The following is a 57,671-nucleotide window of genomic DNA, read 5'->3' on the forward strand; positions in this document are numbered from 1 at the left end:
GCTGCTCTTGCAGACGTAGTTGTGCTTGCTGAATTTCTGCTTGAATTTGACTAATAGTTGCTTGGTAGCGATTTACTTCTTCTCTTAAACGCAACTTTGCTTGCGTAATCTCTGCATGAGCTTGCAGCAGAGAGCGTTTGCTATCTTCAGCAGAGTTTTCTAGTTCGACAATTTTAATTTGTGCGATCGCACCTTGTTTTAACAGATTATGATAGCGTGCAACTTCCCTTAAATCTCGCTGCAAACGCCTTTGAGCCAAATTCTGGAGAACCTGAGTGGAATTAATTCTCTCCCTAGCCTGTTCTACCAGAGCTTGTTTTTCCAGTTTTTGTAAGTGATAGGTACTTTTTTTACCATCTAAGTGCTGCTGGGCTTGATTCACTTGTGCCATTTTTTCCAAGGCTTGGGCTTGGTTTTGCTGTTCTTGGATATTAATGGCTAGCATCAATTGGTTTTTCAGTAATTCCTGCTGCGCTTGCCGATTAGTTAATCCTTCTAACCTAGTTTCGGCTTGTTCTAGTTCCTTTTGTAAAACCTCAGCATCTAATTCTAATAAAACTTGTCCAGCCTGAACCGTCGCCCCTTCTTCCACGTTGACAGTTTTCACCTTACCAGCGACGGCAATACCTAGTTTCTGCGTTGCACCCTTGGGTTCTAAACGCCCTCTGGCTGTTCCTGTTTCATCAACTTTGCTCAAAGATGCCCAAGGGATAAGAATCACAGCAAAGCTAATCAAGAGATAAAGCGTGGAACGAGTCCAGCGTTTGGGTAAGGCATCGAGTAATTCCTCAGTACCATAAAACCAATCATTATTCTCTTTTATCCCTTGATTTTGGTCATTAACAATAGAACGAGATTCTTCAACACGTTGCAGATCATCTGGCTGTGATTTGACTAGCACAGATGATGAATTGTGGGATATGTGTGGCATAAATTACTCTGAAGGGAGACTGGGGACTGGGGACTAGGGACTGGGGAACTCGGGGCCCCCTCTGGGGATAAGGGGCAATGGGGATTGGGGAATAGAAAGGAAGAAGAACTATTACCCAATGCCCGATATCCCATACCCTTTTTGCTCCATGCCCATTTTCTTAAGAATTTCCCAGTAATATCCAAGGCAACAAATTCTTAATTACGAATTACGAATTACGAATTACGAATTACGAATTACGAATTACTTGCCAGTTGCTGTTGGTTCAGGTAAAAGTAATGGCCTTTTCGTGTGATTAATTGATCGTGAGTACCGCTTTCGACTAATAAGCCACGATCTAAGACTAAAATTAAATCAGCATGACGCACGGTAGACAGACGGTGGGCAATAATTACACTGGTGCGTCCTTGAAGGATAGTTTTCAGGTTATTTTGAATCAGACGTTCCGATTCGGAATCAAGGTGACTGGTTGCTTCATCTAAAAGCAATAAGCGGGGATCACCTACCAAAGCACGAGCTATGGCTAGGCGTTGCCGTTGTCCGCCAGATAACATACCGCCACCTTCGCCAATTTGGGCTTCATAACCCATTGGCAATCGTTGTATAAAGTCATCAGCCCCGGCTAATCGCGCCGCCGTTATCACTTGTTCTAAGGTAGCTTCGGGGTGAGCAATGCTGATATTTTCGCGGATTGTACCGCCGAATAAAAAGGTGTCTTGGTCCACTACACCAATTTGAGAACGGAGCGATCGCAGGGCTATACTAGTCACATCGTTACTATCAATCAACACTTTGCCATCTGTCGGCAGATATAGCCCTAAAATTAATTTAAACAATGTGGTTTTACCAGAACCGCTACGCCCTACGACAGCAACGGTTTGCTCTGGTTTAATTTCAAAGCTGAGATTTTCTAGGACATTAATATCACTCTCTGGATGATAGCGGAAGGTGACATTTTCAAAGCGGATACTACCAGTTAACCGAGTTAAAAATTGCCGGGGGTGATGTTGTAAGTCTTCTTCTGGTTCGGCTTCGAGAATATCATTGATGCGTTCTGTAGAAATTGTCACCTCTTGTAATTGATTCCACAGCACGACTAGACGCTGAAAGGGTCGAATAATGTTACCCAACAGCATATTAAAGGCAACTAACTGACCAATGGTGAGTTGATTTTGAATCACCAACCACGCCCCCAACCACAATAAGCTGGTAGTGACTAGGGTTTCAATTGCGGAACTAAAAATCTGTAACTGGTTACTGATAATCTGCCCAGCAAAGGTCTTTCTAATCACATTATTCAGCAGTTCTTCCCAATGCCAACGCACACTCTGCTCAATCGCCATCGAACGAATTGAGCGAATCCCACTCAGGGATTGAATTAGATAACTATTTTCGTTGGCGGTAGCACTAAAAACTTCCCGGCTAATGCGGCGTAAAAACGGTGTAGCAACAAGTGCTAATAATACAAACGGCGGCACGATCGCTAAACTGACCATTGCCATAGACGCACTATACCAAAACATCAGCCCCACGTAAACGAACACCGTCAGTAAATCCAAAATAATGGAGAGGGCTTCCCCAGTCAAAAAACGCTGGATTTTTTGGTTTTCTTGGACGCGGGAGACGATATCTCCCACATAACGCGATTCAAAAAACGCTAGGGGTAAACGGAAGGTATGTTTAATAAAACCTACCAACAGTGACACACTAATGCGGTTGGCTGTATGGTCTAGTAAATATTGCCTGAGTCCATTAACTGCGACGCGGAATAAGCCAAAAATCATCAACCCTAAACCCACGGCGTTTAAAGTCAACGTACTACCCTGGACAATGACTCTATCTAATAACAACTGGGTAAATAACGGCGTAATCAGTCCCAAAAACTGAATTAATACCGAAGCCCCAAATACTTCTAGCAGCACTCTGGAGTGAGGTCTGACTAACTCAAACATCTGCCAGAATGGGGTACTGGTTTCTTGAGCCTCTTGTAGTTGGGTAGTGGGTTGCAATAACAAAGCGTAGCCAGTCCAGCCTGCTTTAAAGTCTGCCAGAGTGAGGCTACGTTGCCCAATAGCTGGGTCACAAACAATAACGTGTTTTTTGGTAACTTCGTAAACTACGATGTAGTGCTTATTTTCCCAATGGGCGATCGCAGGTAAGGTTTGTTGTGCTAACTTATCCAAACTGGCTTTCACTGGACGGGTAGTAAAACCTATTGTCTCTGCGGCTGTGGTTAAACCTTTGAGGGATGCACCATTGCGGCTAACATTGGCTAAATCCCGAATGCGATTCACGCTTAAGTTTTTACCCCAGTAGCGGCTAACCATGACTAAACAAGCTGCACCACAGTCAGCTGCACTTTGTTGTTCAAATAATGGATAGCGTTTGGTAATCCTTCCCCACCAATGTCCTACCCTCACTTTCGGGCTGGGAAAATATGCACGGCGAAATTTGGGTTTTTCTGAAGGGGGGGGTTGTAGAGATGCGATATATCGCGTCTCTACAACCGGGGATGGGGAGGGGTTACTTTCAATACTAACACTAGATTCTGGAAATTCTCTTAACTGCGGCCAGTATTCTAGTGCTATTTGCCAATTGGTATTTTTGAGAACATACACAATTGCTGATTGTGTGGTGACTTGCCAATTACCTACATTTGCAGATGTGGTGATTGTTCCCGGTGTAAATCTGCGTCCTTGGGTATCGGTTAATTCTCCTCGCAGCCAAAGCCAGAGTTTAGTATCTTGCAAAAGCGACTGGGGAAGTGAACCACTAGCTAAAGTCTGACGTTCAAATAAAAACAATGCTCTCAAGGCATCTTCGATAGAAGTATTTTCAGGCAGTAAGGTATTTTGGTTACAGAAAACCAATAAATCCCAAGTTTCTGCCCGTTTTTTTAGGCGATCGTTAATGCTAGGATGTTCACTGATCAGTCCTTGTAATCTAGATTGCGGCAGATAAGCAAGTTTTAAATTAACAGAAGCCCTAGCAACATAAGGACTAAATTCTTCTTCGGGAAATAAACTCAGTTCACCAAAAGACGCTCCTGTTGAGAGGGTAGTGATCAAGTTCAAAGAACTATCTAGTAATCTTACTTTACCTCCAAGGATGATGTAAATTCCCGCCGATGCTGTAGCAGCTTGCCAAAACTGTTTAGCAATTGGCGGTTCAATAATTTCCAATCCTTGGATACACTTAGCAAGTTCATTTTCTGTCAACGACTCACCCAAGGTTTGAGTAAGTTGTTGCGCTAAATATTGCTGAGAAAAACCTGACGACATGGGGAATTAACAATTCAAGATTCAAAATAATGTATGAGATGCAAACCAGCTAAAAAATAAAAAATCGGGGATTGGGTATTGGGCAATAGTCATGATTTTTATACTCTGATTTCCTACTGCCTATTCCCCATTCCCTATTCTCTACTCCCTTCTAATTACTGCTTTGCATCAAATTAAATGACCAGTTCAGAGGCGATTCAGATTGAGATTTTAAATCAGAAATGGTAATATTATTGTCTGAGTCTGTCTCGGTAACTTGAGGACGGTTATTTTTAGGTTTCGTAGAAAGTCCCATTTGTTTTAACAGGCGATTGATATGGCGATCGCTAATAGAAATTCCCAGTTCTGATGCTAAATGTTTACTTAACCATTGTGCTGTCCAATGGGTAAAAGCATAACCATAATCACGAGGACTATTACTCACTAATTCCTTCAATCTATCCATATATTGGTTATTCACAATTTTGGGTCTACCTATCGGCCGCTCATTCCATTTGTGTGCTAAACCTGCTTCAGCTATGCCAATCCAATAACGCGCCATTTCTTGAGAACAGCCCAATTTCTCACAGATTTGACTTTGTGATGTCCCCATGTCAGCCAGTAACATAATTTCAATGCGTTTGCGATATTCTGGCTGCAAATTGGTTTGTAAATGCTTAAGTAAAGCTTTCCGTTGAAAGGGAGTTAAAAACTTGCTTTCGTGCAAGTCATAACCTTCAATAAATTGCTCTTGATGAAAATATTCAGACATAATTATTACCAGGTAATGTCTAATGTATGTTTAGGTCAAAGTTTCAAATTCATCAGGTTTAGTGGGCTATTTTAAGTTTTTAACCTGCATAGGAACAGCTACTGCTAAATATTGCAAGGTATTAGCCTCTGACTAGCACAATATGAAAGAAATACTCAGCTTCCCTCTTCACTGTCATCTATGACCTGTGTTTCTTTGAAGTTTATGTGATGACAAGTGTTTACCCTCTTTTTATTTCATGAATTAGGGGGTTATTTGCAAGTATTCAAGATTCAAAAGCCTCAAAAACGCAATATCAAGTTCATGATAAAACTGCGTTGTTAAGTAACTCCCAATCAATTCTCATTTCGGAATCATTATGGCTGAGAATATGATCATTGAGTAAATAAAAGTCAGTCAACCTGATCAAATATGCTGCAAGCATACTTATCTTTTTCCCCGATAAACAGCAGTATCTGGTAAAACACCTCAAAAATTCACCTCAATTACTTGATAAATTTTCCTGAACAATGGTGTCATGTTGGTATTGATTTCAACCAAAATAATTGGTTGCTAATTTCAGGAAATCTATCTCAAGTTTGATGATAATTTTGTTGTCAGGATGTTGCTAAAACCTGGAATGTAGGTAAAAACTCTATGAGTAAATATTTAAGTTGTTGAGATTACGAGTACCACTCAGAAAAATATGTAGTTAGATGTCAATGCAAGTACAGGTTACTGACATCAACCTAACACAACACTGGCTATTGTTTCATTAGCAGACTATGAGTAATCTGCTATTCACCTGGCAAACATTAACGGAAAAGTGACAGTCTCTGAATTTAGTTATTTAACCTACTACTATTTTTTTAGAAATTTTCTGAAGGCTAGTCAATAGTTTTTATCTGAAAAAAGTAAAGTTCATCAAATCTTTATTAAAATTTTACCAAAAAATGAAATATAGCTAATTTATGTTTCGTAGTAAGGACTTTAGTCCTTAGAAAAATCAGGACTAAAGTCCTTACTACAAACTTGATGACCTACTAGACGGTAGAGATTTTTATGCAGTCCTGAGAAAAGCCTTCGCGCCAGCATTCCCGTAGGGTAGAAACTGGAATTTAACTGAGAATTAAGTCAACAATTCAAGGTGTGTTACGCCGCATAACGCACCCTATCGACCATTTACATTTCTTCATATACATTTAATTTTTCTCATCGACTTACTTATCTTATTCTCAAGATATCCCTAATATGTCACTATTAGGAATTAAATAAATCGATTATTTGATTCTATCAATAACCATTTTTGGAACATATTATTAAGGATTTCTTGATATTTTTCATTTGTTAATTCAGCAGGTAAAAATTCTTCTACTATCAAAAGGTGATAACCGTATTCAGTCTTTAAAGGGCCGATTAACTGTTGAGGCTGAGTCCTAAATACAACAGCAGCTATATCTTTTGGTAGGTTATAGCGATATAGATTACCTTCGTAACCACACTTTTGTTTACGTAAAATATCTACATCATAAAGATGTGCAGCTTCATAAAAACTAATTTCTCTATCTTCAATTTGATAATAAATCTCTTGAGCAAGCTTTTCAGAGTCTACAATAATTTGATAGAGAATAACTTGCTCAAACTCTAGTTTATTTTGGTTAAAAAAAGCTTCTACTTCTTCCGCAAATAATATATTAGCTAATTTTTGGGACAACAGGCGATCGCAAATTCCCATTTCCCAATCATCAGTCGTCACCAACTCATCCTGTAACCACGCCATTGTATCGGCGGCTTTCTCTAAATGCTTCTCACGACGTTGGCGGTTAGCCTCAGCTTCAATTTCTGCTACTGTCACTATAATCCCACGTTCCTCAGCAACTTGCCAAATCACCTTGTTAAACAAAATTTTTTGATGAAATTCCTTTAAATTCATCTCTTTTTTGAGAGCGTTAACAACTTCCTCTGGTGTAATCAATACTTGCTTTGGTTCGTTCATTTTTTCGTCTTTCTAGAAAACTCAATAATATACCCATTTTTTAGTAAATAAAAAAGCAGGAAGCATTCATATTTTTTAGCTTCCTGCATTTGTAAGATTTGTTGTATAAGTTACAAGTTTATCAATTGGAGGTAATCCCATCTGAGATGACGAAGATTACAGATTTTGAAACAAAAGTGTAAGAACTAGCGGTTCTACTATCCATGACAAAAATTAAACGATTACTATGTCTCTTCTGACTTTTACTGGTAGTTCTAGGAATAGAGTATGCTGATGCACAAAATAACCAGTAACAGTTCGGAAATTCATCTACATTTCCTCCACCATTCGGAAACTCGATAGGGAGCATTCAATGTGAAAATTGGAGAGGGCCAGCACTTCAATTTTCTTCTGCTCAAACTTCCTCAGAAAAAGAACTACTAGTAGCAATAGTTAATTTGTCATGTTTGCTTTAAAAACTAATTACTTCAGCAACAGTAATCAGTTAGGTATATCTCATAGTCAGTTAATTAGTGATTAGACCCTTGAGAATGAGCTTGTCGGCTAATTACCTGATTTGAGTCGTTACCTTTAATGTATAAGATTTTATGGTTGAATATTTGCCACTTTGGCATAATTTAGTCATAAATTCAGCAAATGCTGACATTTAATGTAATATATTCAAGTTTTGTAGTGAGTATTTTAGTGCTTAGAAGTTTGAACCTCGCATGACTAAAAGTCACGCGATTCCTGCTTCAACGATCTCTGCCTGAAGTAATTCAGGACTTACGAGTTCTCCACAGGCGTTTTTTATAACCTCCAGTGTACCAACGGCGGTTAGTAATCTCAAACCCTCACTTAATATATTAAGTGCTGCGTTTTTATCCCTCAAATTGTAACTACTACAACTAGGACAAGACCATTCACGCAGCTTTAAATCCTTGACTAGTGGATTGATAGAACCACAACAGTTGCAAGTCTGAGATGAGGGATAAAACGTACCAACTTTTTGTACAATTCTGTCATGCCACAAAGCTTTGTATTCAAGCATAGTAACAAATTTAGACCAACTAGCGTCTGAAATACTCAAAGCTAATTTATGGTTCTTCACCATGTTGGCAACTCGCAAATCTTCTATACAGATGATACTGTTTTCTTTGATTAAACGAGTTGACAGTTTGTGCAAAAAGTCATCTCTCAGATTCGTAATGCGTTCATAGGTACGAGCCAGCTTGTTTTTCGCTTTGACTCTATTGTTACTACCTTTTACACTACGGGATAGTTTTTTATTTGCTTTACGTAATTTCCTTTTTTGAGTTCGGTAGTATTTGGGATTATTTACAACCTCGCCATTGCTTGTAACAAGGTAAGATTTAATCCCCAGGTCTAAACCAATATTTTGAGCAACTTGAGGATACTTTTCTACCTCTGTCTCACACAAAATGCTAGCAATATATTTACCTGACGAGATGCGAGTTACAGTAACGTTTACAAGTTTTCCAGTAATTTCCTGAGATTTATGGAACTTTACCCTTAAACGCTTTCTGCATTTTGGTTTTCTATGTATTTTTTGACTTGTGCTTCTGTATTTTCTGAAACAGTGCTTACAAAATAACTAGGATTCCAAAGATGACCTCCCCATAACTTTTTCTTGAGTTGAGGAAACTTTAAAAATAATTTCCTGGCTGATATTCCCTTTAACATTTTGACGATATTGGGGATAGTGTGCTGAGGTGTTGCAGAGACTAAAACGTGAACATGATCTTCTAGTACTTCAAGACTCTCAACCTTAAACTTGTAGAGAATTGCCGTCTCTACTAGAACCTCTTTCAGAAAATCGGCTATTTCATCTTTCAGTACATTGTGCCTATATTTGACACACCATACAATATGGTACTCGATTGCATAAACATAACCCCTGCCGTGCTTTATTTCCATGCCCTATCTTACCATGTGCATGACCATGTGTAAAACTAAATATGGAAATATGGAGTGCCTAACTCATGACTAGAAGCTCGCACAAGAGTGCGGCTTGAAGAAATCAAAACTAAAATACTCACTACGAACTTGCTTACCCATGATAAAAGCTGGAGAGTCTAATTATTAATTAGATTGAGTTCGCTAGCTGTTAGGGACGGCGAGTCAAATTGTATAGGTTGAGAATCGTGAATTTTCTGAGCAAACCACGAATCTATATGACCACCGCGAATTTCTGTTTTTTGCTTACCTACTACCTCAAAGTAACCAAGGTCTTTGATTTTACTTAAACAACTAGAAGAAGTATGAGCTTCAGATGACTTACCTATTGTGGCATTGCTTGGATGTGATTGTTGCGTTCTGCTAGCTTCGGAGTTTTCTTTGAGTAGTCGATTATAAGTCCGGTAGGGAATGTAATGTAAGGGATTGTAACCAACAATGCGTAGCATTAAAACACAAGCCCAAGAATATTTACCAGCTAGAATTGCTTCGACTACTTTGTCAAATTGCTGAGGATTAACTGCTTTGTTAACGTTGGTCATACCTGTCATATGTTGATTCATAGTAGTTGTTGTTTAGAAAAATACTAGCAACCGCAAGGTGGGAGTCAAATTTATTTTGAGTAACAGACAAAGGTCTTAGTTTAGCTCTCGGTAGATGCAGCTTTTTGGTAACTGTGTAAATTCACATTTTTTACCCCGATAGATTTATTTTACGATATTTATTTATTGGGCGAATATAAAGCATCAGTGCTATTCAGTGTTTTTTAGTATGTAGCATAAAACTTCTTTATCCATACTAACTATATCAAGGGTGCTATTCGTATTTATACTATCTTTCTTCATGGATGTCATCTATGGATCTGGCATTTTAATCATTAAATTTACGGAATATTTTCAATGTCCATTTTTTTGCTGTACTGTTTTTCATATTCACAATTTTGAACTAAGTTATGAGGGGTCTAACCCCTCACCTACTCTACATTTGAGACGTTGAACTCACTAAGAAAATTTACCACTAAATAGAGTTATAAGCAATAATTAAAAATCAGAATTATTACTGAATAAAAGCTAAATAAATATTTTTTGGGTGAGGGGTGAAACCCTGTTTACACATTCTGTATCATGTGTAGCTATAGTTTGGACACCGAGAGCTTAATTGATGAAGGTTACAGCAATTCTAGATTTAAAGAGGTTAGGAAATCAATGTCTGATAGATTCCTGAACATCCAGTATGTAATCATTTGTTAAAAACGTAGCTTTATGCTATGCAATCCTATTTAACTGATGAGAACTCCCCGACTTAAGAACCCCAGTTTCTCTATAAACCGGAGTTCTTCGCTCCCATGAATAATCTAGGATTGCTATAGATTGGGATTAATATGTAACTGTTGCCACAAAAATAAAATAAAAATAAAAATAAATTTTAATGGTTTCAGTGCATCAATGTGAGCGCAGTATTAGCGTAAAAAATATTGTTCAGTTTATCCAAAAAACTTCTCGTAAATATGTTAAGTGCGAATTGAGTGGTGAGTGCTGTTAGCGGAGCGGGGCGTTTAGCCCGTGCTGTTAGCGGAGCGGGGCGTTTAGCCGGTGGTGAGAAAATTAGACCTCTTGCAAAAGTCCGAAAATGAGATGTGTCATTCTGAATGAAATGTATAATCTTTGAGATGTTTCGCTGCGCTCAACATGACACCTTAAGCATTTATGCAAGAGGTCTATTCTACCCAGTCCCCAATCCCCAGTCCCCAAGTCCCCAATCCCTACTTCATAGCTAACTGCTGATAAATACCTGGAATTGTGAGCAATTCTTGGTGTGTGCCTTGTTCAACAATCATGCCTCTATCTAAAACTAAGATGTAGTCAGCATGGCGCACAGTAGAAACGCGGTGAGAGATGATGAAGGTCGTGCGTTGTTGAGTAATGAGGGCTAAGTTGTGTTGCAGGTCTGCTTCTGAGTCAGTATCTAAGCCCATAGTGGCTTCATCAAAAATTAAAATCTTGGGGTTTCTAATTAAGGTGCGGGCGATCGCAATTTTTTGTCTCTGTCCCCCAGAAAGACCTAATCCCCTCTCCCCAACTTCGGTATCATAACCGAGGGGTAAGGCTTGGATAAACTCATGAGCATTAGCCAACTTGGCAGCAATCACAGCCTGTTCTCGGCTAAACTCTAAATCATGTAGGGTGATGTTGTCTAAAATAGTCCCGGAAAATAAAAACAACTCTTGTGATACTAGCCCCAACTGACTCCGCAATGATTGGGGAGACATCGCAGCCGTATCATGCCCATCAATCATCATCCTGCCAGCACTAGGAGCGTACAAACCCGCTAGTAAATGGGCTAGAGTGCTTTTACCTGAGCCACTATGACCAATAATGCCGATAATTTGCCCAGGTTTCACCCCAAAAGAGATATTTTGCAAAATTTTGCGCTCTTGTTGGGCATGATAACTAAAAGAGACATTTTCTAAGCGCACCTCACCACGAATGGGAGGCATTACCAATAGGGTTGTTTGTGGGTTTTCTTCTAAATTAGCAGCAAAGACATCATTCAGTCGTTCTGCTGCAATTAACACTTGTTGGAATTCATCCCATAATCCCACCAAGGCGACAACTGGGTTGGTAATATTGCTAATCAGCAAATTAAAGGCGACAAACTGACCTAAAGATATTTGCTGACCAATCACCAAAGTCACCCCAAACCAGAGAATCAAACTGCTACTGATGTGATTAATTAAGCTGCGAGTAAGCTGCAACCGATTAGCTAACTTTTGTCCCCGCAACCGCGCTTTTAACATTTTCAGGAAGCGTTCTTCCCAATACTTTTGCAGTCCACGTTCCGCCGTGGCAGTTTTGATGGTGGTAATACCACTTATCATGTCTACGATCGCAGTCTGTTGTCCAGCTGATTCTTGCCAAACTTCTCTTGATGCTTGCTTAATATAGGGACTGACACCTAAAGTTAAAAATGCGATCGCTAAAATCCAACTCAATACCAACAGTGTCAGTTGCCAATTGTAATAAATCATCAGCCCCAGGTAAGTCAGCACCATGAAGGCATCTATACTTGCACCAATTGCTCGCCGGGTAATAAATTGTTGAATATGATGGTTTTCTTGCACACGGCTGACAATATCTTCGACTGGGCGGGAAGCGAAAAACTGCAAGGGTAATTGCAAGGTGTAGTGAATAAAACTACCGATCAAGTTGAGGTCAATTCTGCTGGCTAAATAATCCAGTAAGTATTGGTGCTGTACGGTTAATATGTTACGCCAAATACCTAAACAAAGGTAGCCAATAGCAAATACATTTAACGTGTCTAAATTTTTGGCTGGGATTAATTGGTCAAGAACCACTTGAGTACACAGGGGCGCAGCTAGACCAAACACCTGGACTAATAACGAGGCGAGAATAATTTGCTTAAGTAACTTGCGATAATGCCACAATACTTGCCCATAGCGACCTAGAGATACTTTTTCGCTTTTGAGAGCATAAAAAATATCAGTAGGATTTAGTAATAGTGCATAGCCAGTCCAATTCTCGATAAATTTGGCACGTTTTAGCCATCGTCTACCTAAAGCTGGGTCAGAAATTAAAATGCGATCGCCTTTAATTTGCCACACTACAATATAGTGAATCCCTTGCCAGTGGGCAATCCACGGGTTAGTTTGCCATTCTAATTTATTCAAACTTGCCCGGACTGGTAGCACATCATAACCCAAGGTTTGGGCGGCGGCGGCTAAACCTTCCAGAGTTGCGCCTAATCTATCCACCTGTGCTAACTTCCGCAGTGTCGGAAAACTCAAACGCTTACCCCAATATTGGCTAATCATCGCCAAACAAGCCGCGCCACAATCAGATAAACTTTGCTGCTGAATAAACGGATAAGAAAACCAAAACCTGCGTTGTACATCTCCTTGGGGAAAGTCAATAGATTCTGTATCGGCTGCGGCTATCTCTGCGGGGGGATGATGGGTATGAGAATCGCGCGGTGACACATTAGTTAATTGCGGTAGGAGGAGTTTAGTTTTACTCTCGCTAGCCTTAACTTCTGGTTTTGCTGCTACTGGTTTATGGTTATTAGTCCATAAATTTGGTGCTAAAACTTTAGCCGCATCCCAGTTTTCTATAGATAAGTGGTAAACCAGCAAATCTGTTTGAGCATTCCCATCTGGGGGTGTGAGTTCAGGATATCCCCAACTATCTCCCATTGCTGGCGGTAAACTCCCTACAGATATAGACTGGACTTGACCACGTGCTAGCCAAAATCTACCAGTTTCTGGGGGAGTAGCTTCTAATAACGATGTACCTGCGGGGATATGCTTAGTGATAAATAAAGGTGCTAGTTCTCGCAGTTTGGCACTGGTAAGAGAATGCAACTGGCTGTAACTTTTAAAGAAAATTAGTGCTTGTCGCTCACTAGTTAATTGCTGTAAGTAGTTTTCTAGCTGGGGTAGACGTTCTAACCATTGTTCTAGTTCAGCCGCAGAGATTTGGATGACACTACCGGGACTAGCTGCGATCGCTCGATATGATAAACTGTGATGACAAAATAAATAGTCTGCTCCAAAAATTTCCCCATCTACTACTACTTGAGTCGAAACTTCTCTTGCTAACTTTTGATTAAACCCCAACAGCCTGACTCGACCTTGACAAACTAAAGAAACAATATTATTACTATCTACAACTTCCCCATCTAACCCATAGCTAGCCAACTCATCACCTAATTGAAAATCACGCACCATCCAAGCTTGGCTAAACTCTGAAACCAGACTCGTATCCCCTGCAACTAACCTCAGAAGTTTGAGGATAGGCGCGACAGTCGTGGAAGATGGCTGATTATTAGCATATTGATTCAGCCCTCCCTGAACTCTTAACGACGAAGAGGGATTCATGGTTTAATTTCAGATTGGTGTGTAAACTCTTGGTTTGATTAAGCGAAAATTTGCTGTTGCCAAAAAGTGATGTTGTGATTACTAATTGGGGATTAGAGTATGTCAACAGCCTCTGAAAAACGCAATTATTCGATGTTTTTAGCAACAAGTGCTATAAAATTGTTATTCATCCGCTTCCTTGACACGACAGTTTACAAAATAATTTTCCTTGTATTAATCGGCTGATAAGTTATGACAACAGTGTTTTTTACTAAAAAAGTGTGAAAACCAATTTTTAGATTTCCAAAATGTTTAGGATGAACTAAAATTTGATAATTTTAGTAATATTTTTACTAAGCAAACTAACACTGCCCTCTACACACAAATTGCTGTGTTTTTGTGATTATTTAGAATTTTCTTAACCTAGTTACATTTTCCAGTGGTTAGTTAAACAACCGGAAAATAAAGCCAAAAATTGTTAACGCTTATTTTTTAATTGTAGGCAGAATTCCACCCAAGAGAGAGATACTAAAGCATTTAAAACAGGGGTTATGTATCTTCTGCTACAGATTTTTCATGGCTTTTTATAATAATAAATACAAAATTGCCAAGATAGTTGTCACCCCTCACTAGTGTAGTGATTTTCTGAAACCCAGTCAGAAAAAGCGAGTAAGGACGACATAAATTTTCCAAAATTACAATTTAGCCACCTAAAAATCACTTTTTGGGATATTTGCTACTTAAAACTTAAGGAAAATTTTATATTTCCTCTCACCACCGACTAAACGCCGAGCTAACACAACTCACAACTCACAACTCACAACTCAGCACCGGCTAAACGCCGCGCTACCGCTAACACAACTCAGCACTCAACACTCCTATTGCCCTAATTCGTTAATATTGTTCATGACTTGCTGATATAAATCATTATTGTTTTGTCTTTGAAAGATTTCTGCGGCTTTTTGCAAGTCTTGTAAAGCTGCTGGTTTGTCACCTTGGGCAGCACGGGCATTACCGCGATTGTTGTAGGCAGGGCCAAAGTTGGGATTGATGCGAATGGCTTGGTTATAGTCGCTGATTGCCCCTTGAGTGTCACCTTGGGCAGCACGGGAATTGCCTCGGTTATTGTAGGCGATCGCATATCTGGGATTGAGGCGAATAGCTTGGTTAAAGTCTTCTATAGAGCCGCTTTTGTCTCCCTGCACAGAAAGAGCATTACCCCGATTGTTATAGGCTTCGGCATAGTTGGGAGATAGGCGAATCGCCTCATTGTAGTCAGAAATTGCACCAGCTTGATCACCTAAAGAGGCGCGGGCATTTCCCCGACTATTGAAAGCTTCGGCATCGTTGGCAGAAAGACGAATGGCTTCGTTGTAATCAGCGATCGCTTTTTGCTTGTCTCCTAAATCAAAATATGCCAACCCTCTTCCTCTGAAAGCTGCACCATATCCAGAATCTAGGCTTAGGGCTTTATTATAGGCAGCGATCGCAGCTTGCAAATTACCTTGGGCGTGCTGTTTTTGCCCTTCAATAAAAGCTAACCCAGCTTGAGAGTTTTTAGCTGCCCGACGGCTAGGAGTATTCACCCCTATTTCTGTCACCAAAACATCTTTGTTGTTACTACAAGAAACAATGGTAATTGCGCTCAGTGCGGTCAACACACCTATAGTCGATATTCTAGTTAACTTCACCCGCCTTTGCTCCAATAACCGCAGTTTCATAAGTTGCTCTCAATCGGCATCACAACTAATTTTAATTAGTACCAAACGAGTGTGAATTAGATCACTAAACATTGATGCTAATTATTTTGAGATGTACCCAGCCAATAGCGTGCTTACCTCCTATCCTCTAGGTTTAATTAACAGTAATATGTCGTATGAACCGGGAATTTTAAAAAAATAAATTTCTTTGTGGCTTATTATACTTTTATTAAAATCGTTTAGCGAAATCACGAATTATGAAATACTAAGTAAAGACTTTTTAACAGTTATCAGTTATCAGTTATCAGTTATCAGTTATCAGTTATCAGTCAAGAGTGATGTGTTTATCGTTGGGTTTAAGTCCCCCACCATACGCCTTGATAACTGTTCACTGTTCACTGTTCACTGATTTAAGTATCATCTTCATCATCTTCTGTCTTTTTAGGAGTCAGCCGTACAGAGTTACTTATTTCGATATCTACAGATAACTGTTCTAGATTCTCCCCTAAATCTTTTTGCAGCTTCTGAGTGAGAGTAACCGGAAAATCTAAACTAATTTCTTGATTTTGTACTAATCTAGCAAGTTCTGTAAACTGCACTTTCACAACTTTACGCTCATAACTGGTTAGTTTACAAAAAGCAGTTTCGGCTACATTTTGAGCTTGCATAGCTGTTTTTAGTCGGTCTTTTAGATGCTCATATTCAGAGTTTAACAGCTTCCATTGTTCTTCAATTTGGCTTAACTGTGTACCAAGAACTGTTAAATCTTCTGAGATTGGCTCTGGATTACTTGCTAATTGCAATTCTAACAAACGTTGATGTATTTGAGCAAGATAAATACAGTCCAAATAAGCATATTCAATTTGTTCTTCACTGAGGGGTCTGATTCCCCAATTGCTACTTTGTGCTTGTTTATCGATATAGTTAAAATTACATAAATTTGTAGCTAATGTTTTTAATTGGTAATTAGGTAATGGTAAAATATAGTAAGGAATTTTTTTGGCTAATTCCAAAGTGCAAGTGATATTTTTAGCTTGTTTATTGCCAAGAAATTTTAAATCATAACTAGCATTGTGAAACACTTTTTCTATAACTGGGTTGAGCATAATTAGCTCAATAAATTCAGCTACTACATCAGGTTGATTGAGGACATCTAAAAGGTAAACGCGATCGCCACTCATATCGTGAGGATCATCTAAGACTTGAATCAGCGATAGTCTAGGATTACGGCTTTTATATTCTGCTACTTCGGTATCTATCCATAGAGTAGTAGCTTGAGTATAGTCAGCAACTATGGCATGAATTGCACTCGCATCACTCAAGTATGGCATTGGTTAAAATTCCCTGAGATTTAGGTCACAGTTTCCCAAATTAACATTTTGCTGACTCAATTTAGTATTGAGTCCTGAGAGGCTGTTTGAAAAGTTTTGTCAGGTATCCTTTGTCATTCTGAGTGGAGCTTTGCGGAAGGTTCGCGAAGCGTTCCGTAGGAAAGAATCCGCGTTTTCACCGTTATACTGGGATGCTTCCTTCGTCAGCATGACATAAAAGGGGACTTTTCAAACACCCTCTGAGCAATGAGTCATGACTCGGTATTCTCACTCATCACTCACCACTCACCACTCATAACTCAGCACTCAGCACTCAGCACTCATAACTTCCCATCTTTAGCCAAGCGAAGACTTCCGCCACTGTTAATTTCAGTTCAATTTCAGGTAAGACCAATAAATCGTCTGTACCACGCAGTAGTTCTGGTTGTTGTTGTGGCTGAAAGACGAGAATTGAGCGATCGCTTGGTTCAATTAGCCATCCTAGTTGACAACCATATTTCAGACAATGCAAGATGTTGCCAGTCACCCTGTTAGAACTTTGGTCTGGTGAAAGAATTTCAATAGTCCAATCGGGAGCAACCAACACATCATCTACAGGTTCTCCATTGTCATCAAAATTAATGTGTTCCCAACGCAGAATAGCCACATCAGGAACAATTGAACGACCTCCAAAAGTACAACGCAATTCCGGGAAAGCATAAGCAATCTGGCTTGCTTCCGCGACTTCATTCACTCCTGTAATCAACTTAGCTTGAAGTCGTGAGTGCCGAGTTTTAGGCATTGGCTTTTGAATAATTTCACCGTCAATATATTCACTAGCAGGCTTTGTTTCTGGAAGATTGAGAAACTCATCCAGTGTTAGCAATGAGGGTTTGGCAACAGTCATAATTTTTGCCACTAAAAACTGTTTAACTGCAAGTATTTAGGGAAGTAGGGGAACTGATTTCTGTTTTCTATTCTTTAATAAAGTAAAGAAGCGATAAGTTTTGCGGACACCATCCAGTATAAAGTAAGGAATCTTCAGCCGTAGTGGTGAAAGGATGGGACGATATAACCAGTAATAAGCTCTCTTGAGATTATCCCATTTAGAACACTTCTCCTGATCAAGAAAGTCAGAAATATCTACTACTAAACCTCTACCTTCATACATCATCACATTGCGACCGTGAACATCATGGGGGTAAAGTCCACGCTGACGCGCATAATCTAAAGCCTTATCTATATCTTTTATCACCTGTTTAGGGATACGCAAACCCCGTGGGATGCAGTCGTATAGAGTCACCCCATATAATCGCTTCAGGATTAAACAGCCATCTTTTGCATATAGACATTCCGAAAATGCTGGGTGAGAACCGAGACGACGATATACTTCCACCTCTTCTGCAAATCCTGGTCTTCCAGGTGCGTAAATCTTGACTACCAACTCTTGGTATTCAGGGTGACAAACCACCACCGCATAGTTACCTCTACCAATCAATTGCCAAGGATGGGGAAGATAGCGAACTTCTACGGGATCGTGGGGATTGACGCTTTCGACTTGCAACTCAGGTAGTAACTCTTGATGAATACTTTCAATCAGTCGATGTATATGCTCATTCATACTGGTTTCGGCTGTTGATTAAGTAAATGAAGCTATTTGACTTCACCAGTATATTTCAAAGCATTACCAAACTAGATTTACGTTTATTTAAGCAAAAAAAATGCCTGTTTATGTTGTGGCGATCGCGTTCCTCCCACCGTAGGCGTTGGCGTTTCGCCCACCGTAGGAGATCGCTAGCATTTGTTCAAATTCACGCCAAAACTCTTGTAGCTGATACTTGAATAGCTGAAAATGCCAACGGTGTAATATTTCCTTCCCCAATAGTTTGTACTTCAGTTGCCTATTAGCGCATCATGTTAATACTAGAATACTTTCTTGCTCTGCATTGCCAAAAATGCTAATTGTGGTGTAATTTTCCCGTAAGATTTGCACAATTTTGGCAGTGGAGCAGTTACCGACACGGAGATAGATAAATTTTGGCGGATGACCGTAGACAAGACTACGCTGATGAAAATCAGAATCCTTGGAAACAATCACAAAATCATGAGCTTTGGCATATTCCCAAATCAGCAAATCATCACTTTGGGTAAGTTCGAGTAATTTTACGTGTGTTGAATTCGGATAAATATCCGCAATTTGAGGAATAATTCTGTCAGAAATATTTTCGTCTAAAAGTAGTTTCACTGGGATGCTACAAATAATTTTCTCTCTCGGTCAGCAGCAAAAGCCAAACAAGCTTTGATATCTTCAGATGTAAGTTCAGAAAAGTCTTCTAAAATTTCTGTCTCTGTCATCCCACCAGCTAAATATTCCAAAATGTCATACACCGTAATTCGCATTCCTCGAATGCAAGGTTTACCACTACGTTTTCCAGGTTCAATTGTGATGATATCTTTGTAGTTCATGAGAAACAAGTTCTACTTTGGGTAGTTCACCTTTATTCTATAGCTTGCATTTTATTCATAGAAAATTACCTTAATTGACGATCTGACATTAATGATGCTAAATTTGATTCAAATATTGATTCTATATTTGGTTATGAATAAGGTTCAAAAATTAGCACATAAGGTTTTGCAGCGTCAAGAAGAGTCAGTAAGATTTTCCATAACGCTAACAAAAACAGACAACTTGCGCCTAGAAAAGCTGGCTGAAATTATAGGTCGTTCAAAAAGTGCCTTCTGTAGTGAACTAATTTCAGCTGCATTAGATGACTTTGAGACAGTTATCGATACTCCTGAGTGTGAAACTGACTTACCTCTTCCTTCTGCTGAGAAATATGCAAAAGCTTTCAGTGCTATTGCAGACAAATTAACTGAAGGACATCGAGCTATGCTTAAGGCGCATTATCATAAACATAATCAGACCAGCACTACTCCCGAATTAGCTAAAGCTGCTGGTTATGAGCATTTTGGTGCAGTTAATCTTCAATACGCAAGATTAGGTGAGATGCTTGCAGAATACCTAAATTGGTCTTTGCCTCAACACTCTGACGGCTCTCCATTTCCTACAGCTTTTATTGTTAAATGGCATAAAAAAGATGTCTGGTACTGCACATTGCATCCACAAGTGGTTGAGGCAATGAAAACGGTTGGTCTAGTTTAATCCTAGTGTAGGGGGTAGCTCACAAGTGTAGGTTTTTTAGTAACCCCTACACCCTTACACCCCTACACCCCTACACCCCTACGTAACGCAAGCATTGGTCGCACACTCAGGCTGAAGTTAACCTTGAGTTTTGCTTAACGATGGGGGTAAGATGACTTTCTTCGCTAAACCTAAAGTTTGTAAAAGTTTAATGCTCCACCAAGTAACATCAATCTCCCACCATTTGAAACCGGCTTTAGCTACGTGGGGGTAAGTGTGATGGTTGTTGTGCCAGCCTTCGCCGTAGGTAACGATAGAAACCCACCAGAGATTACGCGCATTATCATCAGCGTCAAAGGTGCGATAACCCCACATATGGGTTGCAGAGTTGACGAACCAGGTGGAGTGCCAAAGTAATACGGCTCTGAGAAACATACCGTAGATGACAAAAGGCCATCCGCCCAAAGCGTACAGCAATAATCCCATAGGAATTTGCAAGAGGAGAAAATAGCGATCTAACCAGCGATAGAAAGGTTGTCTTGCTAAATCAGGGGCGTATTTTTTATAGATTTCATAATCAAAAAACTCGGAGCGGGGATATAAGATCCACAACATATGACTCCACCAAAAGCCCCGCTTGGCAGAGTATGGATCTAAGCTGATATCTTCGGTGTGGGCGTGGTGCTGGCGATGTCCTCCAATCCAAAAAATTGGGCCTCCTTGGAGAGCCAAAGCACCGATGATGGCGATCGCATATTCTAACCATTTGGGTACTTGAAAACTCTTATGGCTGAGTAATCTGTGATATCCCAAACATATGCCAATGCTGCCAAATAACCAGTGCAGAAACAACAGCAACCCAAGTGCTGACCAAGAGAAAAACCAAGGGGCTAAAAACGCTAAGGCATGAATTGTGCCAAAAAATGCCACATTTATCCACCTGAGACGCAGTGAATCTTTTCCCTCAGAGGCGAATGCCAGATTTTTTGCGGTCATAAAAATTCCTATTAACTGTTTCGGTAGCAATTTGCTCTTGGATCTGGTGCATTCATAGCCAAAGAGGGATTTATTTACCCGCTTGGCACTCATTCGTTACAGTAGACTAGAGCAAGTATCACTTACATTTGGTATGCTAACAAATCTCTGGTTTTAATGCAAGCACCACTTGCATTTTCTTTATGAAATCTCAATCTTTGTCTACACGTCAACGTTTGATTCAGGCAGCTCTAGAGTTGTTTACGGCTCAAGGGGTTAGTGCTACGACAACGCGCCAAATTGCGGAAAAAGCAGCAGTTAACGAAGTCACCTTATTCCGTAATTTTGGGAATAAACATGGATTATTGTTAGCTGTACTAGAAGAATCGGCAGCTTTTACAAATTTAGGTGAATCCCTAATTAGCCGTGCTACTCCTCCAGGTGATGTTTACCAAGCCTTGAAAGATTATGCAAGTGACACTTTGCAGGCTTTGGAAAGAATGCCGGAATTAGTGCGGTCTGTGGTAGGAGAAGCTGATCAATTTCCGGCTGAAAATCGTCGTGCTTTGGGAAGAGGATTAACAGAGGCTAACCGCTATGTTGCCGAATACTTAGTTACTGTAATTCAACAGGGGGACTTAAACACCTATCTCCCAGCAGAAAAATTAGCTAGCTTGCTTAATGGCATGATTCTGGGATATGCAGTGATTGAATTTACCAGCGAATTTCATGAACTGTGGGAAAGTCGGGATGATTTTCTAGAGAATTTAGTAGAGTTATTTCTGCGTGGTGCTATGTCATCAGTTACAAGCAGCTTACTAACACCCTACAAGACCCAGGAAATAGCTGATTTACCTGCTGTGTTAGTTCACGAAATTCTCAGACAAGCCAAAAGGTCGGGAGTACAAGATTTTGCGATCGCTTATTTATTATTTGCGACTGGTTTATCCCCCCAAGAAATAGTCGATTTGCAGCGCAATCACCAAATTTATGATCCTCAAAGTCACTTACTGCAAATTACCACCCCTGGGTATGTTCGACAAGTACCTGTCAATCAGTGGATTTTAGGAAAACGCTATGGTTCTTATACCAACAATCCGTTAATTAAATGGCTGAAAAGTCGTAAAGATACTCAGGCTGCGATGTTTCTGGATGCAACAGGTCAACCCATTGAGAAATCTAAGGTGTTGGAATATTGGCAAACATGGACTCAACAATTGTTAACTCCCCCAGGAAAACCACCAGAAATCGCCCAAGCGCAACATACCTGGCGCGTAGAAATGTTAATGCGTGGGGTCAGTCTAGAAAATTTGAGTATTCTTACAGGTTGCGATCGCGCTCAACTACAAGCTTACGCCCATAGAGCCAGAGAAAAAGCAGCGTTAGAGCAAGCAACTCGTTTAGATCAAAAGCCTGGGTAGAGATTGGGTAAAAGTTATTTTTATTACTTTTTTATGGGCGATCGCTAGTTACTATCTGTCTTTGAGTAGTAGTTTGATCAGTCCCTGACCAGCGAAACTTTCTGTTAAATTATCCTAAATTCAAGGCTTTAATCACTATAATCTCCAGTAATTCTTTGTCTGGCATAGGTCTAAACCTAGCGGTTATTTATTTTGCTTTTTCAGTGATATACCTCAGAGTATTTTAAATTTTTGATGTAGGCTAAATTTTTGCGTACTTTTATTCAGAAAATTCACATCAGTTTGTGGTATTGAATAAAGTGAAACATATCTTCACTAAAATTCATCCGATATTCACTCTCCGTATTCTGGAGTCAAAATAGTATACAAAAACAGCAACACAGGGAGATAATTCCTATGAGCCGAAAAGTGAACAAAGTGCTGAAACAGTCGGGTGTAATCCCCTATCGAGTCAGAAATGGTAGGGTGGAAGTCTTACTAGTGACAACGCGCGATCGCCAGCGTTGGGTCATGCCCAAAGGTGGTATCGTCAACGGTATGACTCCGCCTGCTTCAGCTGCTAAAGAAGCCTGGGAAGAAGCAGGCGTAATTGGGCAGGTAGATGATAATAAATTAGGTACTTATAAATATCGCAAACGAGGCAAAATTTACTGCGTGAAGATGTATTTATTGCCAGTTGACATAGTTAGTAGTAATTATCCAGAAGCTAGTACAAGATATCGACGCTGGTTAGATGCTAAACAAGCCATGAAGTTAATCAAGAAATCTCCTCTAAAACGTATCTTAAAAGGCATCATCCAGGCAAAATCACAAGCTTGTGCATAATTTCTTCTACCCAGTCCTTAACTTTTAAATTTGTTTTTGTAAAAAATATCGCTGATGTCCTGGGGGATAATCTTTCAGGACACCAAAAATTTGATAGCCCAAACGTTCATAAAAACCCAAGGCTTGAAAGCTAAATGTATCTAAGTAAACATGACTACAACTCCGTTGTTTAGCTACTACTTCAGCCTTCAGTAAAAGTTGCTGTCCATAGCCTTGACCTCTTAGGGTTTCAGCTACCCACAAGTGAGAAACAAACAACCATCCCCAGTGTGTTTTCCCAATTAGACCGCCAACAATTTCACCTTGAGCATCCCGAATGAAAACGCTGAGGGGATAAGCAATGTCTTCATTGTGTTGACTATTGTTGTTATATTCCAGAATTTTGCTAATTACAGCCCGAATATCTTGGGGATCAGGATTATCCTCTACAGAGACGCTTAACTCAGTCATTTTTAATTTAAATTATTAAAACTAAATGAGCCTAAAATAACATGAGATTGCAGCCTCAGAGGTATACTACTAAGTCCTTACCTTTCAGTAGCCTATAGGTTTGTTACCATTACTGTGACTCTTCCAATAATGGAATCAGAGCAAAACTTTTGTAAATCCTGCAACTATCTAAAGATAGATGCAAAGTCAAGGATTATACATAACTGAAAAAGAAACACTTGTGTCCGAATTAAGCCTGTATCATTTGTAATATTTTTATGACTTCCCGGATTCGTTTTTTGATGTGCGCTCCTGACCACTACGATGTGGACTATGTGATTAATCCTTGGATGGAAGGAAATATTCACAAATCATCACGCGATCGCGCCGTTGAACAGTGGCAAGGGCTACACCAAATTCTCAAAGAACACGCAATTGTCGATTTGGTAACACCCGAAAAAGGTTGGCCAGATATGGTTTTTACTGCCAATGCTGGTTTAGTGTTGGGTAAGAACGTCGTTCTCAGTCGCTTTTTACACAAAGAGCGTCAAGGAGAAGAACCATATTTTAAACAGTGGTTTGAAGGTAATGGTTACACCGTTTATGAATTACCTAAAGACTTACCTTTTGAAGGTGCAGGTGATGCACTTTTAGATAGAGAAGGGCGTTGGTTATGGGCGGGTTACGGTTTCCGCTCCGAATTAGATTCTCATCCATATCTAGCTAAATGGCTGGATATTGATGTGTTATCCCTGCGGTTAATCGATGAGCGTTTTTATCATTTAGATACTTGTTTTTGTCCCTTAGCAAATGGCTATTTGCTATATTATCCCGGCGCGTTTGATTCCTACTCCAACCGCTTAATTGAAATGCGCGTTGCAGCAGAAAAGCGCATCGCCATAGCTGAAGCGGATGCTGTTAACTTTGCTTGTAATGCGGTGAATGTAGACAGCATCGTGATTATGAACAAAGCTAGCGAGGGGTTAAAGTCTCGCCTCGCATCTGTTGATTTCCGAGTTTTAGAAACACCACTCAAGGAATTTCTCAAAGCAGGTGGTGCAGCGAAATGTCTTACCTTGCGCGTTACAGAACCTGTACAGGCTGAAGTTCACGCTAACGTATCAGTCGAAAGTCGGATTATTCGTTTAGAGGGTCATTTGCTTGACTCTGGCTTAATTAACCGCGCTTTGGATTTGATTGTCGATACTGGCGGTAGTTTCCAGGTTCTGAACTTCAACTTGGGAGAACAACGGCAAAGTACCTCCGCAGCTGAGGTGAAGGTGTCCGCACCTTCTCACGAGGTAATGGAGGAAATCATCTCCCTGTTGATTGATTTAGGTGCAGTAGACCTACCACAAGATGAGCGAGATGTCAAGCTTGCGCCTGTGATTCAGGATGGTGTCGCACCTGATGATTTCTACGTAAGTACAATTTATCCTACCGAAGTTAGGATTAATGGGCAGTGGGTGAAGGTAGAAAATCAGCGCATGGACGGCGCGATCGCAATTACTCAAAGTCCCAATGGTCTACTAGCACGGTGTAAAATACTCCGTGACCTCGAAGTAGGTGAACAGGTAGTAGTTGACGTGCAAGGTATCCGCACCATCCGCAAAACCGAATCACGGGAACAACGCAACGCCCAAGAATTCAGCTTTATGTCGTCTGGAGTTTCCAGTGAACGGCGGGTGGAATTGGTGGTGGAACAAGTCGCTTGGGAATTGCGAAAAATTCGTGATGCTGGGGGTAAAGTAGTTGTCACGGCTGGCCCTGTGGTCATTCACACAGGCGGCGGTGAACATCTATCACAGCTAATTCGGGAAGGATATGTACAGGCTCTGCTGGGTGGAAATGCGATCGCAGTCCACGACATGGAGCAAAATATGATGGGTACATCCCTGGGTATGGATATGAAGCGGGGTGTCGCCGTTCGTGGTGGACACCGCCATCACCTCAAGGTCATTAATATCATTCGTCGTTATGGCAGCATTGCCAAGGCTGTAGAGGCGGGGATAATTCATAGCGGCGTGATGTATGAGTGCGTCCGTAATCAAATACCTTTCGTCCTTGCTGGTTCAATTCGGGATGACGGCCCCTTACCTGATACCCAAATGGACTTAATCAAAGCACAGGAGGAATACGCCAAACAATTGGAAGGTGCGGAGATGATTTTAATGCTGTCATCAATGCTACATTCCATTGGGGTAGGGAATATGACACCCGCCGGCGTGAAAATGGTCTGTGTAGATATTAACCCGGCTGTGGTGACAAAATTGAGCGATCGCGGTTCAGTTGAATCAGTGGGTGTAGTTACAGATGTAGGATTATTCCTGAGTCTGTTAATTCAACAGTTAGATAAGTTGACAAGTCCCTACATTTCTAAGGTAGGTTAATTAAGAGTGCTGAGTTCCCAGTAGTGAGTGCTGAGTTAAAAGACCACCGACTCATAGGTGGTGCTTGTAGCTATTACATAAGTGCTGAATACTTTTTACTCACTCAGCACTCAAGACTATACAAGACGCACAGAAAGGAAATGGTCAGAGTAGCTTTAACAAAAGAGTTGCAGATTAACTGGGTTAGCTTCATTGCTGACTTCATGCTAGCGGGGATGGTTTTTGGCCCTCCCATCGCTCCTTTTCTAGCTGCGTCTGGAGTCTGGTTGCTTGGGGGTATTGCGGACATCATTTATTTCATGGGTAATCATGTATGTCCGCAACCAGAGATGGGCTTAGATTTAGCACCCCCATTTATTATGGCTGTGTGTATGCGCTGTTATGGTACTGTTACAGGGTTACTAATTACCCGCCTGCTATATGCTGTGACTGGTGGTAAAGGATTTTATTGGCTCAGTCAGTACGGCTGGAATGGTGCGGCGTTAGCTAGCGTGTTAATGATGGCGTATCCTGTGGAATTAGCAGCGCAAATTTTTGGTCTATGGGATTTTAATAATTATTTAGTTACACCCTTTGGATTAATTACAGGTTTGGCTTGGGGTTTGTTTACAATGCCGATTTTGCATGGTTGGCAGCGTCATTAAACTAAGTCAGGGGACTGGCGACTAGTAAATATTGTGTATTACCTACCTTTAACCAGCCTAATCTTGAGGATAGTGAAATACTATGGCAAAAGATAGATTTCATAATATCGTCAGAAATGCTTTAGAAAAAGAAGGCTGGAAGATTACGGCTGATCCTTATGAAATTAATGTGGATGATGTAGATTTTGAGATTGATTTAGCAGCAGAGCAACTGTTAGCCGCAGAGCAAGAAGGCAAAAAAATTGCAGTAGAGATTAAAAGTTTTATTAGTCCATCAAATGTTTCAGAATTTCATACTGCCTTGGGACAGTTTTTAAACTATCGGGATGCGTTAGATAAGATTGAACCCGAACGTCTACTTTATTTAGCGGTGCGCGTCCCAGTTTATGAAAGTTTTTTTCAACGGAGATTTATTGCCTCAGCAGTTGTCAAATATCAATTGCGATTGATGATTTACGATGTACAAGAAGAGGTGATTCGTCAATGGCTGTAGAACAATATCGGCAATATATTCGACATCTTCTTTCCGAACGGCAAAAACGAGCCGCAAGGCAACGAAACGCCGAAGAATATGAAGTACAGACAATTTTCGACGAACAACAAGACCACTATCAATTACTTTATGTCGGCTGGCGGGGAAATAAACGCGATTTTGGCTGTATTTTACATCTTGATATTAAAGATGGGAAAATTTGGATTCAGCATGATGGTACTGAAGAAGGAATTGCCAATCGATTGGTAGAAATGGGAGTACCTAAGCAAGATATTATTTTGGCGTTTCACGAACCTTATGTACGTCAATTTACTGAGTTTGGAACTTGAGAAATATTGTACGAAAAAACTTAGATACATCCAGGAGTTAAGTATCACGCCACTAAGGTGTGTTATGGTTTTAGCCTAACGCACTACCATATAACGGTGCTAAATAAAAATATTAAAAATGCTAGTATTATTCATCATCAACAGCACCAAGCATTATTCTGCAACAGCGCAGCAAATCTTCGTACAAATCAAAAGCTTCCCTAACCATCTTATGAAGTCTATCTCTTGCCTCAAAACGATCTTCTCGAACTTCAAAGTCATTAAGACACATAGAGAAAAAATCACCACTTCCAACTGGCCAAATGTTCATACTTAATTCCCATCGAAAATCGCTGAGAATAATCATAAGGTTTTGTCTCTTTTTCTCCAGTTCAGTATTTAAAAACTCGTGCATTACATCTGCCCAACTATTAAGAAAATGATCAATATGTTCTAAATCTTTGCTGTGAATAGGGCTTCCTAAGTCCTGTTCTTGTAAAAATCTTGCACCTCTTCCCGTAGGAGGGAAATCTTTCAATAATTCAAGAAACAAACTCCGGTCTTGCTTTATAGTAATAGGCGTATAAATAAAGCTGTCTTTAGTTGCAGAAGATACAACATAACTATCTTTGCTATCCTCTACTTTCTTTGCATAGACAACTGGAGTTAAATCTTCAGAAATACCTTCTAACTGAATTTCTGTACGACCAAACATATAAGAGTCTTCAAAAGAACGACCATCTCCTAAGGCTCTATAAAAACCAACAGAGAATGCAATTGCAGCACTATCTCCAATAGCTTGATTCATGCCGATAACGCAGGGAATATGATCGGCAATAGCTTTTGCTTGGCTCTCTGAGTGACAAGCATTCAAAACTACACATTGAACGTGTGTTGATACTAGCTCGAACAGACTGCTAAGTGCTGAAGGAGCAACAGGTTGAACAGTTCCTGTGATATTTTCAAAGCATAGTTCACCTGTACTCATTCCATGCCCTGAAAAGTGAACAATTTGCGGCTTGACATCAAAAATTGCTTGAGTTATATCTCTTGGACGCACGGCTTCGCGAGACTCCAGTTGGAACATATCTCTTTGCTTCGAGAGTTGTAGTTTCTCACGTATCTCTCGTAATTCTTGACCTAAACGCAAACGACCAGCATCGCTAGGATCAGATGACAGAAATAGAATTCTAATTTTATCCATCTGTAAAAAGATAAGTGACGTTGAGCTAAAGTAGACGGATTAGCTATATTAGTTTTAACAGTGTCATTGCGGTAGTGTCATTTCAGTCGGAACTATTACAGGCTTCTAAACCATTCAGTAATACCCTCTGCTAGAGTTTTGACTAACTTCTTCTGTTCCTGGGGATTTATCGCCTGTTCAAAATCGTCAGGGTTGCTTATAAAACCTAACTCTAATAACACTGATGGTGCAGTATAGGGACGTGTGAGTGCTAAATTCTGCCAATACAAACCATAAGAAGGCCTACCCAAATCATTAACTAAGCGGTTGTGTAGTAAGACAGCTAGGCTATGGGCTTGGGGATGATACCAATAGCTACTTACACCTCTGGTATTTTCCGCATCACCATCATCTGGGAGGGATCGATAGTGAAATGTAAGAGCGATCGCAGGTGATTCTTGATCTATAATTTTCTGACGTTCTGCAAGGGATATGTCTCGATCGTCTTCCCTAATCATCACTACAGTTGCACCCCGCCTCACTAACTCATCCTGCAATAACTTAGTTACTTGCAAATTCAAGTCTTTTGCTAACAAACCAGTAGCCCCAGCTGCACCCAATTCTGTACCACCATGTCCAGCATTCAGTACAATTTTGAGTCCAGATAAAGGTTTGTGTCCTCTGTGGGAAATTACAGAGGAATCAGCCAGATTCAGAGTTTTATCTTGCGCCCAAGTTACGCTGGAATTTGCCAGAGAATTTAAAGCTATTAATCCTATTAGTAGCGGTATGAATTTCACTTTATTTCCTCTGCTTAATAATTTTAAATAATTATGGTAATCCGAAGAATTTAGTAATTAAAGGCAACAATTTAGTACAGGATTCAACTAAATTTGCTGTTGTAGGCAAGTCAGCAATTGTACCTTTCAAAAATTTCAAAGCTGTTTTTGCTGCTTTCTGCATTGCTCCATCTTCTGGCTTTTGACCTGCTTCTGCAATTGCTTTAATCTGTTCTAAGGCTTCTGCTTTGTCTTCATCACCTAGATTTTTGTCAGCTTCAATAGCCGTTTGTAATTCAGTCAGTAGTTCTTTAATTCCTGGTTTATCTGGTTCAGAAGATGGGGGTAATTCATTAATAGTATTGGTAACACTGCCACTAATTGCACCAATAGCAACACCTGTCATTGCAGAGTTTTCACCCACGGCAGAAATCCCACTAATATTACCTTGAGAACCACTGATATTGACATTTCCTTTACTTTGTGACATGAAAATTTCTCCTTGATTTTGATATGTTTCCACATAAAACTTGGGCTGATGTATGGCATTTTCCAGCAGTTTTTCTAAACTTTGAATCCTTTCCTCTTTTTCTTTAATTCCTAAAAGTAAGGCTTGTAAATCACTATAAGACAAAGACTGAATTTCACTATATTTTTGAAAATATTCTTGATAAAGTTCTGAGCGATTGGCATCGTTAGCTACTATAGCTTGCAGGCGAATTTTATCTTTTCCTCTGCCTTCTAAAGCCACAATTTCTAATCCGGCTTCTGGGTGATTTTGTGCTAATTGAGTCACAGCGATCGCCGCAGCAGTTGGATCAATACCTTCATAGTGAAATAAGTCTAGAGTTTTGAATTTATTAGCTACTTGACGCGGATCAATATTTTGCGTTTGGTAGAGGTTAAGTGTTTTAATAATTGGGGCGATAAATTCTGCAAAGTCCCCTGGTTGAAAAATTTCCCGCCGATTATCAGGTTTACGACAAGGATCAGGATCATCCTTGGTTGGTAGCTGCATATAGATGTAATCACATTTGATATCTTCAAGGTTAGTATCAGTGGAAATTCCCCAGTTTTGAATATAAGCTCCTGTTAAACAAGCTTGATTTAAAATAGTTTGATATAGCTGTGCTTGAGCAAGTTTTGCCCCTGCTAAATTAGCATTTTGTAAATTAGCTTCACTCAAATCTGTGCCAATAAAACTAGCATCTTGTAAATTAGCATTTTCTAGATTTAGTTCTCTGAGGTTTAAGCGATCAAAATTATTTTCGCTCCCTTCTTTGGTAATAACTAACTGCCGTAATTTAGTGTTTTCTAAATATGTACCTTCTAAACGCGCTTGAGCTAGATTTTTTGTTTGCAACCAACAAGTGCGGGTGAGGGTAGCTTGGCGGAAGTCTACACTTTTGAGGTTAGCTTGGGTAAAGTTCGCATCAGTTAAATTTGCACCACGAAAGCTAGTTCCACCTTGGGAGACAATACTAATGGCTAAAGAGCGAATGAGTAAGTATTTTTGATTTCCGGTTATAGCTTCCCATCCTACATAAATACCGATAGCGATCGCCACTAAACCAACTATGCCAGCCATGATGTATGCTGAAACTTGCGATCGCACTCCCAATAATCCACCAACAACAGCACCAACTAAAGCCATTAATCCCGTTAAACTCACAATTCCCGGTAAAACCATAGCTCTGGCGACAGCTACAGCTAAAGCCATATTCATCACACCAACAATTGAGCCAGCTATAGCCAGTATCACTAATATTGCTCCAACTGCCGAAGAAGTTCCTATTTCATTTTCGGGAAACAATGCTAATAAAATAATCGTGCAAGCAGCTACTACTTCAGCTAATGTTGCTAGTATTAACCCTAAACCTTGCCAGAGAATAATAATTAAAAAAAACGTTACAGTAAATATTGCTATTACTCCAAAACCAGGGGATATGTTAGCATTACCACTTAACAAATCCCCAATAATTGCACCACCATAAGCAGCAATTAATCCGGCAAATAATGATACAATTAGTGATAAAAAAACAGAAATAATTACCTGGAAAATTGGCAATCCAGCCTTAGCAGAGGTGAAATTTGCACAAACGAGAATAGCATTACTAAAGTTCGCGCCACGGATATCAGCATGACTAAAATCGACTCCCTTGAGATTTTTTCCCCGGAAGTCTTTACCCCTTAAATTAGCATTGGTAAATTTATTTGCCATTACTATTCAACCGTACTACTGAGGGGCATTTCCATTTCAGTACAGACCTGATTATTGGGATTTTACACATAATCGGTGGGTTGTTGCTGACATGAGTAGATGTTGCTTCTTTTACTAAGAATACACTTGTGGCTTCTCTTTCCTCAAGGCTAATAATTGCATAAGCTGCGCGATCGCGAACATAGCTATCTGGATCTTTGCTTGCGTTATTCAGAGCCAGAGAAACATCTTCAAACAGATCCGCCCGATACGCATATTCTGCATAACGGTTAAGCTTCCCTAAAGTATCAGCCGCTTGAGCGCGTACTTGAGGGTCAGGATTTTGTAGAGCCAGAATTAAAGCGCGGACATAATCTTCAATTCTGCTCAACGCATAGGCTACATGAGCGACAAAATCACGATTTGGATCTTGGAGTGCGTTAATCAGCACCGGAACAGCTTTTTTTGCTTCTGCTTCCATACCAAATTCTCCTAGAGCATAAGCCGCATAAACGCGCACATTATTATCTGGGTCTTTCAGTGCATTAATCAAAGCCGGCACAACATCTTTTGCTTGTGTGCCAATTTCTCCCAGTGCATCAGCAGCATGAGCGCGAACACTACTATCTGAATCTTGGAGTGCATTAATCAGAGCCGGAACAGCTGCTTTTGCCTCTATACCAAGTCTTCCTAAAGCATCAGCAGCCTCTTCGCGTATAGTAGGAGATGTATTTCCTAAAGTGCGAATTAAAGCGGGAACAGGATCTTTACCAATTTTTCTGAGAGCATTGGCAGCGACTACCCGGACATCTTTGCTTTTGTTATCTAATAAATTATTCAACAAAGGTACTGCTGGTGATGCTTCCGCACCAATTTCACCCAGTGCAGCAATCATAGTGATGCGGAGGTTTTCATTTAAGCTATTTAGACTTTTGATGAGAGATGGAACGGCTTTAGACTTACAGGCTACCACGGCATTAAAATCAGCAGGATCGCCCTGATTTAATTGCTGGATATGCTTTTGAATTTTTACCTCAGTACATTGAGGCTGAGTTAATGGAGTTTTAGCGATCGCTTGAGTATTTGTACTAATTACAATCCCAATGAAAGCTAGAGTCGTCAAGATAGCGGTTGGATATGTTCTAGTATTTTTCAGCATAATCAACTCCCGACACTCATCTTTCAACCATCAACATTTTTATTTACGTTGCACGTTGCTCAAATATGCTACTTAACGCTTCTAAACCATTCAGTTATTCCATCTGCTAAAGTTTTGGCTAACTTTTTCTGTTCTTGGGGATTTGTCACCCATTCAAATTCATTGGGATTGCTCATAAAACCCAACTCTAATAATACCGAGGGTGCGGTTGCTGGGCGTGTCAAGGCTAAGTTATTCCAAAATACGCCGTAGGAAGGTCTACCGAGTTTCTCTACTAGATGGTTTTGCATAAAAATAGCAAGACTATGCGCCTGGGGATGATACCAAAACATACCCACACCCTTGGTATTTTCCGCATCGCCAGCGTCGGGTAAGGCGTTGTAATGAATCGAAAGTGCGATCGCAGGCTCTTCTCGATTTATAATTGCTTGACGCTCTGGCAGAGAAACTTCTTGATCAGTTTCCCTCGTCATCACCACCATTGCACCCCGTTTGACTAATTCATCCCGCAGCAACTTAGAAACAACTAAATTTACATCTTTTTCTAAATATCCAGTCGGCCCAACTGCACCAGATTCTTTACCACCATGCCCTGGATCTAGTAGAATCTTGATACCAGATAGGGGTTTTTGCTTATTTTGCTTGATAACAGGCGGATGACGCAAAACTAAAACCAGGGTTGTACCGTTATATCTCAGCTTATATCCCCACTGTTGATTTTTTTTGAGGTTAAAGGTGTATTGAATCTGTCCTGGGGCTACCTGCTGCCAATCTAGGCGAGAAATCAGGGGGTCATCATCCAGGCGAATGATATCAGTTTGGGCAGTGGTGTTGTAGAGTGTCAATGTAAAAGAGTTATTGCCTTGTTGCACACTCACAGGTACACGAGTTTGTAGGGGGAAAACCATCTCTGTTGCACCGGGAAGTCTTCGATATCCGACACTGCGAATAATTGAGCGTGGCGGAATAGCTCCTGGTAAAATACGGGTTTCCTTGCTATTAATCCAAGCACCATAGTCTAAACGCAACCATTCACCTTCTTTTCCTGTGACAGTTGCCCGTGTTCCCTGGGGTAGTGGAGTAAGTCGAGAATGGTCGGTACTAGCACCAGTACGAGCCACACCAGCCTCTACTGTCACCTCTGCGACTGGTAACTGTGCTGGTGAAAGGATAGTAATTTTGCCAGTTCCTGGTTGAGTTATCGTCTTACCATTCAGCCTTAGTTGAAATTCCGGTTTACCCAGATCGATATTTTGACGTGAATCTGGGACAACAGTACCAGAGATGATGTTATTACCATCAAGTTGGGTGAAGGAATCAGAAGCAGGTACTGGAAATGTAGTGCAACCCTCATATTTGCCTACGCTAGACTGGGTAGTGGGTTGATTCTGCCCCGTCAACGCTGCCAAATTGCTGGGTAGTTGTGCCTGTTGCGGTTGAGGTAAAAGTGCCACGGTTTGATTAGCCAATTTTACAGAGACACTGGCGTTAGGGGGTGCAATTGCGCTAAAACAAATTAGTTCTCCCGGTAGTCTGGCAATGTCGGCGACTGGTGTCAGAGAACCTTGAGCAAAGGCTAATCCTTGGGGTATCTCAGGCTGGGTGCTGATTCTATTCACCTTAATCTGAAGCACTTGATTTTGGTGACGTATTTCAAAGATATTTTCTCCCAACTTTAATGGGAAACTTGGCGCAAAATGACCAGACTGACTGCGGGTAATTGGCGTACCATTAATGAGAACTTGTCCATTAGGTGGTGCTGTGCCAATAAAAAAGATTTTTTCTGCACTAGTCTGGTGGTTAGTTTGGGGATAAACAACTTTCAGCGATGGATTAGGTTCTGCCAATGCTACAGAGGAGGAGATAAAGCAGCTTAAGATAACTGGGACTAGGAATTTTTTCACAGCAGGATCACAGAATAATACACCATGTCATACCAATTCACGCAAATTCTGCAACCAATTCAAATTCAGAAAGCCTTGTAAAATATGGATTTCTGAATTTTGAATTTTGAATTTTGAATTTTGAATTGATCTGACTATGGCACAATGACGGGATGTTTTTTTGGAAGGTATTTTTAGCAGTCGATGGCAACTCAAACTACTATGACTAAGTTTATCTTTGTAACTGGAGGTGTGGTTTCCAGTATTGGCAAAGGCATTGTAGCAGCAAGTCTGGGCCGTTTACTCAAATCACGGGATTATTCAGTGTCGATTTTGAAACTCGACCCCTATATTAATGTTGATCCAGGCACAATGAGTCCTTTTCAGCATGGGGAAGTGTTTGTTACCCAAGACGGTGCAGAAACCGATTTAGACTTGGGACACTACGAACGCTTTACTGATACCTTGATGTCGCGGCTCAACAGCGTTACCACTGGTTCAATTTATCAAGCTGTAATTACTAGTGAACGTCGTGGTGACTACAATGGTGGCACTGTACAGGTGATTCCCCATATTACTAATGAAATCAAAAAACGGATTTTATTAGTTGCTCAAGCTACTAATCCGTCTGTAGTGATTACAGAAATTGGCGGTACTGTAGGCGATATTGAATCACTACCGTTTTTGGAAGCCATTCGTCAGCTACGCAAAGAGGTAGGACGGCAAAATGTGCTGTATATGCACGTTACCCTAGTACCTTATATTGCTTCGGCGGGGGAAATGAAAACCAAGCCGACGCAACATTCAGTCAAGGAACTGAGATCCATTGGCATTCAACCAGATATTTTAGTATGCCGGAGCGATCGCCCCGTCCCAATGGGATTAAAGCAAAAAATGTCAGAGTTCTGTGATGTGCCTGTAGGGTGTGTCATCACTGCCCAAGATGCTAGCAGTATCTATGAAGTCCCACTAATTCTAGAACGGGAAGGACTGGCAGAACAAACTCTAGATTTGTTGCAGATGGAACAACGCCAGCCAAATCTAGAAAAATGGCAAACGATGGTAGAAAGATTATACAGTCCCAAACACACTGTAGAAATCGCCATTGTTGGTAAATATGTCCGTTTGAGTGATGCTTATTTATCTGTAGTTGAAGCATTACGCCATGCTTCCTTTGCCACATACGGAGATTTACGCCTGCGGTGGGTAAATTCAGAAGATTTGGAAAACGAATCAGCAGAAAAATATCTGGCGGGTGTAGATGGTGTACTTGTACCAGGAGGTTTTGGTACGCGTGGAGTAGATGGCAAAATTGCTGCTATTAAATACGCCCGCGATCGCCAAATCCCCTTCCTCGGTTTATGCTTGGGAATGCAATGTGCTGTCATTGAATGGGCAAGAAATGTTGGCGATTTAACAGGTGCTAACAGTGCAGAATTTGATCCATCTACTAATTACCCAGTTATTAACCTGTTGCCAGATCAACAAGATGTCGTAGATTTAGGCGGAACAATGCGCTTGGGTGTATATCCTTGCCATATTCTCCCCAATACTCTGGCATCCCAACTGTATCAAGCAGAAGTCATTGATGAACGACATCGCCATCGCTATGAGTTTAATAATACATATCGCCAATTATTATTAGATTCTGGCTATGTTATCAGTGGAACTTCCCCTGACGGACGCTTAGTAGAGATTGTAGAATTGCCGCAACATCCATTTTTTATCGCGTGTCAATTCCATCCAGAGTTTCAATCCCGCCCTAGCAACCCCCATCCTTTATTTAAAGGCTTCTTGCAGGCTGCGATCGCTCGCAATCATCCCACTGCTAACGTACAAACTCCTGTAGAGGTATCTTAAACAATTCTCAATACCCTACAGGGAGCTACGGCAAGGGCATCTACCGTACAAAATTCAAAATCCATTGTTGGCATTTTGAATTTGCACACAACAATATTAACTTAGGAAGTCATACCATTTTGGAATAGTATCAATAGACTTCAAGACATACAGGGTAAGCATCATTCATAAACTTGGGATTTGAGGAGAGGTTGTGGCGTACTGGGTAAAAATTATTTATGAGAGGAAACAATATGTGATCAATTTTGACCGTGTTAATGCCTTTTGTTATGAAAAAAACGGCAGAGTCACTTTTTGGTTGCCTGATAGTGCCATTCCTATTGTGATTAACCCCCAAAATAATGGAGAAGATTATCAAAAAATTCTAGATTATCTAGACAAAGTAACTGGGTTGGAAATAGAAAATGCCTATTGGGTAAAAATTAGTTATGAAAGAAACGAATATGTAATTAACCTCAATTGTATTAGTTCCTTTTGTCAAGAACCTAATGGCAGAATCACTTTCTGGTTGCCTGATGGTACTATCCCCATTGTGATTAACCCCACGAACAACCCAGATTCCTATAAAAAAGTATTACAATACGTGCAGAAAACTACAGGCTATTCTTTTTCGTAGTCCATAGTTTTTCCGAATTAAGAATTACGTAAAGCCTGCGGCATAGCTGCGCTTAGAGCGGAGCGGGGCGGGAGCATCGTTACGAATTACGAATTAACTCCCATGCCAACTTAGCAGCACCTACCATACCTGCTGAGTTACCTAATTGTGCGGGAAGAATTTGTAACCCAGCGCGAGAGGTTGGCATGACGCGCTGTGCAATTTCTGCCTTGACAGCTGGTAAGAAAAACTCAACACTAGCACTAACGCCACCACCAATAATCACAGCTTCTGGTGTTAAAACGTAAATTAAACTAGTTAAACCAATACCTAAATACCTGCCATATTCTGCCCAAAATGCTAACGCATTGACATCTCCTGATTGTGCTAGCATTCCTAATTCCACAGGTTCTTTGCCGGTCAGACGACGAATGGCTTTAACTGAGGTGTATTGTTCTAAAGAGCCTTGATTACCACTCTTACACATTGGCCCATCAGCTTGGAGTGTGATTAATCCTAATTCTCCAGCTGCACCTTGATGTCCCACAAACAAGTTGCCATTCAGAATAATTGCACCACCAACACCAGTACCCAGGGTTAACAGAATAAAATTGCGAAATTGGCGACCTGCACCTAACCAAGCCTCAGCCACACCGGCACAATTAGCATCATTCTCGATAATAGTCGGCTTGCCAATTTTAGCTTCTAACCAATCAGCCAGAGGTATATTCTGCCATCCTGGTAAATTAATCGCAATTTGAGCAATGCGTCTTGTAGCATCAGCCGGGCCAGGAGTACCTACACCGATAGCTATAGTTTGATTATCTGGGTCAATTTGTGCGATCGCATCCACCATAACAGCAAACACAGCCTCCGGTGTCGCAGGTTGTGGTGTGGCGATAGTCAAAGATTGCAGACAACTACCATCTTGACTGAATCGCCCCAATTTAATAGCTGTTCCCCCCAAATCAATCCCGATTACTTGAGAATTCCCCACTTTTCCATCCTCACACCGAAAACTCTCAGCTAGCTGTGACTAAGCTGATCAAAATTCCCCGTCTTAGGGTAATTTACAAAAGCATATTAGCTTTTTTGTGTTTCTCTGCCAAAAAATTCTAAGTTATCAGTCTTTTTAGGTGTGAATCTTAAATCAGTAACAATAGTAGAACGAACATTTGATTGTTCTTGCCAAGCTGTAACCGGCGCACCGCGTAAAATGCCAGCCAAAGCCACAGAAAGCATAAATCCACCAGCCGCCGCCGCAATTAAAGAAATGTTATCTTTCACTCTAATCTCTCAGTCATTAATAAAGTATGTATTCTATTCAAAACGCTAAAATTCAAAACAACAACTCTTAATTTTGAATTTTGAATTTTGAATTTGATTATAAGGGGTTGACTATTTCCGGTTTCTATTTTCTCCCCGTAATCGGGGATTGACAAATTCATTTAACCCCTCACCAAGTAGTGATAACCCTACCACCATAAAAGTCATCGCTAAACCAGGGAAAAGGGTAGTCCACCAAATACCTGTAGGTAAGGCTTCTAGAGCTTGTTTTAAATCGTATCCCCATTCTGGCACTTCTTCGGGTAAGCCTAGCCCTAAAAAGCCCAAACCACCTAATACTAAAATGGCATCGGCGGCGTTAAGGGTAAAGAGTACAGGTACGCTTTGAATGACGTTTAAAAATAGATATCTAGAAAGCACAACCCAAGTAGAAGCACCCATTGCTTGAGCCGCTTCAATAAACACTTCTGTTTTGACGCTGACCGTATGATTACGGACGACTCGATAATATTGAGGAATGTATGCAATACTAATAGCGATCGCAGCGTTTAATATGCCTCGACCTACAACAAACGCTAGTGTCACGGAAAGCAGCAGTCCTGGTAAGGTGTAGATACTATCCATCATAAACAACAACACCTTATCTAACTTACCACCCAGGTAGCCACTCAGCATCCCCAGAGGTACACCAATTATCATACTCAGCGCGGTAGCCAAAATCACCACTTGTAGAGCGGCTTGTGCGCCAAATATCGTCCGAGAGAACACATCATGTCCTAAACGGCTAGTACCAAACCAATGTTTAGCAGATGGTGCTTCTTGTATCGGGTTCGAGAGAAATTCTTTCGGATTTTGTAGCCATCCCCAAGATTGCAGTACAGGCGCAAAGAAAGCCAGGAAAATAAAGAACAAGGTAATGGCTAACCCAATGAGCATTAATTTTTGGGAAAGACTGGGATTTTTAGCAAAACTGATCAACTTTGGCAGATGACGTTTAGTAATGGTCATGGGTAACACAAGAAGCAAAATATGCTGACCATTTTACATACCAGATGGGGAATTGGGCATTAGCCATAAAAAAGTCAAAATTATTCCCGTTAGCGTCACGCAGTGAATAATTTTTGACTTTTGACTTCCGCGTAGCGGTACTACTCCCCACTTTAGAAATATTTCAACCGGATTTGAATACTAGTATTTGCTCCAGCTAAGAAAAAGGCTGCATCACTAAATTTGGGTGGACCAGTGAGAATTGCGGGGTTTCTAGAAAAGCCAAAGCCTTCTTTAGGGATACCTAGAGCATTTGTATTTAAAGTGCCATCGCTATTTTTATCGTGAATTACAGCGACAGCATAATTACCTGCTTTTAAATTATCAAAGGTCAATTTTAAAGGAGTTCCGCTAATTTTACTACACTGATTGCTGACGACACGTTTGCTATCACTGGGAAATCCTTGACTGCTAGCAAAGACATTGACACAGACTAGCCCTGTTTGGTTTTTCAATCCATCAATTTCTACGGTTAGTTTGCCGTTGAAGTTAGCTTGAACACTTGATGTCAATACTAGGTTTCCTAGCATTGTAAGTAGCATCACGCCAACGGGGATTTTTGTTCGCATAAGATTTTTGGTTAAAATGAATACTATCAGCTAGTGCAGATTCATCCTGACACAAATCTATTAATCTATGCAAGGCAAATGTTAACTGTTGACGGGAATATGAATGATGAATTCAGATCCCTTTCCTACGGTTGATACACAATATATCTGCCCACCGTGTTTTTCTACAATAATTTGATGACAAATAGACAGTCCCAATCCAGTGCCTTTACCTACAGGTTTCGTCGTGAAAAACGGATCAAATAGTCGATTTTTGATATCGTCTGGAATGCCTAAACCATTATCAGCTATGCGAATCATGACTTGCTGATTGTTAATGTTTTCAGTGCGAATACAAATTTGTAGTTGAGTTTCTATTTCATAATTGTTGCTTGTTAACTCTTGACTATTGACGATTGACTCTTCCAAGGCATCAATAGCATTAGTTAGAATATTCATAAATACCTGATTGAGTAACCCAGCATAACAATCTACTAGAGGAAGATTGCCATATTCTTTAATAACGCTAATATTTTGATTATTTTTGTGATATTTGAGACGACTCTGTAAGATTAATAGCGTACTATCAATACCTTCGTGAATATCAACTATTTTTCTATCAGATTCATCTAATCGTGAAAAATTTCTTAGGGAAAGGACAATCTGAGTAATGCGTTTGCAACCAGCTTGCATAGAACTTAAAAGATCAGGTAAATCTTTGGCAATAAACTCTAATTCATTGTCATAAATTGCAGTTGTAATCTCATCTACAGGGTGGGGATAATATTTTTGATACAACTTGATCAAATCCAGGAAATTACTACTGTAGTTAATCACATGGGCAATATTCCCAGCAATAAAGTTGATAGGGTTATTAACCTCATGGGCAATACCTGCTACCAACTGACCTAAAGCAGCCATTTTCTCATTTTGTAATAGTCGGCTATAGTTTTTCTTTAAGTCACGAAATCCAGCCTTAGCTAACTGAGACTGTTCTTCTACTTGTTGTAGTTGAGCCAGGGTGAGAGCATGAATCTGAGAATTAGCTAGGAGTAACTGATGAAAGTCAACTATGCCATAATTACCAGATTGACTTTTAATGAGAATTGGCTCATAGACAAGCTCAGGCGATCGCTGTAATGCCATCTGAGTTGCTTCTACAATGGTCATATCTTGATCAAATATGCACATCTCAGGTTGCAGGCAATTATAAAGGTTTTCGATAGGACGCATGGAAAACAACCCTAAACTATAAGGGCGGCTCATATACTCAAAGAATTGCTTTCGGGAAATCATCCCAACAAAACCCTGATTTTTAGTCAAGATAATTCCTGGTAAAAACGTTTCTTGCTCAAAATTTTTAATTAGTCTGTTTCCTGGGAGATGTAGCTCACATTGAACTTCCCACCTTGGTAATGCTTCTAAAGTCGAATCTAATTGCAGGCCGATTTCATTAGCATTGCTGATGCTATCAATAGCAAGCATAATCTCCATCCTTTTCCCTTGGTGTGGTATAGCTTGTTGTCTCAGCGCAAATCACAAGAACCCAACATTATTGCTATACCTAGTTTTCCCAAAATGGAGTTACAAATCTTAATGACGGGGAATCTAGCAAACCATCAGCTTGCTCTGGGTTTTTCTCGAAGGAGCGATCGCCAATCTGCTAAAGTTGTTTCTGTCCACAGCCAATTATTGCTTAATTTATCAATTTGGAAATTTGACGGTTCTTTCTCCAGAACTTTTTCCCGTAATTTGATGGCTTCGTTAATATATTGAGTTCGTCTATTCCCTGAAAAACTTTTTGCAGACTTATATAGTCCTAGGGCTAAACCAGCATAGGAAGTTAAGACATCATCAGGTGCTTTAGTCTGAGAATCAGCATTTTCTTGTTCGAGTGCTAAATTTGAAGCTCTAAACCATGAATTATTAGCTCGATTCACGTCACTTTCAGCATAGTAGGCAAATCCTAAAGCATTCTTATATAAAACCGAGTCTGGATTGGCCTTAACGGCATTTTCCCAGTAACGGCGGGCATCATCAATACTGTATTTTGTATTTCCTGTTTGGAGAAACTGCCAAACTAATCGCCCTCTGAGAAAGTTAACAGATGCTTTTTGGGCTTGCTTTGCGGGAATTAAATTCAAAGCGGTTTCCGCCGGAGGAAGTACGTTGCGATTTAGTAGTTCTTCTACAGCTACTAAACCTGCTTCCAAGTCTCCTTGATTTAATCTTTCCGTGGCAATAGTTGTTACCATCTGCGTAGGAATTTGCCTGATATCAGTTGGGATCTGGCCTGGGCTGGATACAGGCTGGGTAGGGATGGGAGGAATGTCACGTAAGGGTGGTTGTCGATTTTGCCACCACCAAGTAAAAGCTAATACAGTTGCGATCGCACCCGCCCCAATCATCGCTAAAATCGACCACTGTTGACGCATCCTTGATGATAACAAACTTAAATTCTGCAAATTTGCTGACGAGTTTTGGGCTGTTCCATTATTGCTTACAGGAGGTACTATTTTTGGTGACTCTGTTTCTCTGGGCGCAGCCGCCATTTGTCCTTCTGAGAGACTATAATCTGGCATCTGGTGTCTAACTTCTTCTAGTAGATCAGGTGCTTCATTCCCAGGAATTTGTTGATCGAGTTGGCGAAATATATCAGAGACAAAAGCAGAATCTTCTGCATAACTAGGATCATCGTACTCAATTTCATCAACTAAATCACCCCAAGTATCTTCTCCTAGCCAGTCTAAGCCAGAATTATCACGGGCTAACCCAGAGGGAATCATGCCCTCAATAGGTACAGACATTTCTGAATCATCCACTACAGCAGAATAAGCAGCCGTAGTAGTTGAAGTTGCCGTCAAAGGTGGGCTATACTCCGCCAAGGAATCTGCACTGGTAGGAGAAGCGGTTTTTGGATATAGAAACCCGTTAAATTCTGGCTGGAGATATAAAATTGGTAATGCCCAGTATAGCTGGTGTGAACCATAGGCAGAAATTAATCCCTGACGGACTCGACTCACGCATAAATCCACGGGATACCCTTGACTGAGGTTGCGGTAAAACAATTGGGTGAGTGTCAACGCCACTTCATCAGGAATCCTTTCTGACATTGCCAAAACGCTTTGAATACCCCGCTTGACTAAGCTTTCTGTCAGGTTACGTTCCCATGAGTCTTTAGGAATATCAGTTGTAGCAGCGTATGTTCCCCAGCAGGAATTAAATACCGCCATTTTGATATTGTTATTAACCAGCAATCCTGCTAAATCGTCACCACTGAGGGTTTCTGTCAAGCCGGTTCTATTACTAACAAGATAAATTTCCCCGCCGTTTGGCCCTAAATTACTGTGACCGGAATAGTGGAGAACATGAAATTTTCCTTGTTCTAAAGCCTGGGTTAATTCTTCTCTACCAGGTTGGTCTAGTAAAGTGAGTTCAATTTCTGGTAGATAATGACCACCATCTAAGGTTCTGGGTAACTGACGTTGCAGTTCAGCTCGTAATTTGATACCTTCTTGCTTCAGGAGATCCAAACTATCTTGATCTGTGGGCGATGCTAGTACCATTAAGACCCTAATCACGCCATCTTCCGGGAGTTTATTTCTATTAGCTGAAGGTAAGCGGGAGGCGGGGGATATACCACTTTGGTAGCGAGAGAAAGCAATATAGGGGCCTGTTGCGAGGGGGCGATCGCCTGCGTGCATGACTTCCCACGGCAGACGTGCTAACTTATTATCTTTAAGCCCCAAACGCAAACGCAGCACCTGTTGTTGATTCTGGGCAATCCCCTGGGCTGTAATCCAACTATCTCTAAGAGTGCCTTGAAACAGTGCGTTATAAAGTTTCTGACCCAATGCCACTAAACTAACAGAGTTTTTGGCGATCGCACTAGAGGCGATCGTGTCTCCCTGTAATATTATCTTCAATGGGTCATTCATCAGATGCCCAGCAGATGCCAACCAATCAGCCACAGGCCAAGTCACTAGTTCTTCTGCCAATGGGACACCAGGCGCGACTCGTTCCGTCCGCACCAAGTAGTCATTTTGCCCTACTGGAGTCACGGAAATGTGAAATTCCTGGGTCACAACTTCTCCTGTCCGCCTCCTAAATCTAATTTGAAACGCGAAAGTTTCAATTCGATTTTTCGCTCCTTCTGATACTGTAGATGGATTCGACCACTTATTGTTTATAAAATAAATGGCTTTTCTTTCTCTACATTTACAACTTTAGCCGGATTAGTTGACATCTGCCCAGAATAATGTATCGGTAGATGCACCTTGATCTTCAAAACCCCTCGTTGGCTAACACCTGACTAGGGGTTTTATCTATTACTAATATCTACTTAGTCTATTTCATCAAAGCAAATAGGGCAAAATCTATTATTACCAAAGAATATTAATTAAACTTAGAGAGGCAAAACTGTATCTTATAATACTTGGTATATGTTATACTTAGTAAATACACCCTGATAACTAACTCCCCTGGCTTGGCTAACACCTGACTGGGGGCTTTTTTTATGCGTCACCATCAATAATTAGCTAATTTAAGAAATTCATCCTGAAACTACTAAAGAAAGGTAGAACAATTAATTGGTAGATGCACCCTGATAACTAACTCCCCTAGCTTGGCTAACACCTGACTGGGGGCTTTTTTTATGCGTCACCATCAATAATTAGCTAATTTAAGAAATTCATCCTGAAACTACTAAAGAAAGGTAGAACAATTAATTGGTAGATGCACCCTGATAACTAACTCCCCTAGCTTGGCTAACACCTGACTGGGGGCTTTTTTTATGCGTCGCCATCCATAATTAGCTAATTTAAGAAATTTGTCCTGAAACTACTAAAGAAAGGTAGAACAATTAATTGGTAGATGCACCCTGATAACTAACTCCCCTAGCTTGGCTAACACCTGACTGGGGGCTTTTTTTATGCGTCGCCATCCATAAATTAGCTAATTTAAGAAATTTGTCCTGAAACTACTAAAGAAAGGTAGAACAATTAATTGGTAGATGCACCCTGATAACTAACTCCCCTGGCTTGGCTAACACCTGACTAGGGGCTTTTTTTATGCGTCGCCATCAATAATTAGCTAATTTAAGAAATTTGTCCTGAAACTACTAAAGAAAGGTAGAACAATCAATTGGTAGATGCACCCTGATAACTAACTCCCCTAGCTTGGCTAACACCTGACTGGGGGCTTTTTTTATGCGTCGCCATCAATAATTAGCTAATTTAAGAAATTTGTCCTGAAACTACTAAAGAAAGGTAGAACAATTAATTGGTAGATGCACCCTGATAACTAACTCCCCTGGCTTGGCTAACACCTGACTAGGGGCTTTTTTTATGTCTAACCATCCATAAATTAGCTAATTTAAGAAATTTGTCCTGAAACTACTAAAGAAAGGTAGAACAATTAATTGGTAGATGCACCCTGATAACTAACTCCCCTAGCTTGGCTAACACCTGACTAGGGGCTTTTTTTATGTCTAACCATCCATAAATTAGCTAATTTAAGAAATTTGTCCTGAAACTACTAAAGAAAGGTAGAACAATTAATTGGTAGATGCACCCTGATAACTAACTCCCCTAGCTTGGCTAACACCTGACTAGGGGCTTTTTTTATGTCTAACCATCCATAAATTAGCTAATTTAAGAAATTTGTCCTGAAACTACTAAAGAAAGGTAGAACAATTAATTGGTAGATGCACCCTGATAACTAACTCCCCTGGCTTGGCTAACACCTGACTGGGGGCTTTTTTTTGTGAAGCAATCAGCAACCCTATCAATAACAAATTTATTGAGGAGATACTGATTGCCTTTGAAAAAAATTAACTACTTTGATGAATGTACCCTAATCAATAACTCCCCTAATTGACTGCCACCGACGAGAGCTTTTTTTTGGTATGCAAAAAAGCAACTCCATTTGTGACAATTCCTCCGGAATGTATTGTCGAATTCTAGAACAATTAATTGGTAGATGCACCCTGATAATTGACTCCCCCTGGCTGGCTGCCACCACTAGGGGCTTTTTTTGGGAAAAATCACAGTCAACCTTTACATGAATTTATCCGGAAAACTGAAATTTATCCTGGAAAAATTAATTGATAGACACGCTTTGATAACTAACTACCCTGTTTGTTTGGTAATTACTAGAGCCTTTAAAGGTAGATGTTTAGTTGGTCTGCTCTGGTGATTGGTAGTTGCTTGGTGCTACATTCTAGCTCAAGATTGGAGTTATATTCTAGCCCAGATTATGTGTTATTGGTGTGAATGTCACAGTCTGTTAACTAGATTTTCTTGAGTCTCAGGAATTATAACTTATTTTTCACTGAGTAGGTGTAAATTGATCGCAGAGTCATTACATATAATATTTTGAATAAGTAATCTGACAAAATGTTCCCATTGATTGATAATGATTACTTAATTCTGCTTGAATCCCTTCTTGCCCTGATTTGTAGTGTTTGTATATACTTACGTAAGTATATGGTGGGAAGAGAATAGGTTTGTCATCACCTCATCATGCTGAAAAAAATACCTGATTTCAGGGATGATTTACTGCTTCAAGAGACTATGATTCCAGGCGATGGCTCTATATTAGTCGAGAACTACTTATGATTTTTGTGCTGAGAGAGCATATCTGAGTGCTTATGTCTAGGTTTTCTCACAGTTGTAACTATTCTCTAGAATATTTATTTTTAAACCCGTGATAGATGAATACGGCTAGGTCTAGAGGTATGCTTAACTATATCGGCTACATCTAAAAGAGACAAAGAGCTACGTCAGTAACCCAGCCCTAAAGGGACTGGGCTTGTAAGAGTAATCAAGCAAGCCGTACTGACCAGATCACCTAGTAATAGGTAAACGTTATTTGAGTCATGACACCCTGTGGATGCGTAGCTAGTTCCCTGCTCTGTCGCTTGTGATTAAACAGTTCTAAGGTCACTGGAACAGTGTTGCAAGCCTAACAAGCTCTTATAACAGGTCTAAGCTAACATTACCCCAGAAATGGGAGGCTCTTTAGAGCAAAACATTATGCGTACAGAGTTGGAAAATTTGAAACGGTAATTGTCCCGTTGAAAGTACATCACAAAAGTACCCCTAATTTCCCAACTCCAAGGCGGTAATGAACAAAATATCCAATGCGGCGGTTAAAACCGCTCGTACCGCTTCCCTCTCAGGGCTAAAGCCTCTGCGTTTCCCACTTACCGCGTATTCTTATGAGTTTAGCTGTTATTAAATTTTCTTCCGAAGAATGCGGTATCTGCCACAAAATGTCTTTTTACGACCAAAAGGTGGCTGAAGAACTAGGCTTGCAATTTATTGACGTGAAAATGCAGGACACCGCAACCTATCGCAAATATCGCAAGATTCTGCTGACCCAGTATCCTGATAAATCTGAAATGGGATGGCCTACCTACATTATTTGTGATTCTCCAGAAGGTGAATTCCAAATCATCGGTGAAGTCAAAGGAGGACATCCCAAAGGAGAATTTAGAACTCGTCTACAGCAGGTTCTCAATTCCACAGCTAGTCAGAACTAATAACCTCAAAGGATTTTACCTCTAGGACAGGGCCAATCATGGCAATAGTCATGATATCTTCGCGTACCTGTCCTTTGACTTGGGCTTTTTGTCCAGGTTTGAGTAATTCTTTATCTACACCCTTGAGGATTTCATAGGTAACACCCTCATCGGTAACTAATGCCCATGTACCCATGCCAAGTTCACGGCGTTCAATTTTACCTGTAACTGTGATGCTCATAATAAGTGCTGAGTGGGGAGTGCTGAGTGCTGTTAGCGGTAGCGCGGCGTTTAGCCGGTGCTGAGTGCTGAGTAGGGAGTGAGATTGCGAATTGCGAATTGATTTAACTGCCTTCTCCCTATTCCTCTCTACGCTGTTTGTCCTTCGTTCTTCAATGCTAAACGTGCTAGTGCATAACACAGTAAGGCGTTGGCTATGAGGAATATCCTGGCTAAATTTTCACTACCTAAACCCCAAACGGCTGGGTCTAAAACTGCGCTGACTGTTAAGCAAGCAGCTACACCAAGAGTTGAACCAATCGCGAACCATTTCCAGTTGGGATGACCTAGTAGTAATGCCATTAATACAATTGGAATTAATACACTGGCAAATATGGGATTTAAAGCACCAGACCCTTGGATGGTGTTGCCTAATTCTGGTAGGGAACTACCTAAAACGCGGAAAGGCCACTGGGGTAGGTCAAAGATATAGATACCTTTGAGGAAGAATAACCCAGAACTACCAAAAATTAGACCGCTAGATAATGACCAACTCCACGCGAAGGGGAAGTAAACCCGCAAAAACCAGGCTAGGAGATAAGAACCAACTACCATTAATACCTTTGGTAATAATGCTACCGCACCGCCATCTATCCAAAAGCCAGGGTTGAGATAGCCGTTATCTCGCAACCAACGGAAGAAATCTTGGAAACTGATTTTTCCTTCGATGGCTAGTTTCACTGCTGCTTCGGCGTTGAGTTGTCCAGCACCGTAGTAGTTTAAGCTATCGTCTTGAATGACTCTTGCTGACTGCTTGAGGACTTTTAAAATTTCCTCTGGTTCTTCGATGCCTTTAGCTTTGATTAAAGCTGCGACACCGGCAACGTGAGGGGAAGCCATGCTTGTACCTTGGAGTCCGAGAAACACACCTTCGCCTTGTTCGTTGATGGTTTCTTGCAGAATTGCCCCGGTATCAGTTCCACCAGGCGCGGAAATATCAACGCCAGCACCAAAGTTAGAATAGGGGGCTTTTTCGCCGTTGGGGCCAAATGCGGAAACACCGATGACGCGGGGGTAACGGGCGGGGTAGGAAGCAGAATTTTCGTTTTCGTTACCGGCGGCGGCAATGATGACTACACCTTTTCTGTGGGCATAGTCAATGGCTTGCTTGAGAAGTTGACTTTCACCACCACCCCCTAAGCTCATATTAATCACATCTGCGCCTTTGTCTGCCGCAAATTTAATGGCTTCGGCAATATCGGCAACAGTCCCACCACCGTAGGCACTCAGCACTTTTAAGGGCATGAGTTTGGCTTCGTAGGCAATTCCGGCGACACCATATTTATTATTGGTGGCTTGGGCGATAGTCCCGGCGACGTGTGTACCATGTCCGTTGTCATCGCTGGCTTCTTCTTTGTCGTTGACAAAATCGTAGCCTTTGACAAATTTTGTTTCTTGTAAGTCTCGGACTTTGGTAACGCCTGTGTCTATGACTGCGACAGTTACGCCACTGCCTTTAGTTTGACTCCATGCACCTTCAATGCCGATTTTGTGCAAATTCCACTGTTTGCTGTAATATTCGTCGTTGGGTGCAGTTAAGGAGGGTTGTACCTCTTCGCCGTCCTGGGGTCTTAACATTTCGCCTAGCCAAGTGGGTTTAGCTGCTGGCTCAATTAGCTTATAGATGTAGTTCGGCTCGATAATCTCTGTAGTTTTAGCAAAGGGAGATTTCTTTAGTTCTTTGAGTCTTTCGCGATCGCCTTTGATAATATAAACATTGTCTCTTGCTGAGAATTTATTATCTAATTGAGGAGTAACGTTGTATTTTTGCGCGATTGCTTGTAAATCTCGCTTGATCACCTCGGCTGGAATATCTTCCCGAAAATCTAACAAAATTGTTTGAAATTCGCCTTTAGCTGCTAGTCCTTGCAAATTTAGGAAACCAAATACAGCCGATACCAACCCGATGACAAACAAGCACAATATTATAAGTTTTCTCATACCAACTCATCACCGCTTTTTGCCAGTTTGCTCACTACGATAACTTATATGCGTCCCTAGTTGGTGGACTTTGCAATTTAGTTAAAACTTTTTAGTTAAATCTTTGACTTAGGATTATTTCAACGATGGAACGTGGACTTTTATGGTTGCCCCTATTAATAATATTTTTCTGGTTGGCTTGGCAAGGCTCGCAAGAGTATCAAAAAGTTGAAGCCTATCGTACTTGGGCAGAGCAATTTGATCGGGCTAAGTATGATATCTATGCTGTTTTAGGTCAAAAAGATAACGATATAACTTGGGGTAAACCCACAGCTAAAGGGCTGATTCAACTGCAAACTTTTTCTTTAGTTGATGTCCAAGAAATCCAACTTTTAGTAGATGGCAAATTAGTTAATCTACAATCACCACCTGAGCGAGGACGTTCTATAGAGCTAGAATTTATATTAACGGATACAACTAATTCAGTAAAAGTTCCGTTTACAGAAATTCCCTTAGCAGCCGAATGGGGTAAATTTTTGCAAAACTTCTTAACCCAAGTTACTGATTAGTTATTAACGAACTTTGGGGGTTTAAGTCCCCTGCCTCTATAGGCAGCGCGTTTTGATGCCTCAGCTAAATCCCCGGACGCTCGCGGACTCGCTACCGCTACGCTAACGCAAAACGTAATTGCGAATTGCGAATTGCGAATTGCGAATTGGTTTAATTCTTTCCCTGTTTCCAGTCCCCTATTTTTAACTATGAATGCTGAAATAATATCAAGAGTTCCTGTTGCTTTAACTATTGCTGGTTCAGATAGTGGTGGCGGTGCGGGAATTCAAGCTGATTTACGCACCTTTGCTTTTCATTGTGTTCACGGGACTAGTGCCGTAACCTGTGTTACCGCTCAAAATACTCTAGGGGTGATGCGAGTTGATGCGATGTCACCAGAGACTGTTGTAGCCCAAATGCAAGCCGTCGTTGAGGATATTGGCGTACAAGCTGCGAAAACTGGAATGTTACTCAACCAGGAAATTATTGTAGCTGTTGCCCAACAAGTCGAGACTTTAGAAATCAAAAACTTAGTAGTTGACCCAGTTATGGTTTCACGGACTGGGGCGCAATTAATTGATGATGATGCTGTTAAGACACTCCGTGAGCAATTAATACCAAAAGCAGCTATTGTTACACCCAATCGCTACGAAGCCCAGATTTTGAGCGGGTTACAGGTAAATTCTTTAGATGATATGAGGGCAGCCGCGCAAGTGATTCACCGTACTTTCAAGCCAAAAGCTGTGTTAGTTAAGGGTGGAGGAATGCTAGGAAATGCCCTTGGTGTTGATATTTGGTTTGATGGGCAAAAGTTAGAAACCTTAACTACAAAGCAAGTAGATACTCCGAATACTCACGGTACTGGTTGTACTTTATCAGCTGCGATCGCTGCCAATCTAGCCCAAAATAAAGATTTATGGCAATCTGTAGAACAAGCCAAGAAATATGTTACTAATGCACTGACTTACGCCTTAGATATAGGCCAAGGTCAAGGCCCTGTAGGACACTTCTTTCCTTTGTTATCAAACTTCTATTCCCAATGCCTCATACCTAATGTGTAAATCCTGACAATATAACTGGAGATATTTTGGCGATAAGAGTATTTTTTTATATATTTATTCTTGTCTTGGGCTAGTTTCCAGGCTAACTATCTTTTGATAGGATGGCTCATACTTTAATTAACCTCATTTTGATACCAAGCAACTGATGCGAACAACCACAGGTTCTGTTCACGGCAATCCAGGACAACAAACACCTCAAACTCATCCAACCTCCGTACCATTATACGTATATCGGGAATTAGCAGCAGAATTAAAAGCAACACAGTCACAATTGGATGTACTAACTGCTAAAAATCAACAATTAGTGCAAGAAAATCAACTTCTGCGCCATGAAATTACTCAAGTGGTTAAGTCTTTTATACATTTGCAAAAATTAGTAGATTACCGTACCACACCAAATTTTACTTCTATTCCAAATTCTCACCCTGAAGTAAGTAATATCCCAAGCAATCACCAGTCTCCAGAAACTAAACCACGCCCACAGGGTAAACGTTCACGCCAACCTGTTGTACCTGAAGCATCTAGCAGCAAAAGCCGTCAAACTAATTTTGCTGTGCCTGTAGTGGAAATCAGTCCTCCTATGCCAGAAACAGTCTTGATTGAAGAACAAGAAGTAGGTTACTATCCTGCCTCTGAGTCTAAGGCTAAGGAAATTAATGGTTGGTGGTTAGCAATCAGTATTGTGTTCATTATGTTGACAGCTTTTGGAGCCGGATATTTAATTGTACGCCCCCTCTTTGAACAGCAAAGTCGCTAGTACCACTACGCAAAAATAAAAAATTACACCCCAATACCCTATTTTCAAGCTAGAAGAGGATTTACTGCGATCGCACCTTGGGAAAACTTTGCAATTTCCTAATTTGGAAATCTTAAATTAGTGTTTCCAAAAATAATAAGGATGAGGTAAGAAGTTGAAAAACCAATGCTTCATACCGCACCCCTATTTTTTTGATCTTCTTTAAACTCCCCAGGCCGGATTCGAACCAGCGACCAATCGATTAACAGTCGATCGCTCTACCACTGAGCTACTGAGGAATGATTGCTCTCACGATTTACTATAGTAATGTAGTCTTAAGGATTTGGCAAGTACTTTTAGAATTTTTTTTTCCTGCTCAACTTGGAGATTCTTCCCAGCCAAAACTTTCTCTAGAAAACGACTAGAGGCGGTGGAATCGGACGCTCTTACTTTACAATCCCATCCGCAATTGAGCAAGCTTTTGTCTTGCTTGAGGATCAATACTACTAGCCAAAAATCTACTCTTAGATTGTGTGCGTGGTTGAGACCTTTGTTTGACCCGACAAACAGTAGTTTGTACCTCCCCACACAATTGTAGTGCTGATAACCATTCAGCCCCATATCCCTGTACTGTTAACTGTTGTGCGCGGTCTGATGTGGCAACAATTACACGAGAAATCCGAGTTTGTGAAAATTGAGGGCGCAAAGATGCACAGGTTTTTTCTATATAAGAGTCTGCTGTTTGCCCGAAATCAGTGTAATGAACTGATAAAAACTCGGTGATCACTTCCCTATTACTAGAGGTATTTTGATAGTGGGCATCAAAAACTATTTGAGTTTCATAACCTTGAAACGCGCTGTAACTTGTCATCGCTTCTACAAGTTCCCAGCGAGCCGCCTCTAGTCCAGCAGTATCACGGGTTTTTTTAAGGCAATGCCAAGCACCAATTATATTGTAGCCGTCTACTAACAAGACGGCTGGGGATAGGGAACGGGGCATGGTTTTTAATCACAATTTTCTAGAGTTAACAAGATCCATTCATAACTTTTATAGTAATAGAAGTATTGCTTGTAACACTATGTTACAAAAAACAAAATAATGTGATTTAATTGCAAAGTTTGCCTAAAAAACCCTCTCATAACAACGGCGATGCGTCTTTTAAGGGCGCGTCGCCGTTGTTAGAAATTATTGATGAATGGGGATTGGGGACTGGGGATTGGGAAGAATTAGGGCAGTAAAAACCCCACCCCTTTTGGGTGGCTGAATTAATTGCGAATTGCGAATTGCGAATTGGTTTTATTCCCTATTCCCCATTTATATTCATCAACCTTTGTTTAAGACGCTGTGGTTCACCACTATCTATGAGTTGGCCTTTTTCTAGTAAGAAAGCACCATCACAGTAATTCAACTCGTCTAATCTGTGTGTCACCCATAAGGCAGTAATACCTCTACTTTTCACTAGGTTGCGGACACTAGCCACTAAGTCCAATTGACTATCTGGATCAAGTAAAGCTGTGGGTTCATCTAATAATAATATTTCACAATGACGAGCGATCGCACCTGCTATAGCTACCCGTTGTTTTTGTCCCCCACTGAGGGCATAAATTGGGCGTAGTTGAAAAGCACTCAAATTTACTGCCCCTAATGCCTCTGTCACCCTTGCTCTCACCGCAGTTGTTGGCAGGTTTTCTTCTACTAAACCAAAAGCCACATCTGCACCAACAGTTGGCATCACTAGTTGGTGGTCGGGATTTTGGAAGACAAAGCCAACAGGATGTAAAACCCCAATCTCTCCAGATTGGGGAGCTAACAGCCCCGCTAGCAAACGAAGTAATGTGGATTTACCACTGCCATTTGTACCCAACAGCATCCAAAATTCCCCTTTGGGTACTTCCAAAGAGCAAGATTGAATTGCTGTCTCACCATTAGGCCAACTGAACTGTAAATCTTTAACTAAAATGCCCGCTTCCGTCATGATTAAACCTTGGGTTATTCACCAGCTAAGGCAAAAAAGCCTGGGGCTCTACCACTGCTGGTGCTGACACCATCTTTTTCTGTAATCTGGACTCCAGTAATTTCAGTGGCACGAACAGCGATTTTCTTCTCTGTCTTGCCTTCACACTTAAGTTCTACAATGTCAGGATTCCCAGAACGCATAGCCGCCAAGATTAGCTGATAAACGGCTTCAGCGTCTTCTGCTGTCTTACGTTGCACTGATGCGGGAAAAGGAGTATTTCTGATGGTTAAGTCAATGGTAAACATTTAGCAGTAACTACATATAACTGTAGGACTCATTTTAGCGTTATGGGAATTGGGAATGGGGAATTGGGGATTAGGTATTTCCTCCCCTCTGCTTCTTTTTAACGTCTAGCCCCTAGTCTCTAGCTCAGATTTCTCATAATTTCTGTATCAAAAATAAAATTATTCCCATTAGCCACTGGAAAAATTAGCAATTTGCACCTAGAATTATTAGAGTCAGTAAAAAATTGTAAACTAGATTGACAATCTGGTAACATTTCTGTTTGTAGATAGCTAAATCAAGCAAGTCTACAAAAAACCTCGTACTTATAAAGATTTGGAGATTTGTTTTCATGACCATCGCAGTAGGACGCGCCCCCAGTAGAGGGTGGTTTGACGTACTAGACGACTGGTTAAAGCGCGATCGCTTCGTGTTCGTAGGTTGGTCAGGAATATTATTATTCCCCTGCGCCTTCCTAGCACTAGGCGGTTGGCTAACCGGCACAACCTTCGTCACCTCCTGGTACACCCACGGACTAGCCTCATCCTACCTAGAAGGGGCAAACTTCCTGACAGTAGCAGTATCTAGCCCCGCCGACAGCATGGGACATTCCCTATTGTTGTTGTGGGGACCAGAAGCACAAGGCGACTTCACTCGTTGGTGTCAACTAGGTGGATTTTGGCCTTTCGTAGCACTGCACGGAGCATTTGGCTTAATCGGCTTCATGCTACGTCAATTTGAGATTGCGCGTCTAGTAGGCATCCGTCCTTACAACGCCCTAGCATTCTCAGGCCCCATCGCGGTATTCGTCAGCGTCTTCTTGATGTACCCCTTGGGACAATCTTCTTGGTTCTTCGCACCCAGTTTTGGTGTAGCAGCAATTTTCCGCTTCTTACTATTCCTCCAAGGTTTCCATAACTGGACACTCAACCCCTTCCACATGATGGGAGTAGCAGGGATATTAGGTGGAGCATTATTGTGTGCCATCCACGGTGCAACCGTAGAAAACACCTTATTTGAAGACGGCGAAGGCTCAAACACCTTCCCCGCATTCAACCCCACCCAAGCTGAAGAAACCTACTCAATGGTGACAGCAAACCGTTTCTGGTCACAGATTTTCGGGATTGCATTCTCCAACAAACGCTGGTTGCACTTCTTCATGTTGTTTGTGCCAGTAACTGGTCTGTGGATGAGTTCTGTCGGAATTGTGGGTTTAGCCCTCAACCTGCGGGCTTATGACTTCGTATCGCAAGAATTACGCGCTGCGGAAGACCCAGAATTTGAAACCTTCTATACCAAGAACATTTTGTTGAATGAGGGTATCCGCGCTTGGATGGCCCCTCAAGATCAGCCTCACGAAAAATTTGTGTTCCCCGAAGAAGTCCTACCTCGCGGTAACGCACTCTAATCGTGGTGAGTTAACATTCGTCTTTTGTCTGAATTTTCATAGCCTCCGCATTTTAGCGGAGGTTTTTTTTGATCAAGGGCGAGAATCTCAGAATTGATATGCTATAGTAATCGAAGGTTAACGCCCAGAGATTTATTCTCTGCCTTTTTGAGACTTAGACCGATTAGGCAATAAGGAGGTGATGCCCATGATAGAAAGTAGTAAACGCGTGGGTCATCAGGTTGCAGTTAGCCGGCTGTGTGCCGGGGCTGTTCTCTAAAAGTTAGCCTTAGTCTGCTAGTCAGACTAAGTAAGCTACTAGTAGCTAGGCTAAAGCACGGAGTTCCTTCCGGCAGTCTGGTTGCAACCTGAAGACCCGCTAGACCGCTCTGATATAGATCAACTGATCTAACATCAGAGCGGATAGTTTTTTTTATAGGTATTCTAAAATTTATATAAGCTTTTTGACTTTTGACTTCCGCCTTCACGGCGGTACTATGGGTTTTTGATATGGCGCAACTACTAACTGATGCAGAAATTCAAACGCAAGCCAGCAGCCTTTCAGGTTGGACAGTAGAAAGTTCTACCTTACAAACTACCCGCAAATTTAAAGACTTTGTGGCAGCGATCGCATTTGTTAATAAGCTGGTAGAACCTGCGGAGTCAGCCGGACACCATCCAGACATACAGATTTCTTATAACAAAGTGCAAATTACATTAACAACACATGATGCAGGTGGCTTGACACAAAAGGATTTTGATTTGGCCGGAGTAATTTCTGGGATTAGTTAAATGCTTTTATAGAAGCCAATTCAAGGCTGAGGCGAACTAAAAATTTGCAGAGAGTAGGGAACTTTTGAAACCCTACTCTCTCTTTTTTTATATAAGTGATTAGGTGTGACAGTTAATGAGGCGATCGCTTATCTCTTGCCATGTAGCTCAAATACTCTATAATAATAAGCTATATAGTTATGTTTTTGCGTGAGTTGATCACATGAATTTTTAACAATTAAGTTAATCAGTTATTAGCTTTGCAAAAACTAAAATTGTGGTAGTGGCAACTACGCCTCATCGACAGATTGGAATAAAATGTCGCGTATTTGAGAATTAAGTGCAGCGAAAACAATTATCTATACAAGGTGTGAGGAGAAAAGTAAAAATGTCTAATCTATTGTGGAAATCCCTAGTGGTTAGCCCTGCGGTATTAGGAGCAACACTGTTAGTTTCTTCAACAGCGATCGCAGCCCCCAGTACAACCACAGAAGTACCAGCAACTGTAGTCCCAACAACTGAAGTAGCAACCACAGAAACCAAGGTGTCTGAAGTTGCTCCAGAGCCAGTAATTGTGGCTCAATCAGCCCCAATGGCTGAAGATACAAAAGTAATAAACCAAGTTAACCTTTATAGTAACGAAGGCAGAGCTAACAATTCTCAGTCCCAAGTTACATCAGTTTCTCAGTTCTCCGACGTACAACCAACCGATTGGGCATTCCAAGCATTGCAGTCCTTGGTTGAGCGTTACGGTTGTATTGCTGGTTATCCCAACGGCACATATCGCGGTAACAGAGCTTTAACCCGTTATGAATTTGCCGCAGGTTTGAACGCCTGTTTGGATCGGGTCAACGAACTGATTGCTACAGCAACAGCTGACTTAGTAACTAAAGAAGATTTAGCTACCCTACAACGCCTGCAAGAAGAATTTTCTGCTGAACTAGCAACCTTGCGTGGTCGTGTAGATGCCTTAGAAGCACGGACTGCGGAATTGGAAGCCAACCAATTCTCCACCACCACCAAACTTGCCGGTGAAGCTATTTTTGCGGTGAGTGATGTGTTTGGCGACCAAGCCGGAGACAATAATAACACCGTCTTCCAAAACAGAGTCCGTCTCAGCTTAAACACCAGCTTCACAGGTAGAGACCTGTTAACCACCCGTCTAGCGGCTGGTAATGCTAATGCTTTTGACCTCAATGGTACTGGTGGTGACGGCATACAAACCAGTGGTGAAGGCACACAAACATTCCAAGTTGGTAGC

49 protein-coding genes and 1 tRNA gene (2 of these 50 only partly in view) are annotated in these 57,671 nt (G+C 40.9%); 16 read left to right on the top strand and 34 right to left on the bottom strand.

From position 1 onward, the window contains the following. From L6494_RS11945 to L6494_RS12015, 15 genes are all read right to left on the bottom strand, one after another. Positions 1-931, bottom strand: the 5' portion of a protein-coding gene (locus L6494_RS11945) for an HlyD family efflux transporter periplasmic adaptor subunit (RefSeq protein WP_237995079.1). The gene continues 617 nt to the left of window position 1, outside the view; the window shows 931 of its 1,548 coding nt (coding positions 1-931); its start codon is at positions 929-931; its stop codon lies off the left edge, out of view. Positions 932-1,167: 236 nt separating this feature from the next. After that, positions 1,168-4,212, bottom strand: coding sequence for a peptidase domain-containing ABC transporter (locus L6494_RS11950; RefSeq protein WP_237995081.1), 3,045 nt, complete (start codon positions 4,210-4,212; stop codon positions 1,168-1,170). A 151-nt stretch (positions 4,213-4,363) separates the two neighbouring features. Further along, positions 4,364-4,963, bottom strand: a complete 600-nt coding sequence (locus L6494_RS11955; protein WP_237995083.1) for a helix-turn-helix domain-containing protein — start codon at positions 4,961-4,963, stop codon at positions 4,364-4,366. A gap of 1,246 nt (positions 4,964-6,209) precedes the next feature. After that, positions 6,210-6,938 (bottom strand): peptidylprolyl isomerase, encoded by a 729-nt coding sequence (locus L6494_RS11960; RefSeq protein ID WP_237995085.1) that lies wholly within the window; start codon positions 6,936-6,938, stop codon positions 6,210-6,212. Positions 6,939-7,656: 718 nt separating this feature from the next. Beyond that, on the bottom strand, positions 7,657-8,484 hold the full coding sequence (locus L6494_RS11965) for a transposase (RefSeq protein ID WP_237995981.1): 828 nt from the start codon (positions 8,482-8,484) through the stop codon (positions 7,657-7,659). Further along, entirely contained in the window at positions 8,451-8,855 is a 405-nt protein-coding gene (tnpA, locus tag L6494_RS11970) for an IS200/IS605 family transposase (RefSeq protein WP_237995087.1), read from the bottom strand. Before tnpA ends, L6494_RS11965 begins: the two co-directional genes overlap by 34 nt. Positions 8,856-9,013: 158 nt before the next feature. Continuing rightward, positions 9,014-9,457, bottom strand: coding sequence for a HetP family heterocyst commitment protein (locus L6494_RS11975; protein ID WP_237995089.1), 444 nt, complete (start codon positions 9,455-9,457; stop codon positions 9,014-9,016). A 1,199-nt stretch (positions 9,458-10,656) separates the two neighbouring features. Beyond that, the gene (locus L6494_RS11980) at positions 10,657-13,788 is read right to left on the bottom strand and encodes an ABC transporter transmembrane domain-containing protein (RefSeq protein ID WP_237995091.1); all 3,132 of its coding nucleotides are present in this window, start codon (positions 13,786-13,788) and stop codon (positions 10,657-10,659) included. Positions 13,789-14,645: 857 nt separating this feature from the next. Continuing rightward, the gene (locus L6494_RS11985) at positions 14,646-15,488 is read right to left on the bottom strand and encodes a tetratricopeptide repeat protein (RefSeq protein WP_237995093.1); all 843 of its coding nucleotides are present in this window, start codon (positions 15,486-15,488) and stop codon (positions 14,646-14,648) included. A 389-nt stretch (positions 15,489-15,877) separates the two neighbouring features. Then, entirely contained in the window at positions 15,878-16,798 is a 921-nt protein-coding gene (locus L6494_RS11990) for a ribonuclease D (RefSeq protein ID WP_237995102.1), read from the bottom strand. A 313-nt stretch (positions 16,799-17,111) separates the two neighbouring features. Further along, the gene (locus L6494_RS11995) at positions 17,112-17,684 is read right to left on the bottom strand and encodes a Uma2 family endonuclease (RefSeq protein ID WP_237995104.1); all 573 of its coding nucleotides are present in this window, start codon (positions 17,682-17,684) and stop codon (positions 17,112-17,114) included. 36 nt (positions 17,685-17,720) lie between these two features. After that, positions 17,721-18,398, bottom strand: coding sequence for a serine/threonine protein kinase (locus tag L6494_RS12000; protein WP_237995105.1), 678 nt, complete (start codon positions 18,396-18,398; stop codon positions 17,721-17,723). Between the two features lie 108 nt (positions 18,399-18,506). Then, complete coding sequence (locus L6494_RS12005; protein WP_237995107.1) at positions 18,507-18,659, bottom strand: hypothetical protein; 153 nt, start codon at positions 18,657-18,659, stop codon at positions 18,507-18,509. Positions 18,660-18,689: 30 nt separating this feature from the next. Continuing rightward, positions 18,690-19,022 (bottom strand): DUF5615 family PIN-like protein, encoded by a 333-nt coding sequence (locus L6494_RS12010; RefSeq protein ID WP_237995110.1) that lies wholly within the window; start codon positions 19,020-19,022, stop codon positions 18,690-18,692. Then, entirely contained in the window at positions 19,019-19,243 is a 225-nt protein-coding gene (locus L6494_RS12015) for a DUF433 domain-containing protein (RefSeq protein WP_237995112.1), read from the bottom strand. The genes L6494_RS12010 and L6494_RS12015 overlap by 4 nt, the downstream gene beginning before the upstream one ends. Positions 19,244-19,376: 133 nt before the next feature. Between L6494_RS12015 and L6494_RS12020 the strand changes: the two genes are divergently transcribed. Then, positions 19,377-19,940 (top strand): hypothetical protein, encoded by a 564-nt coding sequence (locus L6494_RS12020; protein WP_237995114.1) that lies wholly within the window; start codon positions 19,377-19,379, stop codon positions 19,938-19,940. A 117-nt stretch (positions 19,941-20,057) separates the two neighbouring features. Here L6494_RS12020 and L6494_RS12025 read toward each other — a convergent pair whose 3' ends face one another. Continuing rightward, complete coding sequence (locus L6494_RS12025) at positions 20,058-20,915, bottom strand: acyl-CoA desaturase (RefSeq protein ID WP_237995115.1); 858 nt, start codon at positions 20,913-20,915, stop codon at positions 20,058-20,060. A gap of 182 nt (positions 20,916-21,097) precedes the next feature. Between L6494_RS12025 and L6494_RS12030 the strand changes: the two genes are divergently transcribed. Next, positions 21,098-22,315: a TetR family transcriptional regulator gene (locus tag L6494_RS12030; protein WP_237995117.1), complete on the top strand. Its 1,218-nt coding sequence runs from the start codon at positions 21,098-21,100 to the stop codon at positions 22,313-22,315. Between the two features lie 396 nt (positions 22,316-22,711). Further along, positions 22,712-23,140 carry an NUDIX hydrolase gene (locus tag L6494_RS12035; protein ID WP_237995119.1) on the top strand — a complete coding sequence of 143 codons (429 nt, stop codon included), beginning with the start codon at positions 22,712-22,714 and terminating at the stop codon, positions 23,138-23,140. A 24-nt stretch (positions 23,141-23,164) separates the two neighbouring features. On the opposite strand, the gene L6494_RS12040 is transcribed toward L6494_RS12035, so the two are convergent. Further along, positions 23,165-23,590, bottom strand: a complete 426-nt coding sequence (locus L6494_RS12040) for a GNAT family N-acetyltransferase (protein WP_237995121.1) — start codon at positions 23,588-23,590, stop codon at positions 23,165-23,167. 257 nt (positions 23,591-23,847) lie between these two features. On the opposite strand from L6494_RS12040, the gene argZ reads away from it, so the two are divergent. The 4 genes from argZ (at position 23,848) to L6494_RS12060 (ending at position 27,425) form a co-directional block, all read left to right on the top strand. Then, the gene (gene argZ, locus L6494_RS12045) at positions 23,848-25,959 is read left to right on the top strand and encodes a bifunctional arginine dihydrolase/ornithine cyclodeaminase (RefSeq protein WP_237995123.1); all 2,112 of its coding nucleotides are present in this window, start codon (positions 23,848-23,850) and stop codon (positions 25,957-25,959) included. A 140-nt stretch (positions 25,960-26,099) separates the two neighbouring features. Then, complete coding sequence (locus L6494_RS12050) at positions 26,100-26,603, top strand: DUF2085 domain-containing protein (RefSeq protein ID WP_237995983.1); 504 nt, start codon at positions 26,100-26,102, stop codon at positions 26,601-26,603. A gap of 82 nt (positions 26,604-26,685) precedes the next feature. Continuing rightward, positions 26,686-27,096: a XisH family protein gene (locus tag L6494_RS12055; RefSeq protein ID WP_237995125.1), complete on the top strand. Its 411-nt coding sequence runs from the start codon at positions 26,686-26,688 to the stop codon at positions 27,094-27,096. Further along, positions 27,087-27,425 carry a XisI protein gene (locus L6494_RS12060; RefSeq protein ID WP_190709695.1) on the top strand — a complete coding sequence of 113 codons (339 nt, stop codon included), beginning with the start codon at positions 27,087-27,089 and terminating at the stop codon, positions 27,423-27,425. Before L6494_RS12055 ends, L6494_RS12060 begins: the two co-directional genes overlap by 10 nt. 127 nt (positions 27,426-27,552) lie before the next feature. Here the strand turns inward: L6494_RS12060 and L6494_RS12065 are convergent, their stop codons facing one another. The 5 genes from L6494_RS12065 to L6494_RS12085 all read right to left on the bottom strand — a co-directional run bounded on the left by L6494_RS12065 (position 27,553) and on the right by L6494_RS12085 (position 34,629). Next, positions 27,553-28,608, bottom strand: a complete 1,056-nt coding sequence (locus L6494_RS12065; protein ID WP_237995134.1) for a CHAT domain-containing protein — start codon at positions 28,606-28,608, stop codon at positions 27,553-27,555. A 95-nt stretch (positions 28,609-28,703) separates the two neighbouring features. Then, positions 28,704-29,387 carry an N-acetylmuramoyl-L-alanine amidase family protein gene (locus L6494_RS12070; protein ID WP_330911080.1) on the bottom strand — a complete coding sequence of 228 codons (684 nt, stop codon included), beginning with the start codon at positions 29,385-29,387 and terminating at the stop codon, positions 28,704-28,706. Positions 29,388-29,418: 31 nt separating this feature from the next. Continuing rightward, on the bottom strand, positions 29,419-31,587 hold the full coding sequence (locus L6494_RS12075; protein WP_237995144.1) for a pentapeptide repeat-containing protein: 2,169 nt from the start codon (positions 31,585-31,587) through the stop codon (positions 29,419-29,421). Then, positions 31,577-32,725, bottom strand: a complete 1,149-nt coding sequence (locus tag L6494_RS12080; protein WP_237995153.1) for a HEAT repeat domain-containing protein — start codon at positions 32,723-32,725, stop codon at positions 31,577-31,579. Before L6494_RS12080 ends, L6494_RS12075 begins: the two co-directional genes overlap by 11 nt. A gap of 68 nt (positions 32,726-32,793) precedes the next feature. Further along, positions 32,794-34,629 carry an N-acetylmuramoyl-L-alanine amidase gene (locus tag L6494_RS12085; RefSeq protein WP_237995155.1) on the bottom strand — a complete coding sequence of 612 codons (1,836 nt, stop codon included), beginning with the start codon at positions 34,627-34,629 and terminating at the stop codon, positions 32,794-32,796. 201 nt (positions 34,630-34,830) lie between these two features. On the opposite strand from L6494_RS12085, the gene L6494_RS12090 reads away from it, so the two are divergent. Together L6494_RS12090 and L6494_RS12095 are read left to right on the top strand one after the other, a co-directional pair. After that, the gene (locus tag L6494_RS12090; RefSeq protein ID WP_237995985.1) at positions 34,831-36,468 is read left to right on the top strand and encodes a CTP synthase; all 1,638 of its coding nucleotides are present in this window, start codon (positions 34,831-34,833) and stop codon (positions 36,466-36,468) included. Positions 36,469-36,661: 193 nt separating this feature from the next. Continuing rightward, positions 36,662-37,084: a hypothetical protein gene (locus tag L6494_RS12095; protein ID WP_237995157.1), complete on the top strand. Its 423-nt coding sequence runs from the start codon at positions 36,662-36,664 to the stop codon at positions 37,082-37,084. Positions 37,085-37,163: 79 nt separating this feature from the next. Here the strand turns inward: L6494_RS12095 and L6494_RS12100 are convergent, their stop codons facing one another. The 6 genes from L6494_RS12100 to hetF all read right to left on the bottom strand — a co-directional run bounded on the left by L6494_RS12100 (position 37,164) and on the right by hetF (position 44,030). Then, on the bottom strand, positions 37,164-38,060 hold the full coding sequence (locus L6494_RS12100) for an ROK family protein (RefSeq protein ID WP_237995159.1): 897 nt from the start codon (positions 38,058-38,060) through the stop codon (positions 37,164-37,166). An 86-nt stretch (positions 38,061-38,146) separates the two neighbouring features. Continuing rightward, on the bottom strand, positions 38,147-38,350 hold the full coding sequence (locus L6494_RS12105; protein ID WP_237995161.1) for a hypothetical protein: 204 nt from the start codon (positions 38,348-38,350) through the stop codon (positions 38,147-38,149). Between the two features lie 111 nt (positions 38,351-38,461). Further along, positions 38,462-39,358, bottom strand: a complete 897-nt coding sequence (locus L6494_RS12110; protein ID WP_237995163.1) for an ABC transporter permease — start codon at positions 39,356-39,358, stop codon at positions 38,462-38,464. A gap of 152 nt (positions 39,359-39,510) precedes the next feature. Further along, positions 39,511-39,966 carry a DUF2141 domain-containing protein gene (locus L6494_RS12115; protein ID WP_237995166.1) on the bottom strand — a complete coding sequence of 152 codons (456 nt, stop codon included), beginning with the start codon at positions 39,964-39,966 and terminating at the stop codon, positions 39,511-39,513. Between the two features lie 81 nt (positions 39,967-40,047). After that, entirely contained in the window at positions 40,048-41,430 is a 1,383-nt protein-coding gene (locus tag L6494_RS12120) for an ATP-binding protein (RefSeq protein WP_237995168.1), read from the bottom strand. A gap of 134 nt (positions 41,431-41,564) precedes the next feature. Continuing rightward, a complete protein-coding gene (gene hetF, locus L6494_RS12125) occupies positions 41,565-44,030 on the bottom strand; it encodes a cell division protein HetF (RefSeq protein ID WP_237995170.1) in 2,466 nt (821 codons plus the stop codon). Positions 44,031-47,164: 3,134 nt separating this feature from the next. Here hetF and L6494_RS12130 point away from each other — a divergent pair. Beyond that, positions 47,165-47,488, top strand: coding sequence for a thioredoxin family protein (locus tag L6494_RS12130; protein ID WP_237995171.1), 324 nt, complete (start codon positions 47,165-47,167; stop codon positions 47,486-47,488). Here the strand turns inward: L6494_RS12130 and L6494_RS12135 are convergent. Continuing rightward, positions 47,475-47,708: a hypothetical protein gene (locus L6494_RS12135; protein ID WP_237995173.1), complete on the bottom strand. Its 234-nt coding sequence runs from the start codon at positions 47,706-47,708 to the stop codon at positions 47,475-47,477. The two genes, L6494_RS12130 and L6494_RS12135, sit on opposite strands and share 14 nt — an antisense overlap. Positions 47,709-47,836: 128 nt before the next feature. Beyond that, entirely contained in the window at positions 47,837-49,687 is a 1,851-nt protein-coding gene (locus tag L6494_RS12140) for a S8 family peptidase (protein ID WP_237995175.1), read from the bottom strand. 125 nt (positions 49,688-49,812) lie between these two features. On the opposite strand from L6494_RS12140, the gene L6494_RS12145 reads away from it, so the two are divergent. From L6494_RS12145 to L6494_RS12155, 3 genes are all read left to right on the top strand, one after another. Continuing rightward, positions 49,813-50,235, top strand: coding sequence for a hypothetical protein (locus tag L6494_RS12145; RefSeq protein WP_237995177.1), 423 nt, complete (start codon positions 49,813-49,815; stop codon positions 50,233-50,235). A 189-nt stretch (positions 50,236-50,424) separates the two neighbouring features. Next, positions 50,425-51,276 (top strand): bifunctional hydroxymethylpyrimidine kinase/phosphomethylpyrimidine kinase, encoded by an 852-nt coding sequence (gene thiD, locus L6494_RS12150; RefSeq protein WP_237995179.1) that lies wholly within the window; start codon positions 50,425-50,427, stop codon positions 51,274-51,276. A 145-nt stretch (positions 51,277-51,421) separates the two neighbouring features. Further along, entirely contained in the window at positions 51,422-52,033 is a 612-nt protein-coding gene (locus L6494_RS12155) for a hypothetical protein (RefSeq protein WP_237995181.1), read from the top strand. A 206-nt stretch (positions 52,034-52,239) separates the two neighbouring features. On the opposite strand, the gene L6494_RS12160 is transcribed toward L6494_RS12155, so the two are convergent. From L6494_RS12160 to L6494_RS12175, 4 genes are all read right to left on the bottom strand, one after another. Next, positions 52,240-52,311: transfer RNA gene (locus L6494_RS12160), tRNA-Asn, on the bottom strand. Positions 52,312-52,463: 152 nt separating this feature from the next. Beyond that, positions 52,464-53,012 carry an NYN domain-containing protein gene (locus tag L6494_RS12165; RefSeq protein ID WP_237995183.1) on the bottom strand — a complete coding sequence of 183 codons (549 nt, stop codon included), beginning with the start codon at positions 53,010-53,012 and terminating at the stop codon, positions 52,464-52,466. Positions 53,013-53,316: 304 nt separating this feature from the next. Beyond that, the gene (locus L6494_RS12170; protein ID WP_237995186.1) at positions 53,317-53,988 is read right to left on the bottom strand and encodes an ABC transporter ATP-binding protein; all 672 of its coding nucleotides are present in this window, start codon (positions 53,986-53,988) and stop codon (positions 53,317-53,319) included. A 14-nt stretch (positions 53,989-54,002) separates the two neighbouring features. Continuing rightward, positions 54,003-54,275, bottom strand: coding sequence for a hypothetical protein (locus L6494_RS12175; protein ID WP_237995188.1), 273 nt, complete (start codon positions 54,273-54,275; stop codon positions 54,003-54,005). A gap of 329 nt (positions 54,276-54,604) precedes the next feature. Between L6494_RS12175 and psbD the strand changes: the two genes are divergently transcribed. From psbD to L6494_RS12190, 3 genes are all read left to right on the top strand, one after another. After that, complete coding sequence (gene psbD, locus L6494_RS12180) at positions 54,605-55,660, top strand: photosystem II D2 protein (photosystem q(a) protein) (protein ID WP_237989747.1); 1,056 nt, start codon at positions 54,605-54,607, stop codon at positions 55,658-55,660. 489 nt (positions 55,661-56,149) lie between these two features. Beyond that, positions 56,150-56,431: a 4a-hydroxytetrahydrobiopterin dehydratase gene (locus L6494_RS12185; RefSeq protein ID WP_237995190.1), complete on the top strand. Its 282-nt coding sequence runs from the start codon at positions 56,150-56,152 to the stop codon at positions 56,429-56,431. Between the two features lie 367 nt (positions 56,432-56,798). Next, positions 56,799-57,671, top strand: the 5' end (the start) of a protein-coding gene (locus tag L6494_RS12190) for an iron uptake porin (protein ID WP_237995200.1). It continues 885 nt past the right edge of the window; only the first 873 of its 1,758 coding nucleotides appear in the window; its start codon is at positions 56,799-56,801; its stop codon lies beyond the right edge, outside the window.

The organism is Nostoc sp. UHCC 0870, from assembly GCF_022063185.1.
In the GTDB taxonomy this organism is placed as follows: domain Bacteria; phylum Cyanobacteriota; class Cyanobacteriia; order Cyanobacteriales; family Nostocaceae; genus Trichormus.

Excerpts from the sequence above, each read along its gene's own strand:
- thiD (WP_237995179.1), top strand. The coding sequence starts at position 50,425 with ATGAATGCTGAAATAATATCAAGAGTTCCTGTTGCTTTAACTATTGCT.
- L6494_RS12155 (WP_237995181.1), top strand. The coding sequence starts at position 51,422 with ATGCGAACAACCACAGGTTCTGTTCACGGCAATCCAGGACAACAAACA.
- L6494_RS12040 (WP_237995121.1), bottom strand. The coding sequence starts at position 23,590 with ATGACTGAGTTAAGCGTCTCTGTAGAGGATAATCCTGATCCCCAAGAT.
- L6494_RS11975 (WP_237995089.1), bottom strand. The coding sequence starts at position 9,457 with ATGAATCAACATATGACAGGTATGACCAACGTTAACAAAGCAGTTAAT.
- L6494_RS12080 (WP_237995153.1), bottom strand. The coding sequence starts at position 32,725 with ATGCTGAAAAATACTAGAACATATCCAACCGCTATCTTGACGACTCTA.
- L6494_RS12175 (WP_237995188.1), bottom strand. The coding sequence starts at position 54,275 with ATGTTTACCATTGACTTAACCATCAGAAATACTCCTTTTCCCGCATCA.
- L6494_RS12090 (WP_237995985.1), top strand. The coding sequence starts at position 34,831 with ATGACTAAGTTTATCTTTGTAACTGGAGGTGTGGTTTCCAGTATTGGC.
- argZ (WP_237995123.1), top strand. The coding sequence starts at position 23,848 with ATGACTTCCCGGATTCGTTTTTTGATGTGCGCTCCTGACCACTACGAT.
- L6494_RS12075 (WP_237995144.1), bottom strand. The coding sequence starts at position 31,587 with ATGGCAAATAAATTTACCAATGCTAATTTAAGGGGTAAAGACTTCCGG.
- L6494_RS12140 (WP_237995175.1), bottom strand. The coding sequence starts at position 49,687 with ATGAGAAAACTTATAATATTGTGCTTGTTTGTCATCGGGTTGGTATCG.
- L6494_RS11995 (WP_237995104.1), bottom strand. The coding sequence starts at position 17,684 with ATGACTGTTGCCAAACCCTCATTGCTAACACTGGATGAGTTTCTCAAT.
- L6494_RS12035 (WP_237995119.1), top strand. The coding sequence starts at position 22,712 with ATGAGCCGAAAAGTGAACAAAGTGCTGAAACAGTCGGGTGTAATCCCC.
- L6494_RS12065 (WP_237995134.1), bottom strand. The coding sequence starts at position 28,608 with ATGGATAAAATTAGAATTCTATTTCTGTCATCTGATCCTAGCGATGCT.
- L6494_RS11955 (WP_237995083.1), bottom strand. The coding sequence starts at position 4,963 with ATGTCTGAATATTTTCATCAAGAGCAATTTATTGAAGGTTATGACTTG.
- L6494_RS12165 (WP_237995183.1), bottom strand. The coding sequence starts at position 53,012 with ATGCCCCGTTCCCTATCCCCAGCCGTCTTGTTAGTAGACGGCTACAAT.
- L6494_RS11990 (WP_237995102.1), bottom strand. The coding sequence starts at position 16,798 with ATGCCATACTTGAGTGATGCGAGTGCAATTCATGCCATAGTTGCTGAC.
- L6494_RS12130 (WP_237995171.1), top strand. The coding sequence starts at position 47,165 with ATGAGTTTAGCTGTTATTAAATTTTCTTCCGAAGAATGCGGTATCTGC.
- L6494_RS12145 (WP_237995177.1), top strand. The coding sequence starts at position 49,813 with ATGGAACGTGGACTTTTATGGTTGCCCCTATTAATAATATTTTTCTGG.
- psbD (WP_237989747.1), top strand. The coding sequence starts at position 54,605 with ATGACCATCGCAGTAGGACGCGCCCCCAGTAGAGGGTGGTTTGACGTA.
- L6494_RS12110 (WP_237995163.1), bottom strand. The coding sequence starts at position 39,358 with ATGACCATTACTAAACGTCATCTGCCAAAGTTGATCAGTTTTGCTAAA.
- L6494_RS12025 (WP_237995115.1), bottom strand. The coding sequence starts at position 20,915 with ATGACCGCAAAAAATCTGGCATTCGCCTCTGAGGGAAAAGATTCACTG.
- L6494_RS12185 (WP_237995190.1), top strand. The coding sequence starts at position 56,150 with ATGGCGCAACTACTAACTGATGCAGAAATTCAAACGCAAGCCAGCAGC.
- L6494_RS12050 (WP_237995983.1), top strand. The coding sequence starts at position 26,100 with ATGGTCAGAGTAGCTTTAACAAAAGAGTTGCAGATTAACTGGGTTAGC.
- L6494_RS12060 (WP_190709695.1), top strand. The coding sequence starts at position 27,087 with ATGGCTGTAGAACAATATCGGCAATATATTCGACATCTTCTTTCCGAA.
- L6494_RS12135 (WP_237995173.1), bottom strand. The coding sequence starts at position 47,708 with ATGAGCATCACAGTTACAGGTAAAATTGAACGCCGTGAACTTGGCATG.
- tnpA (WP_237995087.1), bottom strand. The coding sequence starts at position 8,855 with ATGGAAATAAAGCACGGCAGGGGTTATGTTTATGCAATCGAGTACCAT.
- L6494_RS12015 (WP_237995112.1), bottom strand. The coding sequence starts at position 19,243 with ATGAACTACAAAGATATCATCACAATTGAACCTGGAAAACGTAGTGGT.
- L6494_RS12020 (WP_237995114.1), top strand. The coding sequence starts at position 19,377 with ATGAATAAGGTTCAAAAATTAGCACATAAGGTTTTGCAGCGTCAAGAA.
- L6494_RS11985 (WP_237995093.1), bottom strand. The coding sequence starts at position 15,488 with ATGAAACTGCGGTTATTGGAGCAAAGGCGGGTGAAGTTAACTAGAATA.
- L6494_RS11980 (WP_237995091.1), bottom strand. The coding sequence starts at position 13,788 with ATGAATCCCTCTTCGTCGTTAAGAGTTCAGGGAGGGCTGAATCAATAT.
- L6494_RS12120 (WP_237995168.1), bottom strand. The coding sequence starts at position 41,430 with ATGCTTGCTATTGATAGCATCAGCAATGCTAATGAAATCGGCCTGCAA.
- L6494_RS11960 (WP_237995085.1), bottom strand. The coding sequence starts at position 6,938 with ATGAACGAACCAAAGCAAGTATTGATTACACCAGAGGAAGTTGTTAAC.
- L6494_RS11950 (WP_237995081.1), bottom strand. The coding sequence starts at position 4,212 with ATGTCGTCAGGTTTTTCTCAGCAATATTTAGCGCAACAACTTACTCAA.
- L6494_RS12055 (WP_237995125.1), top strand. The coding sequence starts at position 26,686 with ATGGCAAAAGATAGATTTCATAATATCGTCAGAAATGCTTTAGAAAAA.
- L6494_RS12170 (WP_237995186.1), bottom strand. The coding sequence starts at position 53,988 with ATGACGGAAGCGGGCATTTTAGTTAAAGATTTACAGTTCAGTTGGCCT.
- L6494_RS12000 (WP_237995105.1), bottom strand. The coding sequence starts at position 18,398 with ATGAATGAGCATATACATCGACTGATTGAAAGTATTCATCAAGAGTTA.
- L6494_RS12115 (WP_237995166.1), bottom strand. The coding sequence starts at position 39,966 with ATGCGAACAAAAATCCCCGTTGGCGTGATGCTACTTACAATGCTAGGA.
- L6494_RS12030 (WP_237995117.1), top strand. The coding sequence starts at position 21,098 with ATGAAATCTCAATCTTTGTCTACACGTCAACGTTTGATTCAGGCAGCT.